The 55,752-nt window shown below is 64.8% G+C and carries 59 protein-coding genes and 1 riboswitch (1 of these 60 only partly in view); of the genes, 18 read left to right on the top strand and 41 right to left on the bottom strand.

Going from position 1 to position 55,752, the window contains the following annotated elements:
* The 9 genes from BN60_RS27680 to BN60_RS27640 form a co-directional block, all read right to left on the bottom strand.
* Window positions 1-851 carry the 5' portion of an endonuclease/exonuclease/phosphatase family protein gene (locus tag BN60_RS27680; protein WP_020699450.1) on the bottom strand. Its footprint begins 1 nt before the window's first position, so 851 of the gene's 852 nt are visible here — the first part of the coding sequence; it begins with the start codon at window positions 849-851; the stop codon is cut by the window's left edge — 2 of its three bases fall inside, at window positions 1-2.
* Between the two features lie 24 nt (window positions 852-875).
* Entirely contained in the window at window positions 876-1,670 is a 795-nt protein-coding gene (locus tag BN60_RS27675) for a bestrophin-like domain (protein WP_020699449.1), read from the bottom strand.
* On the bottom strand, window positions 1,670-2,356 hold the full coding sequence (gene can / locus BN60_RS27670) for a carbonate dehydratase (RefSeq protein WP_020699448.1): 687 nt from the start codon (window positions 2,354-2,356) through the stop codon (window positions 1,670-1,672). Before can ends, BN60_RS27675 begins: the two co-directional genes overlap by 1 nt.
* A 49-nt stretch (window positions 2,357-2,405) precedes the next feature.
* Entirely contained in the window at window positions 2,406-3,197 is a 792-nt protein-coding gene (locus BN60_RS27665) for a fumarylacetoacetate hydrolase family protein (protein ID WP_020699447.1), read from the bottom strand.
* Entirely contained in the window at window positions 3,197-4,285 is a 1,089-nt protein-coding gene (locus BN60_RS27660; RefSeq protein ID WP_020699446.1) for a sn-glycerol-3-phosphate import ATP-binding protein UgpC, read from the bottom strand. Before BN60_RS27660 ends, BN60_RS27665 begins: the two co-directional genes overlap by 1 nt.
* 3 nt (window positions 4,286-4,288) lie before the next feature.
* Window positions 4,289-5,137 (bottom strand): sn-glycerol-3-phosphate ABC transporter permease UgpE, encoded by an 849-nt coding sequence (gene ugpE / locus BN60_RS27655; protein ID WP_020699445.1) that lies wholly within the window; start codon window positions 5,135-5,137, stop codon window positions 4,289-4,291.
* Window positions 5,137-6,018: a sn-glycerol-3-phosphate ABC transporter permease UgpA gene (ugpA, locus tag BN60_RS27650; RefSeq protein WP_020699444.1), complete on the bottom strand. Its 882-nt coding sequence runs from the start codon at window positions 6,016-6,018 to the stop codon at window positions 5,137-5,139. The genes ugpE and ugpA overlap by 1 nt, the downstream gene beginning before the upstream one ends.
* Window positions 6,019-6,067: 49 nt before the next feature.
* Window positions 6,068-7,384, bottom strand: a complete 1,317-nt coding sequence (gene ugpB, locus BN60_RS27645) for a sn-glycerol-3-phosphate ABC transporter substrate-binding protein UgpB (protein WP_020699443.1) — start codon at window positions 7,382-7,384, stop codon at window positions 6,068-6,070.
* A gap of 129 nt (window positions 7,385-7,513) precedes the next feature.
* A complete protein-coding gene (locus BN60_RS27640; RefSeq protein WP_020699442.1) occupies window positions 7,514-8,209 on the bottom strand; it encodes a glycerophosphodiester phosphodiesterase family protein in 696 nt (231 codons plus the stop codon).
* 63 nt (window positions 8,210-8,272) lie between these two features.
* Between BN60_RS27640 and BN60_RS27635 the strand changes: the two genes are divergently transcribed.
* From BN60_RS27635 to BN60_RS31725, 3 genes are all read left to right on the top strand, one after another.
* On the top strand, window positions 8,273-9,037 hold the full coding sequence (locus BN60_RS27635; protein ID WP_020699441.1) for an SDR family oxidoreductase: 765 nt from the start codon (window positions 8,273-8,275) through the stop codon (window positions 9,035-9,037).
* Between the two features lie 5 nt (window positions 9,038-9,042).
* Entirely contained in the window at window positions 9,043-10,464 is a 1,422-nt protein-coding gene (locus BN60_RS27630) for a sodium:proton antiporter (RefSeq protein WP_043287044.1), read from the top strand.
* Window positions 10,465-10,656: 192 nt separating this feature from the next.
* Window positions 10,657-11,580 (top strand): energy transducer TonB family protein, encoded by a 924-nt coding sequence (locus BN60_RS31725; protein WP_086002699.1) that lies wholly within the window; start codon window positions 10,657-10,659, stop codon window positions 11,578-11,580.
* 10 nt (window positions 11,581-11,590) lie between these two features.
* Here the strand turns inward: BN60_RS31725 and BN60_RS27620 are convergent, their stop codons facing one another.
* Entirely contained in the window at window positions 11,591-12,106 is a 516-nt protein-coding gene (locus tag BN60_RS27620) for a hypothetical protein (protein WP_148283540.1), read from the bottom strand.
* Window positions 12,107-12,293: 187 nt separating this feature from the next.
* Here BN60_RS27620 and BN60_RS27615 point away from each other — a divergent pair, with 187 nt between their 5' ends.
* Window positions 12,294-12,815, top strand: coding sequence for a hypothetical protein (locus tag BN60_RS27615; RefSeq protein WP_020699436.1), 522 nt, complete (start codon window positions 12,294-12,296; stop codon window positions 12,813-12,815).
* Window positions 12,816-12,914: 99 nt separating this feature from the next.
* The gene (locus tag BN60_RS27610; protein WP_043284405.1) at window positions 12,915-13,550 is read left to right on the top strand and encodes a class I SAM-dependent methyltransferase; all 636 of its coding nucleotides are present in this window, start codon (window positions 12,915-12,917) and stop codon (window positions 13,548-13,550) included.
* A gap of 1 nt (window position 13,551) precedes the next feature.
* Here BN60_RS27610 and BN60_RS27605 read toward each other — a convergent pair whose 3' ends face one another.
* The gene (locus tag BN60_RS27605) at window positions 13,552-14,574 is read right to left on the bottom strand and encodes a patatin-like phospholipase family protein (RefSeq protein WP_020699434.1); all 1,023 of its coding nucleotides are present in this window, start codon (window positions 14,572-14,574) and stop codon (window positions 13,552-13,554) included.
* Window positions 14,575-14,647: 73 nt separating this feature from the next.
* Between BN60_RS27605 and BN60_RS27600 the strand changes: the two genes are divergently transcribed.
* Window positions 14,648-14,908 carry a hypothetical protein gene (locus BN60_RS27600; RefSeq protein ID WP_020699433.1) on the top strand — a complete coding sequence of 87 codons (261 nt, stop codon included), beginning with the start codon at window positions 14,648-14,650 and terminating at the stop codon, window positions 14,906-14,908.
* Between the two features lie 69 nt (window positions 14,909-14,977).
* On the opposite strand, the gene BN60_RS27595 is transcribed toward BN60_RS27600, so the two are convergent.
* The 10 genes from BN60_RS27595 to BN60_RS27550 all read right to left on the bottom strand — a co-directional run bounded on the left by BN60_RS27595 (window position 14,978) and on the right by BN60_RS27550 (window position 28,668).
* Entirely contained in the window at window positions 14,978-17,242 is a 2,265-nt protein-coding gene (locus BN60_RS27595) for a mechanosensitive ion channel family protein (RefSeq protein ID WP_215905946.1), read from the bottom strand.
* A gap of 618 nt (window positions 17,243-17,860) precedes the next feature.
* A complete protein-coding gene (locus BN60_RS27590; RefSeq protein ID WP_020699431.1) occupies window positions 17,861-19,303 on the bottom strand; it encodes a homospermidine synthase in 1,443 nt (480 codons plus the stop codon).
* A gap of 94 nt (window positions 19,304-19,397) precedes the next feature.
* The gene (locus tag BN60_RS27585) at window positions 19,398-20,528 is read right to left on the bottom strand and encodes a type III PLP-dependent enzyme (protein ID WP_020699430.1); all 1,131 of its coding nucleotides are present in this window, start codon (window positions 20,526-20,528) and stop codon (window positions 19,398-19,400) included.
* A gap of 441 nt (window positions 20,529-20,969) precedes the next feature.
* A complete protein-coding gene (locus BN60_RS27580; RefSeq protein WP_020699429.1) occupies window positions 20,970-22,184 on the bottom strand; it encodes an MFS transporter in 1,215 nt (404 codons plus the stop codon).
* A gap of 53 nt (window positions 22,185-22,237) precedes the next feature.
* Window positions 22,238-23,389 carry a hypothetical protein gene (locus tag BN60_RS27575; protein WP_020699428.1) on the bottom strand — a complete coding sequence of 384 codons (1,152 nt, stop codon included), beginning with the start codon at window positions 23,387-23,389 and terminating at the stop codon, window positions 22,238-22,240.
* 7 nt (window positions 23,390-23,396) lie between these two features.
* Entirely contained in the window at window positions 23,397-24,317 is a 921-nt protein-coding gene (locus tag BN60_RS27570) for a metallophosphoesterase family protein (protein WP_020699427.1), read from the bottom strand.
* Window positions 24,318-24,328: 11 nt separating this feature from the next.
* Window positions 24,329-25,555 carry a serine palmitoyltransferase gene (gene spt, locus BN60_RS27565; protein ID WP_020699426.1) on the bottom strand — a complete coding sequence of 409 codons (1,227 nt, stop codon included), beginning with the start codon at window positions 25,553-25,555 and terminating at the stop codon, window positions 24,329-24,331.
* A 2-nt stretch (window positions 25,556-25,557) separates the two neighbouring features.
* Window positions 25,558-25,878, bottom strand: a complete 321-nt coding sequence (locus BN60_RS27560) for an acyl carrier protein (protein WP_148283539.1) — start codon at window positions 25,876-25,878, stop codon at window positions 25,558-25,560.
* A 95-nt stretch (window positions 25,879-25,973) separates the two neighbouring features.
* On the bottom strand, window positions 25,974-26,900 hold the full coding sequence (locus tag BN60_RS27555; RefSeq protein ID WP_020699424.1) for an NAD-dependent epimerase/dehydratase family protein: 927 nt from the start codon (window positions 26,898-26,900) through the stop codon (window positions 25,974-25,976).
* Window positions 26,901-26,910: 10 nt separating this feature from the next.
* Window positions 26,911-28,668: a fatty acyl-AMP ligase gene (locus tag BN60_RS27550; protein ID WP_020699423.1), complete on the bottom strand. Its 1,758-nt coding sequence runs from the start codon at window positions 28,666-28,668 to the stop codon at window positions 26,911-26,913.
* 195 nt (window positions 28,669-28,863) lie between these two features.
* On the opposite strand from BN60_RS27550, the gene BN60_RS27545 reads away from it, so the two are divergent.
* The 3 genes from BN60_RS27545 to hslO are packed head-to-tail and all read left to right on the top strand — an operon-like array spanning window position 28,864 to window position 31,960.
* On the top strand, window positions 28,864-30,051 hold the full coding sequence (locus tag BN60_RS27545) for an aspartate aminotransferase family protein (protein ID WP_043284403.1): 1,188 nt from the start codon (window positions 28,864-28,866) through the stop codon (window positions 30,049-30,051).
* A 5-nt stretch (window positions 30,052-30,056) separates the two neighbouring features.
* Complete coding sequence (gene argF, locus BN60_RS27540) at window positions 30,057-30,983, top strand: ornithine carbamoyltransferase (protein ID WP_020699421.1); 927 nt, start codon at window positions 30,057-30,059, stop codon at window positions 30,981-30,983.
* Window positions 30,980-31,960 carry an Hsp33 family molecular chaperone HslO gene (gene hslO / locus BN60_RS27535; protein WP_020699420.1) on the top strand — a complete coding sequence of 327 codons (981 nt, stop codon included), beginning with the start codon at window positions 30,980-30,982 and terminating at the stop codon, window positions 31,958-31,960. The genes argF and hslO overlap by 4 nt, the downstream gene beginning before the upstream one ends.
* Before the next feature lie 21 nt (window positions 31,961-31,981).
* Here the strand turns inward: hslO and argE are convergent, their stop codons facing one another.
* The 5 genes from argE to BN60_RS27510 all read right to left on the bottom strand — a co-directional run bounded on the left by argE (window position 31,982) and on the right by BN60_RS27510 (window position 35,799).
* On the bottom strand, window positions 31,982-33,151 hold the full coding sequence (argE, locus tag BN60_RS27530; protein ID WP_020699419.1) for an acetylornithine deacetylase: 1,170 nt from the start codon (window positions 33,149-33,151) through the stop codon (window positions 31,982-31,984).
* 16 nt (window positions 33,152-33,167) lie between these two features.
* Window positions 33,168-33,794, bottom strand: a complete 627-nt coding sequence (folE, locus tag BN60_RS27525; protein ID WP_020699418.1) for a GTP cyclohydrolase I FolE — start codon at window positions 33,792-33,794, stop codon at window positions 33,168-33,170.
* 38 nt (window positions 33,795-33,832) lie between these two features.
* Entirely contained in the window at window positions 33,833-34,225 is a 393-nt protein-coding gene (apaG, locus tag BN60_RS27520) for a Co2+/Mg2+ efflux protein ApaG (protein ID WP_020699417.1), read from the bottom strand.
* A gap of 59 nt (window positions 34,226-34,284) precedes the next feature.
* Window positions 34,285-35,190 (bottom strand): cation diffusion facilitator family transporter, encoded by a 906-nt coding sequence (locus BN60_RS27515; RefSeq protein WP_020699416.1) that lies wholly within the window; start codon window positions 35,188-35,190, stop codon window positions 34,285-34,287.
* A 135-nt stretch (window positions 35,191-35,325) separates the two neighbouring features.
* Entirely contained in the window at window positions 35,326-35,799 is a 474-nt protein-coding gene (locus tag BN60_RS27510; protein ID WP_020699415.1) for a PaaI family thioesterase, read from the bottom strand.
* Between the two features lie 80 nt (window positions 35,800-35,879).
* Here BN60_RS27510 and BN60_RS27505 point away from each other — a divergent pair, with 80 nt between their 5' ends.
* On the top strand, window positions 35,880-36,326 hold the full coding sequence (locus BN60_RS27505; RefSeq protein ID WP_043284399.1) for a MarR family winged helix-turn-helix transcriptional regulator: 447 nt from the start codon (window positions 35,880-35,882) through the stop codon (window positions 36,324-36,326).
* 5 nt (window positions 36,327-36,331) lie between these two features.
* Here BN60_RS27505 and BN60_RS27500 read toward each other — a convergent pair whose 3' ends face one another.
* From BN60_RS27500 to BN60_RS27485, 4 genes are all read right to left on the bottom strand, one after another.
* Window positions 36,332-36,997, bottom strand: a complete 666-nt coding sequence (locus BN60_RS27500; protein ID WP_020699413.1) for a TenA family protein — start codon at window positions 36,995-36,997, stop codon at window positions 36,332-36,334.
* A gap of 15 nt (window positions 36,998-37,012) precedes the next feature.
* A complete protein-coding gene (gene metZ / locus BN60_RS27495) occupies window positions 37,013-38,227 on the bottom strand; it encodes an O-succinylhomoserine sulfhydrylase (RefSeq protein ID WP_020699412.1) in 1,215 nt (404 codons plus the stop codon).
* Window positions 38,228-38,299: 72 nt separating this feature from the next.
* Window positions 38,300-38,376: riboswitch (SAM riboswitch) on the bottom strand.
* A gap of 80 nt (window positions 38,377-38,456) precedes the next feature.
* Window positions 38,457-40,145: a thiamine pyrophosphate-binding protein gene (locus BN60_RS27490; protein WP_020699411.1), complete on the bottom strand. Its 1,689-nt coding sequence runs from the start codon at window positions 40,143-40,145 to the stop codon at window positions 38,457-38,459.
* A gap of 17 nt (window positions 40,146-40,162) precedes the next feature.
* Window positions 40,163-40,477, bottom strand: coding sequence for an NIPSNAP family protein (locus tag BN60_RS27485; protein ID WP_020699410.1), 315 nt, complete (start codon window positions 40,475-40,477; stop codon window positions 40,163-40,165).
* Window positions 40,478-40,765: 288 nt separating this feature from the next.
* Here BN60_RS27485 and BN60_RS31720 point away from each other — a divergent pair, with 288 nt between their 5' ends.
* The 6 genes from BN60_RS31720 to BN60_RS27455 all read left to right on the top strand — a co-directional run bounded on the left by BN60_RS31720 (window position 40,766) and on the right by BN60_RS27455 (window position 44,967).
* Entirely contained in the window at window positions 40,766-41,434 is a 669-nt protein-coding gene (locus BN60_RS31720; RefSeq protein WP_083856315.1) for an RNA recognition motif domain-containing protein, read from the top strand.
* 123 nt (window positions 41,435-41,557) lie between these two features.
* Complete coding sequence (locus BN60_RS27475; RefSeq protein WP_043287025.1) at window positions 41,558-42,283, top strand: DUF1194 domain-containing protein; 726 nt, start codon at window positions 41,558-41,560, stop codon at window positions 42,281-42,283.
* Between the two features lie 56 nt (window positions 42,284-42,339).
* Window positions 42,340-43,128 carry an aldolase gene (locus BN60_RS27470; protein ID WP_342626634.1) on the top strand — a complete coding sequence of 263 codons (789 nt, stop codon included), beginning with the start codon at window positions 42,340-42,342 and terminating at the stop codon, window positions 43,126-43,128.
* Window positions 43,129-43,145: 17 nt separating this feature from the next.
* On the top strand, window positions 43,146-43,748 hold the full coding sequence (locus BN60_RS27465; RefSeq protein WP_020699406.1) for a hypothetical protein: 603 nt from the start codon (window positions 43,146-43,148) through the stop codon (window positions 43,746-43,748).
* A gap of 31 nt (window positions 43,749-43,779) precedes the next feature.
* Window positions 43,780-44,328, top strand: a complete 549-nt coding sequence (locus BN60_RS27460; RefSeq protein ID WP_020699405.1) for a carboxymuconolactone decarboxylase family protein — start codon at window positions 43,780-43,782, stop codon at window positions 44,326-44,328.
* A 6-nt stretch (window positions 44,329-44,334) separates the two neighbouring features.
* Window positions 44,335-44,967: a LysE family translocator gene (locus tag BN60_RS27455; protein WP_020699404.1), complete on the top strand. Its 633-nt coding sequence runs from the start codon at window positions 44,335-44,337 to the stop codon at window positions 44,965-44,967.
* A 6-nt stretch (window positions 44,968-44,973) separates the two neighbouring features.
* On the opposite strand, the gene BN60_RS27450 is transcribed toward BN60_RS27455, so the two are convergent.
* From BN60_RS27450 to BN60_RS27440, 3 genes are read right to left on the bottom strand one after another with little or no spacing between them, the layout of a single operon-like run.
* Window positions 44,974-45,750, bottom strand: coding sequence for a cyclase family protein (locus tag BN60_RS27450; RefSeq protein WP_020699403.1), 777 nt, complete (start codon window positions 45,748-45,750; stop codon window positions 44,974-44,976).
* A 16-nt stretch (window positions 45,751-45,766) separates the two neighbouring features.
* On the bottom strand, window positions 45,767-46,507 hold the full coding sequence (locus tag BN60_RS27445) for an SGNH/GDSL hydrolase family protein (protein ID WP_020699402.1): 741 nt from the start codon (window positions 46,505-46,507) through the stop codon (window positions 45,767-45,769).
* Window positions 46,504-47,649, bottom strand: a complete 1,146-nt coding sequence (locus BN60_RS27440) for an OpgC domain-containing protein (RefSeq protein WP_020699401.1) — start codon at window positions 47,647-47,649, stop codon at window positions 46,504-46,506. The genes BN60_RS27445 and BN60_RS27440 overlap by 4 nt, the downstream gene beginning before the upstream one ends.
* A gap of 56 nt (window positions 47,650-47,705) precedes the next feature.
* On the opposite strand from BN60_RS27440, the gene BN60_RS27435 reads away from it, so the two are divergent.
* Window positions 47,706-48,422 carry an alpha/beta fold hydrolase gene (locus BN60_RS27435; protein ID WP_020699400.1) on the top strand — a complete coding sequence of 239 codons (717 nt, stop codon included), beginning with the start codon at window positions 47,706-47,708 and terminating at the stop codon, window positions 48,420-48,422.
* Here the strand turns inward: BN60_RS27435 and BN60_RS27430 are convergent.
* Window positions 48,412-49,620, bottom strand: a complete 1,209-nt coding sequence (locus BN60_RS27430; protein WP_020699399.1) for a CaiB/BaiF CoA transferase family protein — start codon at window positions 49,618-49,620, stop codon at window positions 48,412-48,414. The genes BN60_RS27435 and BN60_RS27430 overlap by 11 nt on opposite strands.
* Before the next feature lie 81 nt (window positions 49,621-49,701).
* On the opposite strand from BN60_RS27430, the gene BN60_RS27425 reads away from it, so the two are divergent.
* Window positions 49,702-50,676, top strand: a complete 975-nt coding sequence (locus tag BN60_RS27425) for a Bug family tripartite tricarboxylate transporter substrate binding protein (RefSeq protein ID WP_020699398.1) — start codon at window positions 49,702-49,704, stop codon at window positions 50,674-50,676.
* A 30-nt stretch (window positions 50,677-50,706) separates the two neighbouring features.
* Here the strand turns inward: BN60_RS27425 and BN60_RS31250 are convergent, their stop codons facing one another.
* The 7 genes from BN60_RS31250 to BN60_RS27390 form a co-directional block, all read right to left on the bottom strand.
* Window positions 50,707-51,462: a slipin family protein gene (locus BN60_RS31250; protein WP_043287018.1), complete on the bottom strand. Its 756-nt coding sequence runs from the start codon at window positions 51,460-51,462 to the stop codon at window positions 50,707-50,709.
* A 2-nt stretch (window positions 51,463-51,464) separates the two neighbouring features.
* A complete protein-coding gene (locus BN60_RS31245; RefSeq protein WP_202949845.1) occupies window positions 51,465-52,859 on the bottom strand; it encodes an NfeD family protein in 1,395 nt (464 codons plus the stop codon).
* A gap of 98 nt (window positions 52,860-52,957) precedes the next feature.
* Window positions 52,958-53,413 (bottom strand): c-type cytochrome, encoded by a 456-nt coding sequence (locus BN60_RS27410; protein ID WP_020699395.1) that lies wholly within the window; start codon window positions 53,411-53,413, stop codon window positions 52,958-52,960.
* A gap of 1 nt (window position 53,414) precedes the next feature.
* Window positions 53,415-53,693: a hypothetical protein gene (locus tag BN60_RS27405; protein WP_148283538.1), complete on the bottom strand. Its 279-nt coding sequence runs from the start codon at window positions 53,691-53,693 to the stop codon at window positions 53,415-53,417.
* Entirely contained in the window at window positions 53,690-53,980 is a 291-nt protein-coding gene (locus BN60_RS27400) for a copper-binding protein (RefSeq protein WP_020699393.1), read from the bottom strand. Before BN60_RS27400 ends, BN60_RS27405 begins: the two co-directional genes overlap by 4 nt.
* Before the next feature lie 11 nt (window positions 53,981-53,991).
* Complete coding sequence (locus tag BN60_RS27395; RefSeq protein ID WP_043287015.1) at window positions 53,992-54,465, bottom strand: cupredoxin domain-containing protein; 474 nt, start codon at window positions 54,463-54,465, stop codon at window positions 53,992-53,994.
* Window positions 54,466-54,485: 20 nt separating this feature from the next.
* A partial coding sequence (locus BN60_RS27390) for a multicopper oxidase family protein (RefSeq protein WP_043284396.1) occupies window positions 54,486-55,752 on the bottom strand: 1,267 nt, incomplete at its 5' end.

Below are 55,752 nucleotides of genomic sequence, written 5' to 3'. Positions count from 1 at the left end.
TAGAGATCGAACTCGACGAACAGCGGCCAATGATCGGAGGCCACGATGCCGTGGCCGATCCAGGCCTTCTTCACTTTAGGCGCCAGATCGTGCGTGACGAGGACATGGTCGATGCGGCCTTCGTTGGGGAAGGACTCGACGCCTTCCTCGCTGTTGCCCGCGGCAGTCCAGGCGTCGGCGAGATGCATGGTCGTGCCGAGACGGCCGTGGACGCTCATCTCGCCACAGACCAGCGGATATTCCGGATGGGCCGGCGTGAAGTTGAAATCACCGCCGACGATGGCCGACCGCGGGACATCGGGGCGGCGCTCCTGGAACATGAACATGTCGCCCGCAGCACTGTCCCAGGTCGGACCGACACGCTCGGCGTTGAGGACCGTATCCATCAGGGCACGGACCTGCGGCAGGCGCTGCTGCGGTCCGACATGGCTGAAATGCACGCTGTAGACCCGCAAGGGACCGGAGGGCGCGTCGATTGCCGCCTCGACGAAGCCGCGCTGCAGGTCGAAGCAGCCGACGAGCTGCTCCTTGGGCAGAAGGTGTCCGCGTGCCCAGGCAATCGGCCAACGGGAGATCACCGCATTGCCGAAGGACCGGCGGCGATTGACGATCTTTCCGTCGGCGCCGACGGCGCTCGCGTCCGCTTCCATGGCCCCGTGATACCAGTGGTAGCGATTGAGCTGCTGGGCGATCTCGGCCGTCTGATCGGCGAAGTTGGCCTGCGGCCAGCCGGAGACGGCTTCCTGGAGGCAGATGATATCGGCCTTGGAGACCGCGTCGGCGATGCGCGCCACGTCGTATTTGCCGTCGGCGCCGACGCCGTAGTGGATGTTGTAGGTGCAGAAGAGCATTACGCTGGGTACTCGCGAGACGCCCTATTCGGGCAGGTTGTCGATCCAGGCCGACGGGTTGAGCTGGCCGGAGTGACGATAGGGATCGGCAACGATCCCCAGCGACCAATAGCCAACGGTCGTCGTCGAGGCGAGCAACGCCAAGGCAACCGCACCGGCGCGCCGTCGGTCGAAATGGACGGACGCCACGGCGAGATGGGTTAGGAAGCCCAACAGAATCACGGCCAACCAGGAGGAAACCTCCGTATGGTTGCCGCCGATCCACAGCCGGTCCGAGCGCGTCCGCGCAATGTCGTTCATCAGCGCATTGAGCTGGTTCGCGGTGGGTGCCGGTAGGGTTTGCGTGGCCTGGAGCACGATGCTCTGCAGGTTGCGGAACGCCCCCTCGGCGCGATCGCTGCCCTTCTGGTTCCGATTCTTGCGCCATTCGTCCTTGAATACGTACTTCACGTAGCGTCCGAGTTCGCGCTGCGCCTCCGGGATGTTGAGCTGTGTCGGTCCGACCATCTCGTCGAAGCGCTTGATTGCCGAGCCGGCCTGGATGAAGGCACGTTCGGCCTCCCGCTTATGCGTCCAGATGTCGGCCGCATGGAAAGCCAGAAACAGTGCGAACACCATCGAGACAGCGGCAAAGAACGGCGCCACCGGCGTCCATTGCAGCACTTCCGGCTTGCGGTTGAAGTACGACAGGAAAGCGAAGGCAATGGCGTAGACGATCAGCCCGTGGACGACAAAGACCAGAAGCTGCGTCGGCGCCGACGACATGAAGAGCTGTTGAAGCAGCCCCTTCGCCAGGGCCACCGTCTGTTCAATCCCCATCAGCGGCGTTCGTCCTTGTGGACCAACCGGGGAGCCGCAATTGCCGCAGCGAGCGTCTCCTCGACGACCTTGGCCTCGCTCACCGTAACGTCGAGGTCGTGCAGCAACCCGTCCTGGATCCCGTAGATCCAGCCGTGCACCGAAAGATCCTGACCACGGCGCCAGGCATGCTGGACGATCGAAGTCCGGCAGACGTTACGGACCTGCTCGATGACATTGATCTCGCAAAGCGCGTCGACCTGCTCGGCCTTGTGCGGCAGGGCGGTGATCTGGTCGTGATGGCGGCGGCCCAGCATGTTGATGCCGTGCAGCCAGTTGTCGAGCAGCCCAAGCTCGTGGTTCTTCAACGAGGCCTTCACGCCGCCGCAGCCATAGTGTCCGCACACGATGACATGGCGCACGCGCAGTGCCTCGACGGCGTACTGCAGGACGGCCAGGCAATTGAAGTCGACCATCATCACCTGGTTGGCGACATTGCGATGGACAAAGACCTCGCCCGGCAGCATCCCGATGATCTCGTTGGCCGGTACGCGGCTGTCGGAACAGCCGATCCACAGGACGCGCGGCGCCTGCTGTTTGGCGAGCTTGTCGAAGAAGCCCGGATGGTTCTGCTCCACCTGCTTCGCCCAGGTCCGATTGTTCTCGAAAAGCCCGTCGAGAAAGTGGTCTTCGTCCGAATCAGCCATGGTCGAGATATCCCGAAAACAGAATCAAGAGGCAAGCGTCATTGGTCGTTCAGCCAGGCGGGGCCCCGAAAACGTTGCGGAGCACGCCGATGCCGTCGATCGCCACCTCGACCACGGTGCCCGGCCTCATCGGCAGGACGCCGAGCGAGGTCCCGCAGGCGATCACGTCGCCGGGTACCAGCGTCATATCCTGTGAAATCCGACTAACCAGCTCGGCTGGTGGAAAGACCATGTCGGTGACCGGGTAGTTTTGCCGCTCGCGACCGTTGACCAACGTCCGGATGGTGAGCGTCAGCGGATCGAGCCCCGTGGCCACGACCGGGCCGAAGACTCCGAAAGTGTCGAAGTTCTTGGCACGGGTCCATTGCGGGAAGCTCGGATCGCGATGCAGCAGCTCCAGCGCCGTGACGTCGTTCACGCAGGTGTAGCCGAGAATATGGTCGGCGGCCTCCGCGACCGAAACCGCTTCGCAGGTCTTGCCGATGACGATGCCCAGCTCGCCCTCGTAGGCCACCCGCCCCTCATAGGATCGAGGCACCCGAATCGCCTGGCCATGCGCGGCATAGGAGTTGGGCGCCTTGAGGAAAGTGAGCGGCTCGGTCGGAATTGCCCATCCGTTCTTGTCCGCCGCGGCCCGAAAGTTGTTCCACAGCGCCACCATCTTGGTGGGCTCGGTCGGCGTGAGCCAATGCGCGTCGGCAACGGCGACAATCTCGCCGGTCGCCGGACCGGGCGCGAACAGCGTGCCTTCGTGCAGACGGATCGTCTCGCCGTCGACCATGCCGATGCGCGGGCGGTCCCCCAGCTCGATGCGGCCCCACAATGTCGTTGCCGCCGTCATCAAGCGTCGGCGATCCGCTTGCCGGTCTGCGAATCGAAGACGTGCAGATGGCCGGGCTCGGCCTTGAACCGGCGCTTCTCGCCGGGTCTGGCCTGAATGTGCCCGCCCTGCCGCACCGTCACCAGTTCGCGCGCTTCGCCGAACCGGCCATGCAGCAGCGTGTCGGCGCCCAGCGGCTCGGCTAGCTCGATTTCGAACTCCAGTGCACCATCAGGATCGGGATGCAGATGCTCCGGCCGGACGCCCAGCGCCACGGGCGCGCCGGCCGCGGCCGTCGTCGGTAGGCCGAGCGGCAACGTGATGCGCTGTGCGCCGGTCCCGGCGAGATCGACCGCGCGACGGTCGGCCGTCACCTTCCCGGCCAGGAAGTTCATCGATGGCGAACCGATGAAGCCTGCCACGAAGACTGAGGCCGGCCGCTCGTAAACATCCATGGGCGTGCCGATCTGATCGGCGACGCCCGCGTTCATGACGATCAGCCGGTCAGCCAGGGTCATCGCCTCGACCTGATCGTGCGTGACGTAGATCGAGGTGACGTCGAGCTCGCGCTGCAGACGCTTGATCTCAAGCCGCATCTGCACGCGCAGCTTGGCGTCGAGGTTGCTGAGCGGCTCGTCGAACAGGAACACGGCCGGCTCGCGCACGATGGCGCGGCCCATCGCGACCCTCTGGCGCTGGCCGCCCGAGAGCTGGCGCGGACGGCGCTGCAGCAGCGCCCCCAGCTCCAGGATCTTGGCGGCCTTCTGCACGTGCTGGTCGATCTCGGCTTTGGAGAGGCCACGGATCTTCAGCCCGTAGGCCATGTTCTCGTAGACGCTGAAGTGCGGGTAGAGCGCGTAATTCTGGAACACCATCGCGATGTCGCGATCCTTGGGCTCCAGCTCGTTGACGACGCGGTCGCCGATCGCAATCTCGCCGCCCGTAATGCGTTCCAAGCCGGCGACCATGCGCAGCAAGGTCGACTTGCCGCAGCCCGAGGGACCCACGATGACGATGAACTCGCCATCGGCGATTTCCATGTCGATGCCGTGGATGACCTCGAGTTTGTCGTAGCTCTTCTTGACGCCGCGCAGATGGACTTGCGCCATGGTCTACTTCTCCGTCTCGACAAGTCCGCGCACGAACTGGCGCTGCATGAACACCACGACCAGCACCGGCGGCAGCATGGCGAGCATTGCCATAGCCATCAGCAGGTTCCAGCTCGGCACCGAATCGACCACGTTGGCCTGGCGCGAGACCGTCATGACGACGGTGTAGAAGCTCTCCTTGGTCGTGATCAGCAGCGGCCAGAGATACTGGTTCCAGCCGTAGATGAACTGGATCACGAACAGCGCCGCGATCGAGGTCCGGCTCATCGGCAACAGGATGTCCCAGAAGAAGCGCATCGGCGATGCGCCATCGACCCTGGCCGCCTCGGTGAGTTCGTCGGGAACGCTGAGGAAGAACTGGCGGAACAGGAAGGTCGCCGTCGCCGAGGCGATCAGCGGGATGATGAGACCCGAATAGGAGTCGAGCATGCCAAGATTGGCGACGACGCCGTAGGTCGGCACGATGCGCACCTCGACGGGCAGCATCAGCGTCACGAAGATCGCCCAGAAGAAGGTCATGCGCAGCGGGAAGCGGAAGTAGACGATGGCGAAGGCCGCGATGATGGAGATCGCAATCTTCCCGATCGCTATGCCGAGCGCCATGATCAGGCTGTTGGTCAGCGTCTGCCAGACCGGCACGCTGCCGACCTTGCCGTAGCCCTCGGTGATGACGCGCGTGTAGTTCTCGACGAGCTGGCCGCCCGGCAGGAGCGGAATCGGCGACTGCAGCATGGTTTGCTGGTCGTGGGTCGAAGCGACGAAGGTCATCCACACCGGGAAGGCGACGATGACCAGGCCCAGCAGAACGACGAAGTGGCTGAACGCGGTAAGGAACGGGCGGTTCTCGACCATCAGTAGTGCACCCGGCGCTCGATGAAGCGGAACTGCACGACGGTCAGCAGGATGACGACGATCATCAGGATCACCGACTGCGCCGAGGACCCGCCGAGATCCTGGCCGCGGAAACCGTCGTTGTAGACCTTGAATATCAGGATCTCGGTCGACTTGGCCGGGCCACCCTTGGTCAGCGCATCGACGATGCCGAAGGTGCCGAAGAAGGCGTAGATGATGTTCACGACCAGCAGGAAGAACCCGGTGGGCGAGAGCAACGGGAAGATGATGTCCCAGAAGCGCCGGCCGGGCCCGGCGCCGTCGATGGCGGCAGCCTCGATCAGCGACTTCGGGATCGACTGCAGGCCGGCCAGAAAGAACAGGAAATTATAGCTGATCTGGCTCCAGACGGCGGCGATCACCACCAGCATCAGCGCCTGATTGCCGTTCGTGACGTAGTTGAATTCGATGCCGACGCCTTGCAGCACCCAGGCAACGATGCCGACTGAGGGATTGAACAGGAACCCCCAGAGCACGCCGGCCACCGCGGGCGCGACGGCATAGGGCCAGACGAGGAAAGTCTTGTAGGCGGTGGCGCCGCGGATCACGCGATCGGCCATCACGGCCAGCAGCAGCGAGATGCCCAGCCCCAGCGTGGCCACCAGCGCACTGAACACGAGCGTGAGCCGCGCCGAGTCGTAGTAGCCCGGGTCGTTGAACAGATGGATGAAATTGTCGAGGAAGACGAACTTGGAGTTGCCGCCGAAGGCATCCTCGATCAGCACCGACTGGTAGATCGCCTGGCCCGACGGCCAGAAGAAGAACACCAGAGTGATAACGATCTGCGGCGCCACCAGAAGGTACGGCAGCCAGCGCTCGTTGAAAGTGACCCGCTTTTCCATGCCGGAAAGAGGAAGCCCCCGCCCTTCCGGACGGGGGCTTCTCCCGAACTTACTTGTTCGCCGCTTCGAAACGCTTGAGCTGCTCGTTACCGAGCTTCACCGCGTCGTCGAGTGCCGTCTTGGCGTCCTTCTTGCCGGACCATACGGCCTCGAGCTCGCCATCGACGATGTCGCGGATCTGCACGAAGTTGCCGATGCGCAGGCCCTTGGAGTTTTCGGTCGGCGGATTGAGCGTCAGCTCCTGCACCGCGATCTCGCGGCCCGGGAACTTCTTGTAGAAGCCGTCCTTCTCGGTGACTCCCGCGGCGGCCAGGGTGACCGGCACGTAGCCCGTCTCCTGGTGCCACTTGGCCTGCACCGGGGTGCTGGCGAGATAGCTTAGGAACTTGGCAACGCCCTTGTATTCCGCTGCCGGCTTGCCCTGCAGCACCCACAGGGTGGCGCCGCCGATGATCGAGTTCTGCGGCTTGGCGATGACATCCGGCGAATAGGGCATCATGGCGATGCCGTACTTCCCGGAACCCAGCGCCTTGTCGATCGCCGAGGCGGTGGCCGACGAGGCGATATGGAACGCGCAGTCGCCGGCGTTGAACAGCGCCGTCGACTTGCCTTCGCGGCCGCCATAGACGAACGTCTTGTCCTTGGTCCAGTCCGACAGCATCTGGATGAACTTGATGCGGGCGGGATCGTTGAACTTCAGCTCGATGTCGATGCCGCCGAAGCCATTGGCCTTCGTCGCATACGGCAGATTGTGATAGGCGCCGTAGTTCTCGATCATCGTCCAGGTCTGCCATTGCGGGGTGAACCCGCACTTGGCGCCGGCCGCGACGGCCTTCTTGGCCATCTCGCCCAGCTCAGGCCAGGTCTTCGGCGGCTTGTTAGGATCGAGACCCGCCTTCTGCAGCAGCTCCTTGTTCCAGTAGAGCACCGGCGTCGAGGAGTTGAACGGCATCGACAGCAGCTTGCCGTCGGTCGTCGAGTAGTAGCCGTAGACCGGGCCGATATAGGCCTTGGGGTCGAACGGCTCCTTGGCATCGGCCATGAGCTGATAGACCGGATAGACCGCGCCCTTGGCGGCCATCATGTTGGCCGTGCCGACCTCGAAGACCTGCACGATGTGCGGCGCCTGCTTGGCGCGGAAGGCCGCGATCGCGGCCGTCAGGGTCTCGGTATAGGAACCCTTGTAGACCGGGTTCACCTTGTACTCACTCTGGGACTTGTTGAAGCCCTCGGCCAATGCGTTGACCGTATCCCCGAGGTTGCCGCCCATCGCGTGCCACCACTGGATTTCGGTCTGGGCAAACGCCACAGGCGCGCTCGCCAGGACAGCCGCCGCGGCGACCGAAGACAGAAGAATCCGTGTCATATCGAAAAACCTCCCAATGAAGCCCGCCGTTGTATCGGCGGGCGACAAGACTGCGATGTGTCTGATTTGTTTCAGTCTGATGACAGTCCACCAAGACTGTAATGCGAAGGCAACCCCCAAAATGGTCGACTAGTGGGCGAGCGCCGCCAGGATGACATCCGGCGCGTCGGTAATGACGCAATCCGTGCCCATGGCGACCAGCACCCGGGCGACGTCGGGGTCGTTGATCGTATAGGTGCTGAGCAGGTAGCCGGCCTGCTTGATCTCGACGGCGCGGGGGGCCGTCAGCCGCTTGCCGTTGGTGTTGATGCCCACCGCCTCCACGGCCAGGGCGCGCCCCCGCCAGTCGTCCCTCAGCTCGTCGATCAACAGGGCGCGCGCAAATTCCGGCGCCGCTTCGCGGGCTGCCGCTAGCGAGGCATCCTTGAAGCTCGAGAGCAGCGGCGCCGGCAGCCGGATCGGCCAGAGGCGGCGCAGCGTGGCGACGGCGACACGCGCCGTCTCCGCCTCGCGGCCCTTGCAAGGCTTGATCTCGACGTTGCAGCCCAGCCCCAGCTCGCCGAAGCAGGCGATGGCCTGCTCGAAGGTCGGCACCGACGCCGGCAGCTCGGCCGCCGGCGTCTCCGCCGCCAGCCGGTCGACGCCCGTGGTCCGCTTCAACGAATCGTCATGCATCACGATCGGCACGCCATCGGACGTCAGCTTGACGTCGATCTCGACCCAGGTCGCGCCGCGCCGATGCGCTTCGCGAAAGGATTCCAGCGTGTTTTCAGGCGCATAGGCCATGGCACCGCGGTGGCCGACGACTTTAGGCAGTTGCAGCATGGCCCCATCCAAAGCTAACTCGGGCGTCGCAATAGACCAACAGATCGGCCCTGTCCTCCCGCCATGTCGACTTTTCCCGACAAGTTCCGCCTCGATGGCCGCACCGCCCTGGTGACAGGCTCGGCCCGTGGCCTCGGCTGGGAGATGGCCAAGGGCCTGGCCGAAGCCGGCGCCCACGTCCTCCTCCATGGTCGGTCGCACAAGCAGCTGACGCCGCGGCTGGCCGAGCTACGCGCCGCCGGCCACGAAGCCGATGCCCTGGCCTTCGAGATGGCCGACCGGGCGGCGATGGCCGCCGAGGTCACGGCGGCCGGCCCCATCGACATCCTGGTGCACAATGTCGGCGAGCGCGACCGGCGGCCCTTCGCCGAAATCCAGCCCGACGATTTCACCCGGCTGGTCGACACCAACCTCTCGGCCGGCCAGGCCCTGATCCACCATCTCCTGCCCGGCATGGTCGAGCGCGGCTGGGGCCGGCTGATCCTCGTGAGTTCGATTGCCGCCGATCTCGCCGCGCCCGGCGCCTCTTCCTACATCGCGGCCAAGGCGGGACTCGCCGCGCTGGCCCGGGCTCTCGCCGCGGAGTTCGGCGCCAAGGGCATCACCTCCAATGCGCTTTCTCCGGGCTTCTTTGCGACCGAGACGAATGCAGCGCTGATCGCTTCGACGGCCGGCGAGCGCATGCGCGCCCGCTGCCCGGCCAAACGATGGGCCGAGCCCTGGGAGATCGCCGGCGCCGCCGTCTTCCTAGCATCGCCCGCAGCGGCCTACGTCAATGGCCACACGCTCACCGTCGATGGCGGCGTATCGGCAACTTACATCGCGTGATCCTCATGAAACTTGGTCGTCCACTCACCCTCGGGGCCGTGCTCGCGCTCGGCCTCGCCATGCCCGCACTGGCCGCCGGCCCCGGAACGCCCGCGATCGATGGACGCCATCTCGATCTGTCATGGATGCTGCCCTTCGTCGGCATCCTGCTCTCCATTGCGATCATGCCGCTCGTTGCGCCATATTTCTGGCACCACCATTTCGGCAAGGTTTCGGCGGCATGGGCTGCCCTGGTGATCGTGCCCCTCGCCGCACTCCATGGCGTGCCGACGGCACTCTATGAAGTCGTCCACCTGCTCCTACTCGACTACATTCCCTTCATCGTCCTGCTGACGGCACTTTTCACGGTGACGGGTGGCATTCACATCCGCGGCAACCTCCATGGCTCGCCGTCGATGAATACCGCGCTGCTGGCCATCGGTACCGTGTTGGCCGGCTGGATGGGCACGACCGGCGCGTCGATGCTGCTGATCCGGCCGGTGATCCGCGCCAACGACGACCGGCGCCACAAGATCCACGTCTTCGTCTTCTTCATCTTCCTGGTGTCGAACGTCGGTGGCGCGCTGACACCGCTCGGCGATCCCCCGCTGTTCCTTGGCTTCCTCAAGGGGGTGAGCTTCTTCTGGACGACGGAATATCTCTTCAGCGAGATGCTGTTGTGCGCCATCGTCCTGCTGACGCTTTTCTACGCCGTCGACAGCTACTGGTACCGCAAGGAAGGCCGCAAGAAGCCCGATCCGACGCCGGAGTCGCCGATCCGCATCGAAGGTGGCGTCAACATCATCCTGCTGGCGGTCGTGGTGGGCATTGTGCTGGCGAGCGGCTCCTGGAAGCCCGGCGTGCATTTCACGCTCTATCATGTCCCGCTGGAGCTTCAGCATGTGCTGCGCGACCTCGCCCTGATTGCCGTCATCGGCCTGTCGCTCAAGCTGACGAGCCGCAGGATACGCACCGACAATGCCTTCACCTGGGGGCCGATGGCAGAAGTCGCCAAGCTGTTCGCCGGCATCTTCGTCACCATCGCGCCGGCCCTGGCCATCCTGCGCGCCGGCTCGGATGGCGTGTTGGCGCCGCTGGTCTCGCTGGTGACGGGGCCGGATGGTCAGCCGCTCAACGTCTGGTACTTCTGGTTGACAGGAATCCTCTCGAGCTTCCTCGACAATGCGCCAACCTACCTTGTCTTCTTCAACCTGGCCGGCGGCGACCCCGACCTTCTGATGGGCGCACTCGCCAGCACCTTGGCGGCCATTTCCTGCGGCGCGGTGTTCATGGGCGCCAACACCTACATCGGCAATGCCCCCAACTTCATGGTCAAGGCGGTGGTCGAGGAAGCCGGCATCCGCATGCCCAGCTTCTTCGGCTACATGGGCTGGTCCTGTGCCATCCTTTTGCCTTTGTTCGTGCTGCTCACGTTCATTTTCTTCTAGGAGACATCCTCGTAGGATCGGCCCGGCGGCGCCATTGCCGGGCCGCCGGCAGGTGTCGCGCCCAGAGTGAGAGCCGGATGAGATCTCGTCGCATCTTCCTTGCCGCCGCCATGCGCCATACCAGCCTCGATCCGGCCGCCTCCGATCCGGCGGCCAAGTCTCGTTGATCGCCATCGCAGGACCGATCCACCCGTGGCCCATGCCGCCAGCGCCTCCTCGTATCGCTCCGACCGGATGTCTCCGGTGGCGCTGGCGCTCGCAATGTTGCTGCATGGGCTGGTCGTGGCGGCGCTGTTCTGGTTGATCGAGAATCGGCCGACGCCCGCGCCGGTCGAGGAGGTCATCGAGGTTTCGCTCGAGCAGCCCAAGCCGCCGGAGCCACCACCTCCGCCGCCCCCGAAGCAGGCGCAACAACCGAAGCCGGCCCGCCCCCCCGAGGATATGGGGCTGAAGCCGCCGGCCGCGACCACGGCCGACAAGGCGACGCAAGTGCCCCCGGCAGCGACACCGGACAAGAAGGCCTCCGCACCACAGCCGCCCGCGCCGGACGATCTGCCGCCCCTGCAGGCCCAACCGCCGCAACCTCCGGTCGCCGAGCCACCCAAGCCGACGCCCACCCCCACGCCATCACCGGCGGCAAGGCCACCGGAGCAGCAAGCCCTGGCCACCCCACCGCCACCGCCTGCACGACCGCCGGCGGGGCAGCAGCGGGACGTGCGTCCCTCGCCGCTCCCACCCGGCGAGCAGCGACGTGCGCCCGCCGTGCCCAACCCCAAGGAAGCGCCCACGACTTCGCACTTCGTCAACCCTGCCGACGCCTACAATCGCGCGCGGGCCGCCGACAATTACCTCTGGCAGGTCGCAATGAAGCTGCAGGGCTACCGCTACCAAGCGAACACAAAGGCCAGCCGCGGCACCACCGTGGTGCGCGTCACCATAGCCCGGAACGGACGGTTGCTCGCCGTCGAGGTCATCCGCTCGAGTGGCGTTCCTGAATTCGACCAGGGCGTGCTGGCCGGCGTTCGCGCCGGCTCGCCTTATTCGCCTCTGCCCCCTGACATCCAGGGGGAAAGCGCCAGCTTCAACCTGCCGTTGATATCGGTGAACCGGAACTGATCCCCGGCCGCTAAGGCAGCATCACCTTCACGAGCCGGCCGCCGCGCACATCGACGCGGCGCATCACCGATCCGCCTTCGACCTGAGAGGTACCCTGCCACTTGATGCTGGTGGTCGCGTACCAGATGCCATCGGGCACCTGTGCGAAGGAGAAGCTGCCCTGCGCGTCGCACCGGGTCGTGCGCAACGACGAGACATAGAGCGGGTCGTCCCTTTCGAACTTGACCGCACCGCGGCTCGCCGCGCGCATACCCCGATCCGTGCTTCCGAAGATCGCTTCCATTCGCGCCCGTGCATAGGCGCTGTCCGGGATCAGATTCGCCGACTGTCCCGCGCAGCTGTGGCTTTCGCCATTAGTCGACTTCATCACGGCGAGGCCGCTCACGGTGTTCCTGCCGCTTCGCTTCGACCAATCGATCTCCGATTGGCTGATCGGCCTGGAGAGCGCCGCCTGCTGCTGCCCGGATTGCCCCGATTGCCCGAACTGCGCACATCCGGCAATGGCCAAGCTCAATCCCACGATCACGGCAGCATATTTCATTCTAGGTTCCTCTCTAAGCGGGCGAAGTAGACATCAACGCATAGATTGGACCTGTGTTCCTTTCGTGATCTGCGCCACGCCCGTCGCAAAAGTTAGGACTCCTTTGCGCAGGCGAAATGAGGCTAAGAGCTAGACAGGTCCCGCGCATGTTGCGGGCGGGGAGCGGGTGGAGATGAATGATCTGAAGCGCGCAGGCGAAGCGAGGCGCCACGGTCTGTTCCAAACGAGTTGGGCGGCCGGTTTGCTCCTGGCGACCTTTGCCCTCGCCGCCGAAGCCCACGGCCAATCCGCGATCGGCGCGACAACGAACGCCTTGAGCTGCGGTGTCCTGAGCGCGGAATCCTCGCGCACCCCGACAGGCTCGCGCTGGACGATCGCGGGACCTTCGGGGAAAGCAACGGAAACAGGCGTCCTGCGCAGCGGTCCGCGCTTCGAGTGCCTCGATGGCGCCATCCTGATCGTGGAGTTCACCTCGACCGCCGGCCACTCCTTCTTCGATGCCTACTTCGCCGACGGCACCAATATCGGCTATGGCCGGCAGCAGGTGGACCGTCGCAGCGGCCGCTTCGTCCTTCCCATTCAGGCGAAGGCGCGTATCGCAGAGCCCTATCGCGCCGCCTTCGACTATCACTGTCGCCTCGACATGCCTGCCGATCCCATTCGGCCGGCCACGCGGGCGGATTGCATCTTCTAGGACGCCGTCGGCGGATGCGCCGACGTCTGGGATTCCGGCGCCGCGCCAAGGCTGCAAGAGCAGTGGAGAGCGGCATCGCAAATTCGGGGAACAAGCAGCATGGGTCTATCGAGCGACGCGCGTTTCTGGGACCGGTCGTCACGGAAATACGCCAGGAGTGCGATCTCGGATCAGGCCGGATATGAACGCACGGTGGCGCGGACCCGCGCCCTCCTGCGATCAGGCGATCGGGTATTGGAACTGGGCTGCGGCACGGGAACGACGGCGCTCCGGCTCGCCAGTGACGTCCGAGACTATCTCGCGACAGATGTTTCCATCGGCATGATCGCGATCGCCAACGAGAAGCACACCGCGACTCCGATCCCGTCCCTCGCCTTCCGGGCCGCGACCGCCGAAGCGATTGCGCCCGAGACCGCGCCGTTCGATGCGGTCCTGGGCTTCAACTATCTCCATCTGGTCCGCGACCTGCCGGGCACGCTGCTCCGCATCCACGGCTTGCTTGCGACAGAGGGCCTGTTCATTTCCAAGACACCTTGCGTCGGGGACATGAACCCGCTTCTCCGGCTTGCCTTGCCCCCGATGCGCGCGATCGGCGTCGCGCCCTATGCAGGCGTCTTTCGGGCAACCACGCTGATCGAGCACATACGTGCCGCTGGCTTTGACATTCTCGCCACGGAGAACCACGCCACGAAGGGCACCGACAATCGCCCTTACATCGTGGCTCGCAAGAAATGACCTATGCCCAGAATGACTTGATCTTAGGTGCTTCGATCTTGGCGCGCTCGTAGCCCGCTTTCAGCGCCGGTTCGATCTGGCGGGGATCGAGAAGATTAACACCGGGAGGCGTGCCGGCGATGATGAGCATGCCCTTGGTCCCGGTCGCTTCCAGCGCTTTCATTTCGTCATGGATGTTGTGGGGAATGCCGCTGAGCAGCGCCCCTTCGTATCCGTTGGTCAAGGTGATCACGAGCGCGCGCTTCGATCCGGCAACGACGTCGGTATGGGCCCAGGTCCGCGAGATACCGCCATCCATGCAATAGCGCTGCCCCAGCAAAGTGGGACCCATCACGCCCGGAAGCGACGAGCTCGCCGCCGCAGCGTGCGCCAGGGGAATGCCGTACTTGCGCGCCACGGCCTGGCTGACGACCAGGCGCTCGCCCGTGTAGCAATCGTTCGCCGTCGTATGCATCTTGGCCACCGGCCAATCGGTGCGGCTGTCGCCCGTCAGCATCCAGGCAAGACGCTCGACGCCGTCGCCGTTCAGCCGGTTGTCGGCGGCCAGCGCGGCCAGACCGATGGCGCGTATCGACGCCGGGCTTCCGTCCTTGACGTTGAAGTTGATCTCCTGCGCCCGCTTCTGGCTGGCATTGGGGCTGGTGACCGGCGCCAGCTTGGCAAACAGGCCGGGAAAGCGGCCGAAGAATTCGAACTCCCGACGCAGGCGGGCGAAGTGGCCGGAGGACAAGGCAGAGCCAGCATAAGCGCCAGCCGACGTGCCCACGATCATCTCCGCCACGTTGAGATCGACATCGAGCTCGTAGAGCCCATGGAAAAATCCGCAGTACCAGGCGATGTAGTATTCTCCGCCACCACCCAGCACGAGCGTGCGATCGAGGCCCCTGGCGAGGTCGGAGACCGTGGGCTCGGTCGGCACGGGACGGACAAGCCCATCCTGAGCGAACAATCGCGCCGAAATCTCCGCCGCCATCGCACTGGGATCGTAGCCGGCCGGCTGGGCCTGGACCGCCCCCCCTGTCATCGCCGCGCCTGCCAAGGCACCGGACGCCCCGCCTGCAACCGATTGCATAACGTATCGACGAGGCAGTCTTGTCATGATCCTGCAACTCCAATCTGCGCGCGATCATACAGCAACCATTCCGGAGCCGCGACGCCACGACACGAAGGAGGGCGAGACGCTGGCCATCATGCAACGCGGTGTCGGCGATTTACTGGAGCAACCGGATTGCTGCCCAAGGAGGGAGATGAACACCCTCCACTTTCGGACAGACACCCGCGAAGGCCCCATCTATCCGATTGGCGCCTACGGGACACCGTCCTATGTCCCGCAGGTTCGCACCGAGCCATCGGTCTGACTTCTTGAGTTCCTCAAGATTCGGGACTTCTCGCTGGTCGAGATCGTTCGTGCGACAGAGACAAGCGCGTCAACTGGCAGCCACTGGAACGGGAGTCTGAGGCCCGGCTGGTTGCATGGCCGCAGACGTTTCGGTTTGTGCCTCTCCGGAAGACGGCGCTGTATGCAGCACGACATTGGCTCCTTCCTTGGCGAACTCGAAGCCCATTGCAGGGAAAGTGCTGAACATGCGCTTCAAGGCTTCTCGCTGGATCGCCGCAGGATTGCCGGGCCTTGCCGTGAACTTGAACCGCACCACCAAGGCATTGCCTGCGATGTCGGCAACGCCTTGCATCTTGAACGGTGCCAGAATCTGACTGGCGATGGCGGGCATCTCCATCATCTCAGCACCGATCTTCTTGGATGCCTTGCGCAGCTTCTCGATGTCCGTATCGCGGGCGAAGCGCAAGTTAAACTTCACCGTGATCCAGTCGCGGCTGAAATTCGTGATCTGACCGAGCTGCCCGAACGGAATGGTGTGTACTTGGCCGTTCTGGTGGCGGAGCTTGATCGAGCGTAGCGTGAAGCCCTCGACCGTGCCCTTGGCTTTGCCACAGTCGATATACTCGCCAACGCGGAAGGCATCGTCGGAGAGGTAGAACAGACCCGATACGATGTCCTTGACGAGCGTTTGGCTGCCGAAGGAAATCGCGATTCCGAAAACAGAGGCACCGGCGATCAAGGGCGTGATGTTGATGCCAAAATCCTGTAGGGCAATCATCACAGCAATCAGGATGATCAGCACAGCCGCGGTCCGCCGTATCAGCGGCATCATGGTGCTGAGCCGGGAAGCCGGTCCTGCATTCGCGTCGCCGTCGGCAATTGCCTGCGCGGCATCCTTGGTTTTTCTGCCGACATAGGGCTCAGTCATGTACTTGAAGAGCTCCCAAGCAACGAAAGCCACGAACAAGGTGACGCCTGCAGTGCGCGAAGACCGTGTCAACTGCTCCCATTCGCTTGCATCGACTAGACCAAGCACCTGGACGACCCAGCTCTCGGCAATCATCACCGCGACACTGATCAGAACAGCAACGCGGATGCAGCGCGCCACGACGTCGGGCAGCTTGGGAACGTCCCCGGCCGGCGTCTTGCCGGCGAGCTGCGAATCGAGACGTCGGACAAGAGCCTGCATCAGCGTCTCGAAAATCAGTACGCCGACGACGAGATTCAGCGTCAGGATCATCGCCTTCCCGACGAACATGTAGCCCGACACGGCGCCGTAGATCAGCGTCAAACCCAGAGCGGTGAAGAACAGCGGCGCAATGGGAATCCACTTGCGACCAACGCCGCCGATCAGTGGTGCAAGCTCACCAAGGCCGCCGAACCACTGCTGCGCGGCCCGCCGCGACCGATATGCCAACCACAGGAATGTCGCCAGGTAGATCAGGCCGGCGATCACTTGGAAGGTAGCAATCGCATCTTGAGGAGTGCGGATGGCCGTCAGTACTTGGTTGAGAATGCGCATGAAGACGATGACCAACATCACCGCGGCAATTCGCAGGTACATGGTCTTCGCTTCGTGATTACCTGCCGCGCAGAGCCGCGCCGCCGGCAGTTCCGGCTGGAGCACGATACGGAACAGCAAGACGTACAGCCGCCAAGAAAAGATGCCGGCTAGAACAGCAGCGGCCAGCTTGTCTTGTCCTGTGGCACCCGTAAACCAGGCTCCTGTGGCGGCATTGCAGACCAACCAGACGACGAGGACACCGAGCCCATCCAACACGGCAAGACCCGCGAGGTAGAGAAGCGATGGAACGCCGTTCTCCGGTACAGCATTTGCTGCAAGCCGTGCGCGCAAGCGATGTAGCAATAGGCGCAACACCGCTTCGGCGGCCACCGCGACAACCGCCACAGCGCCTAGCAACAATAGGAAGGTCGACGTGCCGCGCCCCCCTGTTTCTCGCTGGTCGAGTAGGGATGGAATCAGCGCGAGATGGTCGCCGAGGGCCGGCAGGGCCCGCACGACCCGTGTCGTACCGTCGATGAAGGCGACGAATGGATCGGGTCCTGCTTTGGGCTCGACATGAACAATCTTGGGAGGCGGTGGCGCCTTCGATTTGGACTTGGAACTGGAAGCCGCGGGAGCAGGTTCGGGAGCCGCCGCTGGCGTATTCGCTTGGTCGACCTTCAACTTCTCCGTAACCGAATTGCTTATCGCGTCGACCAGCGAGTCAAACTGCTGTTGCGACAGACCCGCAGGCAGCGATGCAGGGGTTGCCGGCGTTTGGGCTTGGGCTGAAGCCACAAACGCGAGAGCCAACGATAGTGCAAAAGCAAACGAACGAAGTGCGTTCAAGATCTCAATCTCCCCCGTGAGCCAACCATTAATCGCAGTTGGCATGTGTAAATTCTAGTCCTTCGCACCAAAAGAGCCACGCCGGCGGTCATGTGTGGCGAAGGAGCGTCGAAACCTCGCCTATCGGCGGCGGCCCTTGTCGCCCGGCCCTGCACAGTGCCTGCTTTCGGCGTGCGGTGACGGTCAGGGGTCGGAGAGCGACCGATATCCTCGATTTCCTTGAACGGCGTGTCGCGCTTTGCGCTCGACTAGGAGCTTGCTTGTACTGGTATCAATAATCGGCTCACGCGTTGCCACCTTCTCGCGGGCGGCCTTTCCTTTCGCCGCTTCCGACCTCCGGATTGACGAGCGCGCACCAAGACTTGGCGTCGACCTCAAGACGGTTTGGACAAGGCCTATGGCCAACTAAGACCGTAGACGATGAGAGCAGGCTCTCGATCGCCTTAGCGGCAGTGCGGCGGGGCAGTACAAGCCGCCAATGAATACCTCGCGCTACAGTGGCAACCTTAATTAGGCCCACAAATGAAAAGCGGTGCGTGATCAGAACCTAGAAGCAACTAGGCCAGACCGACGCACCGCCGAAATCAGGAGAAATTCTCCCGTAATTCTAATGCTTTATCAGACCACGCGGAAGTTCTTGAACTGCCAGGGGTCCTTGCGGTCGAGGTCCTCGGGGAACAGCGCTGCACGGCCCTCGAGCGGAGTCCAGTCGCTGTACTTGCCGACGACCGGGCCGAGATACGGCATGCAGATCTCAAGGTTGCGCTCGAAGTCGAGTTCGTCGGCTTCGACGACGCCGCGCTCCGGGTTCTCGAGCGCCCAGATGATGCCCGAGAGCACCGGCGCGCAGACCTGGATCGAGGTCGCGTTGTTGTAGGGCGTCAGCTTGCGCGCCTCGTGGACGTCGAGCTGCGAGCCATACCAGTAGGCGCCCTTCTTGTGGCCCATCAGCAGCACGCCGAGCTCGTCGCGGCCCGAGGTGATCTCGTCGACGATCAGGCGCTGGCGCTTCTGCTGCTTGAAATTCTTGCCGGCGCATTCGTGCATCGACATGATCGCCTGGTCGCAGGGATGGTAGGCGTAGTGCACGGTCGGCCGGTAGACCACCCGCTTGCCCTCGCGCAACGTGAAGTAGTCGGCCATCGAGATCGACTCGTTGTGCGTGATGATGAAGCCGTGGAACGGCCCCTCGATCGGGGTCCAGGTGCGCACGCGCGTCAGAAGACCGGGCCGGTTCAAGTAGATCGCGGCATCGCAGCCGAACTTGTGACGCGCGCCGTCGGGCGGGAGCGTCTTCTCGTGCGTGCCCCAGCCCATCTCGGCAGGCTGGCAGCCCTCGGCCACGAAGCCGTCGATCGACCAGGTGTTGACGAACTCGCCGACTTCCTTGGGGATCGGCGAGACTTGCGTATCGCGTTCGGCGACATGGATCACCTTGATGCCCAGTCGGCGGGCGAGCTTGCCCCAGCCTTCGCGAGTGGTCGGCGCCTTGGTCTTCACGCCGGTGTCGCGGGCGACGTTCATCAACGCCTGCTTGGTGAAGTGCGAGACCAGGCCCGGATTGGCGCCGTGGGCGATCACCGCCGTCGGGCCGCCGGCATAGCGCGGCTTCAGCTTCAGCAGGGTCTCGCGCAGCGCATAGTTGGAGCGGTGCGACACCGGAACCGACGGATCGGTGTAGCCGCCCGGCCACGGCTCAATGCAGGTGTCGAGGTAGAGCGCGCCGTGCTCTTGGCAGAATTCGACCAGTGCCGTCGAGGCGATCTCGACCGACAGATTGACCAGGAAATCGCCCTTGCCGAGACGACCGGCCAGCACCCGGCGGTAGTTGGCCTGGGTCAGGCGCTTCTTGATGAACTCGACGCCGAAGCGCTTGGCTTCGTCCTCGCCGCCGCGCATTTCGTCGGCGATGATGGTGATCTGCGACGGCTTGATGCCGATATGGCGGAAGATCAGAGGCAGCACGCCTTGCCCGATCGAGCCGAAGCCAAGCATGACCATGCGGCCCTTGAAATCGAGATACTTCTTGCTGGAAGGCTTGCGTGCGATCTTCTTCGCCATTTCAGCTCCCCCTTTCATGGTTGTGGGTGGTCGATAAACAGCAACGGGGCCTTTCTCAAGGCCCCGTTGTTCCGTACGCCTGTAGTGTGTCAGTTCAGATGCAGACCGCCTTGAGCGGCGCAAAACCGTTGAAGGCGACCGACGAATAGGTCGTCGTGTAGGCGCCGGTCGAGAGGATCTCGACCTTGTCGCCCGGCTTGAGGGACAGAGGCAGTTTGTACTCCGTCTTCTCGTAGAGAATATCCGCGGAATCGCAAGTGGGGCCGGCCAGCACCACGGGACCGACGCGCGTGCCGTCGCGGCTCGTGCGCAGCCGGTACTTGATGCTCTCGTCCATGGTCTCGGCGAGGCCGGAGAACTTGCCGATGTCGAGGTAGACCCAGCGCTTGCGGTCGTTGGCCGCCTTGCGCGAGACCAGCACGACTTCGCTCTGGATCACCCCGGCGTCGCCCACCATGGAACGGCCCGGCTCGATGATGACCTCCGGCATGCGGTTGCCGAAGTGGCGCACCAGCGCGCGGCCGACCGCTTCGCAGTAGGCCTCGATGCTGTTCACCTCCGCCCGGTAGCGCGCGGGGAAGCCGCCGCCCAGGTTGACCATGCGCAGGTCCACGCCTGCTTCGGCGAGCGCGAAGAACATCTGCGAGACCTGGGCCAGCGCCCGGTCCCACTGGTCGAGGTCGGTCTGCTGGCTGCCGACATGGAAGGAGATGCCGTAGGCATCGAGCCCCCACTCCTTGGCCTTGCGCAGCAGGTCCTTGGCCATTTCCGGTGCGCAGCCGAACTTCTTGCTGAGCGGCCATTCGGCGCCGCCGCAATCGACCAGCACGCGGCAGAACACGCGGGCGCCCGGCGCCACGCGGGCGAGCTTCTGCAGCTCGGCCTCGCTGTCGAAGGCGAACAGGCGCACGCCCTGCTGATAGGCCCAGGCGATGTCCTTTTCCTTCTTGATGGTGTTGCCGAAGGAGATGCGGTCGGCCGAGACGCCATTGGCCTGCACCAGCTCGATCTCGCCGCGGCTGGCGGTGTCGAACTTCGAACCGGCTGCAGCCAGGCGCGACAGGATCTGCGCCGCAGGGTTGGCCTTCACGGCATAGAAGATGTGGGCCGCCGGCAGCAGCTCGCGCATGCGCCGGTAGTTGTTCTCGACCACGTCGAGGTCGATCACCAGGCACGGGGTTTCGGGCTGCTGCTCGCGGAGATAACGAAAAATACGCTCGGTCATCGCTGGGGGGTTCCCCGTCAAATCGTCAGATTGTCAGTGCAAAGGTCGAACGGGACGTATGGCGTCAGATCGGGCAGCGCCCGACCGACGGCATGCGTCAGCCGATACTCGACGGGGTCTGATGCCGCTTCAGCGGCAGAGCGAACACGAAAGGTGTGTCTGACATGGCCCGGCCGGAATCAACCGGGCTAACGACATAATAGCGGGGAACGCGCCCCGCGCGGTAAGCAACCATCTCAGAAGCTCCTTCCCGGACCCGGCTAAAGCCGGCACTGCCAAAAAGAACACTTTCCGTCGTTGCGTAACCACTAAGGGCCAGCGGCACGTGCGTGGGCGTCTTGTACGTTGGCTATCTACAACTAATCGACACGGTTACAAGAAGATTCTGCCCCGGCTCGTAAATTTTCAGGTCGCTTGTGGTGGAAAGGGCGCAAAAGCATGTCAGACACGCGGCGTCGTCGAGCCCGGCAGCCGGATCGACGCAGCGAGCACGGTGAGCGGCACCAGCGCCACCGACGAGGCGATCAGCGCAGCCTGCACGCCGAAGAAGTTGGCGATCTTTCCCCACAGCAGGGAGCCGACCACCATCGCGCCGAAGAACACCATCTGGTGCACCGCCATGCCACGCGCACGCATGTAGTTGGGCAGGATCATTTGCACTGAAGTGCCGTTATTGGCGATGACAGTGATCCAGCAGGCGCCGTTGATGGCGACGACGATGCCAACCACCCAGGGGACCATGGCCAGCGCCGCCAGCATCGTGGCGGCTGCCGAGATGCCCATCGCCCAGATGTTGGCGCGGTCGGCGCCCAGCAGGCGGTTGATCCGCGGCATGGCGAAGGCAGCCGCGACCGCGCCGATTCCGAAGACGCCATAGAGAATGCCGAAGTCGAACTCGTCGAGGCCGAGCTCGAAGCGGCCGATCACCGGCAGCAGGGTGCCCAAGGCGATGCCGGGCACGAAGAAGCAGAGGCCGCGAGCGAAGATCGCCCGAAGCTCGGTCGAGCCGCGTACGAAGGCGATGCCCGCCCGGGCGGCTTCGGCGAAGCCCTCGCGACGCTGCGCGGCCCGCGCCTCGGCCGGCCGCTTCCAGGCCCGCATGGCAAAGATGACGCCGATATAGGTGAAGGCGTTGATGGTGAAGAGCAGGAACACGCCGACCAGGCTCAGCAGAAGCTGACCGATGACCGGGCCGATGGTACGCGCGAGGTTGAAGCCGGCGCTGTTCAGCGCGATGGCGGGCCGAAGTTGCGGCCCCGAGACGATCTCCGGCACGACGGCATGCCAGGCCGGTGCATTCATGGCATTGCCCAGCCCCATGCAGAAGGAGAGGCCGAGCAGGCTCCAGTGGTCTAGCTTGCCCAGGAAGGCTAGGACCGCGAGTGTGGCGGCCACCGCCATCATCCAGATCTGGCAGCAGATGATGTAGCGGCGGCGATCGAAACGGTCGGCCAGGATGCCGGCCAAGAAGCAGAACAGGAACATCGGCAAGGTGCCGGCCGCCGCCAGCAGGGCCACGAAGATCGGCTCCTGCGTCAGGCTCGTCATCTCCCAGGCCGCGCCAGTATTCTGCATCCAGCCGCCGACGTTGGACATCAGGTTGGCCGTCCACATCGCCAGGAACGACTTGTTGGCGAGCGGCGCGAAGGCCGACACTCGGGGAACGGGGCCGGAGGCGGCCGGGTTGCGTGGGGAAGAACCTGGAGCGCTCACCCCACCAGAGCTTTCTCGTAGAGACGGTGCGTCTTGTAGTGCACGCCGCCCACGGACCGGATGATGTTGTTGGTGGCCTTGTTGTCTTCGAGGATCCAGCCCAGTTCGGCCGAGGTCTTGCCCAGCCGCTTGCCGTTCTGCCTCAGGTGATCGATGGCGATCATCGCCAGCCCTGCTCCCATCAGCGGATGGTTGCGGAACTTCTTCTTCACGCCCATCAGCGGCACACGAGTACTGCCGACGCCGGCGATCTTCAACCGATAGAGGAGTTTCACCAGATTCACCGGCCCCAGCTTGCCGTTGAAGTCGCGGATCGCCTCGTTGAGGTTGGTGAGCGCCACGATGAAGGCCACCGTCTCGTCGTCGACATCCACGAAGACCGCCAGCTCCGGCACGATCACCGGCCCGAAGGCCTTGGAAGCGTGGTCGATTTCGGACTGGGTGAAGGGCACGAACCCCCAATTGTCGCTCCAGGCATCGTTGAAGACGCCGACCAGGGTGCGGACCTCGGCGTCGAACATCTCCATGTTGGCGGTGCGCACCTTCACCCGGTTGCCCATGCCCGCCCGCGCCAGCAGCTTGGCGCCGATCGTCTCCGGCGCATTCTGGACGTCGTAGTCGTAGGAGAAGAGATCCTTCACCTTCCTGTAGCCGCAGCCCTCGACGCGGCCGCCGGCATAGGGCGGATCCCAGGGAACCATGAGGACCGGCCGGCTCTCGAAGCCGTGGATCAGCAATCCGACCTCTTCGTTGACCGACAGGCTGAACGGGCCGGTCGCACGCACCATGCCCTTGGCCTTGAGCCAGGCTTCGGCGGCCGCGAACAAGGCCGCAAAGACCGCCGGGTCGTCCTCCGCCGCAAGGCAGCCGAAGTGCCCGGTGCTGTCGGTGTAGCGTTCGAGGTAGGCGCGGTCGACCTGGGCGGCGATGCGGCCGACCACGCGACCGGCGCGACGCGCCAGGAAGAACTGGACCTCGACATGCTCGAACAACGGATTCTTGCCCGGCGTGAAGGCTTCCCTCCGCTCCAGGTCGAGGTGCGGGACATAGCCCTTCTGCCCGGCATAGAGACGCTTGGGCAGGGTGATGAACGTCTTGAGGTCGGCTTTGCCCTGGACCGGCGTTACCGTGATATCTGACGAAGCCATTTACGCCTCAAGCTGCCTTGGCGAGCGGCTCGCCACTCTCGAACACGATGCGCCCGTCGGACTCGCAGCCCGTACCGCAGGCCTTGAGCGCGCGGATCTGGACAGCGAGCCGCCAACCTGCCGGCTGCCGCTCGATGCCGATCAAGTGATAGCGCGCGCGGCCGTACTTGCTACCAGCCGCAGCTGACGCGGAAGTGACGCCGATCACGGGCACGCTGCCGTGGGGACCGGCGATGCGGGCGATCTCGCTGCGATGGTTGTGGCCATGCAGGACGATCTCGCAGCCGACCCGTCGGATCATCGCCTGGAATTCGGCCGCGTCGGTCAGGCGCTTGAAATGCTTTTCGGTCGTGAGCGGCGGATGGTGGATCAGCACGACGCGACAGAGCCCTTCGCGGCCAAGGTCGGCCAGGATCTTCTCGGCTGCCGCGATCTGCGCAGCGCCCAGGGTGCCGGTCGCAACGAAAGGCGGTTTGGGTACGCCGCTGTTCAGGCCGACCAGCGCCACCGGTCCACGGCGACGCAGGGTCGGAAAAACCTCGAAGCCGGTCGCCGGCGGCGCGCCGTCGCCGGCGATATAGGCCCCCCAACGGCCGAGCGCCTGCCCCCACTTCGTGGCGACGTAGACGTCGTGATTGCCCGGCACGAGGGTCACGCGAGCGGGCGGGCCGAGCCCGGCCAGCCATTGCGAGGCGCGCTCGAATTCCTCGGGCAGCGAGATGTTCACCAGATCACCGGTCAGGGCGATGTGATCGGGGTCCTCGGCCTTGATGTCCGCCACGATGCCGGCCAGCGCTTCGGGCCGATGCAGGCCAACACGGCTGCGCCACCAATTGGCGTAGCCCGTGACGCGCTTCCCCAGAAGATCGGCGAGGTGCACCCGCGGCATCGGCAGATGCGGGTCGGACAGATGAGCCAGGGTGAACATGGCGGCCGCCCCTAGCGGGCGCCGCCAACCACGCGGCGCGTGCGGTCGTCGATGACGCCGAGCTGACGGCCGATGCCCGTCATGACTTCGACCATATGCTTGAGCTGCTCCGGCGTATGCACGGCGCAGACCGAACAGCGCAGCAACGACACGCCGTTGGGCGTGGCGGGCGGCACGGCGACGTTCACGTAGATGCCGGCATCGAGCATGGCGCGCCAGAAGCCGATGGCGACCATGCGGTCCGGCAGGTGCACGCCGACCACCGGGCCGTGCTCGGGGCCGAGTTTGAAGCCCTGGGCGGCAAGGCCGTCGTAGAGCGTGGCGACATTGTCCCAAAGCTGCTTGCGCAGTTCGGGCTTGGCCTTCACGACCTTCAACGCCTGGCGCACCGACGCCACGATCGAGGGCGGCAGCGAGGCTGTGAACATGTAGGAACGGACAGTGACACGCAGGATGTCGAAGTCGGGATCGTCCGAAACGCAGTAGCCGCCGATGGCGCCGAGCGTCTTGGAGAAGGTGCCGACGATGAAGTGGCAATCGTCGATCACGCCGGTCGACTCGCACAGGCCACGGCCGGTCTCGCCCAGCGCGCCCAGCGAATGGGCCTCGTCGATCAGAACGTAGGCGTTGTACTTCTTGCAGACGTCGACGAACTCGCGCAGCGGCGCGGTATCGCCCAGCATCGAATAGATGCCTTCCAGGACCACCACCCGGTTACCCGGCCGGTCGCCCAGACGGCGCAAGCGCGCCTCCAGGCTCGACGGGTCGTTGTGCTTGAAGCGCACGACCTCGGCTTGCGTCATCTTGCAGGCGTCGTAGATCGAGGCATGGCTGTCGGCATCGATCAGCAGCTGGTCACCCTCGCCCGCCAGGGTCGAGATGATGCCGAGATTGGCCTGATAGCCGGTCGTGAAGACCATGCAATGCTTCTTGCCGTAGAACTCGGCGATCTCCTGCTCGAGCGCCACGTGCTCGCTGTAGCTGCCGTTGGCGATGCGCGAGCCGGTCGTGCCGGTTCCCTCGGCGCGAATGGCCTCGATGGCAGCCTCCATACAGGAGGGATCGAAGGTCAGGCCGAAGTAATTGTTGGTGCCGACCAGGAGCGTCTTGCGCCCGTTGATGATGGCTTCGGTCGGCGACAGGACCCGTTCCATACGAATCTGGAACGGGTCGTAGCCGGTGGTCCGAACGTCGCGATAGGCCTCGAGCAGGCCCGCATGGCGATCGAATAAGCCCATGGCTAACGCCGGGCGTGCAGCTTCAGGATGGTATCCGCGAGCTGGTCGACGGTATGAATCTCGGCCACGACGTTCATGGGAATCGAGACGTCGAACCGATCCTCGAGTTCCATGACCATGTCCATGATCGCGAGCGAATCGATGGTCAGGTCCTTGGCAATCACGGTGTCGCCAGCGATCGGCTTCTCGCCGACCTGGAACGGCGCCAGGTGATGGCAGATTTCACCCATGACTTCGCCACGCGCGAGCATGCTCTCGCGGCGCAGTTCGAGGGTGTCGGCGATGCCGTCGTTCTCGACGATCATTTGATGGGCAGTGCGCAAAACGCTCTCCGGGTCCCGGGGTCAGGCGGGCAACTTGTGCCAGAAACCCGGATTCCTTGTGAAATAACAATTTATTACGCAGTGTTTCACACGTCCTAAAGCCAACTGTGCCGGCGATACCACTGGACGGTGTCGCGGAAGCCGGCCGTCAGGTCGTAACGCGCTCGGAAGCCAGTGGTGGCAGCAAGCCGTCGATCGTGGACGGACCAGTCCGGGTGAAAAATCTCGGCGACCTTGCCCCGGGTCAGGATCTGGGTGGGACCGCCGAGGGACTGGCGCAGCTCGTTCCACGCCGCGATAGCGGCCATGAGCGGCCGCGGCACCTTCACCTGCCAGGGTTGCCGGCCCAGTGCCGCCCCCGCCGCCCGGGCCATGTCGGCGTAGGAATACGCACCCACCGTGCCGTCGTCGACTTCGTAGACCGACGGGCCCGGCGGCCGTTCGACGGCCAAGGCCAGGGCCTCGGCAAGGTCGGAGACGTGGATCAAGGATAGGCGCGCCGACGGAAGCCAGGGCTGCGGCGCCAGCGCTCGTTTCACAGAGCGAAAATACGCCAACGTCTCCCGGTCTCCTGGCCCATAAACGGCCGGCGCCCGTATGGCGACCCAGGGACCGTTCCGGGTCGCGACAGCCTCCTCGCCTGCCCGCTTGCTGGCACCATAGGCCGAGAGTTGCGGCTCGCGGGCGGCAAGCGAAGACAACAGAACCAGCGTCGCTTCCGGCGCCAAAGCGGAAAGCAGCGCGGCGCTGTCGCGATTGACGGGCAGAAAGTCGGCCGGCGCGCGGGCCTTGATCAGGCCCGCGGCATGGACCACGGCATCCGCCCCCCGAACCAGTTCCCGCAAGGCGGGTTCGGAGAGGACGTCGCCCAGGACAATGTCGGCATCGACGCCGGCCAGCGACGGCAACGGCGACCAGCGCCGCACCAGAAGGCGTAACCGCCAGCCGCGACGGGCCAGCGCAGAGACAAGGTGCGGACCGACGAAACCAGTGGCCCCGGTAACGGCGACCAGCTTGCTCATCGCGCCCGGATCAGGCTGCTGCGGGTTTCGAGGACGGCGACGCCGGCGCGTAGAGGCCGGCGAGATAGTTGGCCTTGGTTCGCGCGCGCGACAGCTTGCCCGACGAAGTGGTCGGCAGGCCGACCGTCGGCGCCACCAGGGCGACGTCGCAGTCGACGGCAATCGCCTCGCGCACGGCGCCGGCGACATCGCGTGCCAGGGCCTGCCGCGCCTCCTCCCCCGAAACGCGCGCCAGCACGGCCACGACGACGCGCTCGCCTTCGCCGGTGTCGATCGAGAAGGCGGCAGCATCGCCGCTCTTGGTCAGGCGCTTGGCTTCGATGGCCCACTCGATGTCCTGCGGCCAGACATTGCGGCCGTTCACGATGATCAGATCCTTGGCGCGCCCCGTGACGACGATTTCACCTGCGAGCATGTATCCAAGGTCGCCGGTATCGAGCCAGCCATCGGCCGACAGGACCTCGCGGCTGGCCTCGGGTTCGCCGAAATAGCCCGGCATGATGCTGGGCCCCTTCACGAAGATGCGGCCGACTTCGCGGTCGGTCAGCACCTTGCCGTCAGCGTCGCGCACTTCGAGCTGGTGCCCCGGCAGCACGCGGCCGCACAACACGAAACGGCGCGCCTGGCGATCGTCGGTGGGATCGGTTGCAGGCACCGCGCGCTGCGTTTCCGCAAGCGCCGCGCGATCGACGGTATCTGTGCACACACCCCTGTCGTGCGGGCTGAAGGTGATGGCCAGGCACACTTCGGCCATGCCGTAGCTTGGGATGAAGGCCTTGCTGCTGAAGCCTGCGGCCTCGAAGGTCGAGGCAAAGCGCTCCAGCACGTCGGCGCGCACCATGTCGCCGCCGATACCGGCATGGCGCCAGCAGCTCAGGTCGAGATCGGCCGGCACCTGGGCAGCGCCGCGACGAACCGCGAGGTCGTAGCCGAAGCTCGGGCTGTAGGAGATCGTGCCGCGATTGCGCGACATCAGGTTGAGCCACTGCATCGGCCGGCGGGCGAAGTCACGCGGCGTCATGTAGTCGATCGACAACTGGGCGCTAAGCGGCGCCATCAGGAAGCCGATCAGGCCCATGTCGTGATAGAGCGGCAGCCAGCTCACGGCACGATCGCCCACGACGACATCGAGGCCGGCCGGGCCCGTCATGCCCGCGAGGTTGGCCATCAGCGCGCGCTGGGTGATCTGCACACCGTGCGGATGGCGCGTGCTGCCGGACGAAAACTGGATGTAACAATGATCGTCCGCACCGAGCGGACGAAGATCGACCGGCTTCTCGGGCAGCGCCTGCAGCACGTCCATGCCGCCATGGAGGCGGACCGCGGGGAAATCCCTGGCCGCTTCGCCGAGATAGCCGGCAAGATCGTCGAGACCGAAGGCCGCCACCGCGCCGGAAGCGTCGAGCTGACGGCGGAGCTGGTCGAGATAGGCCTCTTTGCCGCCGATGCCGACCGGGATGGACACCGGCACGGGAAGGAGGCCGGCATACTGCGCGCCAAAGAAGGAATCGAAAAAGCCCGGCCAGGTATCGGCCGTGATCAGAATTCGCTCGCCGCGCGCAAATCCCGCACCGATCAGCTTGCGCGCCACGACATGGGCGCGCTGGCGTACGTCGCTCCACGGCAAGGCCGAGAGCTGCTCGCCCTTGGCATTATAAAAGGTCACGCCCGTCTCGCCCTCGGCCGCATAGTCGAGCATCGCCGGCACCGAGGCGAAACCGGCGCGGTGCAAGGCGAGCTTGGAATTACGGGTGGGCAGCGATTTCATCGGAAGGCGGGTCTCCTAGCAGAGGGGCTACCCCCCCTTCAAGGCAGGCCCTTCGCATCGATTCCCGCCGGGAGTGCTCAAGTTGACACACCCCAACCCGGATAAGATAGTGCCCGATCCTCGCCAAAACCCGGAGTTTCCATCCCGGAATCGCCGGCTCTAGCGAGGCTTTTTACTTTTGATGGAGGACTGGTTGTGATTACGGCTGTGATGCCGACGTACGGTCGCAAGGACGTCGTGTTCGAACGCGGAGAGGGCAACTATCTCTACGCGACGGACGGCCGACGTTATGTCGACTTTACCTCCGGCATCGCCGTGAATGCGCTGGGCCACTGCCACCCCGCCCTGGTCAAGGCTCTGACCGAGCAGGGCTCGAAGCTCTGGCACACCTCCAACCTGTTCCGGATCGGCAACGGCGAGAAGCTGGCCAAGCGGCTGGCCGACCTCACCTTCGCCGACACGATGTTCTTCTGCAATTCCGGCGCCGAGGCGATCGAAGGCGGCATCAAGCTGATACGCAAGTATCAGTACATGAACGGCCACCCGAAGCGGTACAAGATCATCTGCTTCCAGGCGGCGTTCCATGGCCGCCTGCTCAATGCGCTCGCCGCGACCGGCAACGAGAAGTACCTCGAAGGCTTCGGCCCGCCGGCACCCGGCTATCGCCATGCGCCCCTGAACAACGCCAATGTCGTGCGCGACATGATCGACGACGAGACCGCCGGCATCCTGGTCGAGCCGATCCAGGGCGAAGGCGGTATCCGCGAGACGACGCCGGAGTTCCTGAAGGCGCTGCGCGCGATCTGCGACGAGTTCGGCCTGCTGCTGTTCTACGACGAGATCCACACGGGTTTCGGCCGGACAGGCAAGCTGTTCGCCTACGAATGGTCGGGTGTCGCGCCCGATGTCATGGCGATCGCCAAGGGCATGGGCGGCGGTTTCCCGATCGGCGCCTTCATGGCGACCGAGAAGGCGGCTGTCGGCATGGTGCCGGGCACGCACGGCTCGACCTATGGCGGCAATCCGCTCGCCACGGGCGTGGCCAACGCGGTGCTCGACGAGCTGCTGAAGCCCGGCTTCATCGAGGGCGTGCACGAACGCGGCAAGTACCTCAAGGCCGAGCTCGAGAAGCTGGTTGCCAAGCATCCGAAGGTGTTTGCCGAACAGCGCGGCACGGGCTTCCTGCAGGGCCTGCGCTGCGTGGTGCCGGCCGGCGAGATGGTCGACCGCCTGCAGTCGCTGGGCCTGCTGGTGCCGCCGGCGGGCGAGAACGTGATCCGCATCTTCCCGGCGCTGATCGCCGACAAGGCAGCCCTCGACGAAGGCATCGCCATCCTCGAGAAGGCCGCGGTCTCGTTCGAGTCGTCCAAGGCTGCCGAGTAGGCACCATGGCCGCGCCAAGACACTTCCTCGACCTCGATCAGGTCGATCCCAAGACGCTTCGCCAGATCCTCGATCAGGGCAAGGCGATGAAGAAGGCCAGGTCCAACGGCGGGCACGACAAGCCGCTCGCCGGCAAGACCCTCGCCATGATCTTCGAGAAGCCGTCGACACGCACCCGCGTGTCGTTCGAGGTCGGCATGCGCGAACTCGGCGGCGAGACGATCATGCTCGGTCGCGGCGACACGCAGCTCGGCCGCGGCGAGACCATCGCCGATACCGCGCGCGTGCTGAGCCGCTACGTCGACATCATCATGATGCGCACCACCGTCGAGGAGAAACTCCTCGAAATGGCGAAGTACGCGACCGTGCCGGTGATCAACGGGCTCACCGACAAGACGCATCCCTGCCAGCTCATGGCCGATGTCATGACCTACGAGGAGCATCGCGGGTCGATCCAGGGCAAGTCGATCGCCTGGTCGGGCGACGGCAACAACATGGCGACGAGCTGGATCCACGCCGCCGTGCAGTTCGACTTCGAGCTGCGCATCGCCTGCCCCACCGAACTGAAGCCACCGCAGGACGTCGTCCAGTGGGCGGAGAAATCGAAGGGCCGCATCTCGATCGGCCACGATCCCGAGGCGATGGTGAAGGACGCCGACTGCGTCGTCACCGACACCTGGGTCTCGATGGGCGACGAGGATCCGCACAGCCCGAGCGCTGCGCGACGACACAATCTCCTGCGCGCTTATCAGGTCGACAAGCACCTGATGAAGCAGGCCAAGAAGGATGCGATCTTCATGCACTGCCTGCCGGCGCATCGCGGCGAGGAGGTCACCGCCGAGGTGATCGACGGGCCGCAGTCCGTGGTGTTCGACGAGGCGGAGAACCGCCTGCACGCGCAGAAGAGCATCCTCGCCTGGTGCCTTTCATGAGCACGACGTCGGAAGGCTCCCCTTCCGACGGCGCTCCCTCCACCGACTGGGATCGCGTCCTCCCCTTTCAGCTCGATGCTTTAGGAGTGCGCGGCCGGCTGGTGCGGTTGAGCCATGTTCTCGACGAGATCATCGAACGCCACGGCTATCCCCTGGCCGTGGCGCGGCCGTTGGCCGAGGCGATGGTGCTCTGCGCCACCCTGGCGACGTCGCTGAAGTACGACGGCATCTTCACTCTTCAGATCTCGGGCGACGGACCGATCCGCCTGCTGGTCACCGACCTCACGACCGACGGCGCGCTGCGCGGCTATGCCCAGTTCGATTCCTGGAAGCTCGCTGTGGCGCTGGGCAGCGGCAACGAGGACGCGCCCGAAGGCTATGTGCCGAAACTGTTCGGCCAGGGCCGGCTCGCCTTCACCGTCGACCAGGGCCAGCATACCGAGCGCTACCAGGGCGTGGTGCCGCTCGAAGGTGCGACCTTGGCCGACTGCGCCCATACCTATTTCCGCCAGTCCGAGCAGCTTCCGACCGGCATCAAGATTTCCGCACGCCGCGAGGCGAGCGAGGGCGGCCATCGCTGGCATGCCGCGGCGTTGATGGTCCAGCAGATGCCGGAACTCGACGCTGGACGCATCGACGTCGACCAGGAGCAGCGCGAGGACGACTGGCGACGGGCCGTGATCCTCATGGCCTCGGCGACCGAGGCCGAGATGCTCGATCCGGCGCTGCCTGGCGCGAAGCTGCTCTACCGCCTGTTCCACCAGGAGAAGCCGCGCCAGTTCGAGCCCCGCGCCTTCGCCGCACGATGCCGTTGCAGTCGCGAACGCATCGATCGCGTGCTGCGGTCGATTAAGCGCGAGGAACTCGACGACCTGCGCGACAAGACCGGACGGGTCGCCGTGAAATGCGAGTTCTGCTCGACCGAATATTCCTACGACGACCGCGATCTCGACCGGATCTACGCCTCCGCGGCGTAGTCGCCATCTCTCGGGACGGGCTCAGTCCCGGCAGGCCCACTCCAGCATGCGCTTCATGAATTCCTCGCAGGCGCCGATCTGGGGCACGAGGATGAACTCGTTGGGCTGGTGCGCCTGGGCGATGTCGCCCGGACCGCAGACCACCGTGGGCACGCCGAGAGTCTTGCGGAAGATGCCGGCCTCCGTGGCGTAGACTACGCTGCCGACCGTGTTGGAGCCGGACCAGCTTCCGGCGAGTGTCTTGGCGTCGTCGTTGCCCTCGGGCGAGAAGGCCGGGGTCGAGGAACGCAGCTCGGTCTCGATGGCGGCGGCCGGATGCTTGGCCTTCATCCTGGGCAGCAGCTCCTCGGCGAGCCATTTCTTGGCGCGCTCGCCCAGCTCCTCGATCGGCCGCGTCGGCAGTTCGCGATAGCCCCACAGCACCTCGCACTCGCGCGCCAGGATGTTGCCGGCCGTGCCGCCGACGATCGTGCCGACGTTGAAGGTCGCCGCCGCCGGTGTGAACTCGCTGTCCTTCGACGCCTTGGCCTCGAGCTCCTCCTGCACCTGGTTGAGGTAGTGGATGAACTCGCCGGCAAAGTGGATGGCGCTGACGCCGAGATGGGTCATCGAGGAGTGCGCCTCGAAGCCCGTGAACTTGGTGACGTAAGTCTGGCTGCCCTTGTGGGCGTGGACCACCGTCATCATCGTCGGCTCGCCGATGATGATCACCTTCGGCTTCGGCACTTCGCTCGCCATGCGCGCGGCCAGCGAGTGGGCACCGAAACAGCCGATCTCCTCGTCGTAGGACAGCGCGAAGTGGATCGGCTTCTTGAGGGGAGCCTTCTTGAACTCCGGCAGCATGGCGAGCGCGATGGCGTAGAACGCCTTCATGTCGCAGGTGCCGCGGCCGTAGTACTTGCCGTCCTTCAGGGTCAGCGTCCACGGATCGGTCGTCCAGGGCTGGCCGTCGACCGGCACCACGTCGGTATGGCCGGACAGGACGACGCCGCCCTCCACATTGGGGCCGACGGTGGCGAAGAGGTTGGCCTTGGAGCCATCCTCGTTCGGCACCAGCTTGCTCTCGACGCCATGCCCGGCGAGGTAGTCCCTGACATAGTCGATCAGGGCGAGGTTGGAATTGCGCGAGGTGGTGTCGAACGCCACGAGCCTGCGCAGCATTTCGACGGAACTGACGATCTCTCCGGCCATGATGTCCTTGTCGCGATCAAATCGTGTTGCGACCGATCATGGTCAGAAATTCGCGCCGTGTCTCGCCATTATCGCGGAAAGCGCCCAGCATCCGGCTTGTCACCATCGTGACATCCGACTTGTGCACGCCGCGGGTGGTCATGCACTGATGCGCCGCCTCGATCACCACGGCGACGCCGCGCGGCTGCAGCACTTCTTGCAGAGTGTTGGCGATCTGCGCCGTCAGCTTCTCCTGGATCTGCAGGCGATGGGCATAGGCGTCGACCACGCGGGCGAGCTTGCTGATCCCGACCACGCGCTTGTCCGGCAGGTAGCCGACATGGACCCGGCCGATGATCGGCACCATGTGATGTTCGCAATGGGATTCGAGGCGGATATCGCGCAGCGCCACGACCTCGTCGTAACCCTCGACCTCCTCGAAAGTCCGCTGCAGCATTTCCGCCGGATCTTCGTCGTAGCCCGAAAAGAATTCCTCGTAGGAGCGCACGACGCGGTCCGGCGTGCCGACCAGGCCTTCGCGGGCGGGATCGTCGCCGGCCCAGCGAATCAGCGTGCGCACGGCCGCTTCGGCTTCTTCCCGCGAGGGCCGCTTCAGCCCGGTGGCGAGCGAAACCACCTCGCTCTTCTTCAGGACCTTGTTCATCGTCGCTCTCCTCTATCCCATGCCCTCGGTGCCGCTGCTCAGTTGAGCCGTCGCTGCGAGCCTGGCGTGTCCAGCGAGAAAGTGGGGATTTCGATATCGAAGGCCTCGCCCGCCTCGCTCACCATTTGATACGTGCCGCCCATGAAGCCGGATGGCGTGGAGAGCGGTGTGCCGGAAGTGTACTCGAACATTTCGCCTGGACGCAGCAAAGGTGTCTTGCCGATCACGCCGGGCCCCTTCACTTCCTGCTGGCGGCCCAGCCCGTCGGTGATCTTCCAATGCCGGCTGCGCAACTGCACTGCGATATCGCCCTTATTTTCAATACGGACTTGATAGGCCCAGACAAACTGCGATTTCGCAGGATCGGACTGGTCAGGCAGATATTGCGGTGTGACCGTGACGACAATGGCACGGGTTGTGGCGGAATACATCGCTCAATGATTTCCTTGCGACAGTGAGATGGGAGTTTCCCGCCAAAAGGTCAAACAGGCTAGAGCCACTGCGGATCGGCGGTGAAATCGATCGTGAGCCAGCGATGCGGCCCTTCCTCGCCAATGGCCGCCGCAATCTCGCGACGGATGGCATCGGCCTTGGCAACACTGTCTATCGGCGTATCGGCCGGCACGGCAACATGGATCTCGATGAATTGCGCGCGCCCGACCTTGGCGACGTAACTCGTGTAGGTGCGAAAGCCGTAGCGGGCCACGATATCGTCCATCACCTGCCGCACATGATCGTCGAGTTCCCGTGGCGTGATCAGCAGGATTTCGGTCAGAGCCTTGCGCACGGTGTGGATCGGCACGAAGACCAGCACCAGGGTCAGCAACGCCAGCACGACGGGATCGGCGTAGGGCGTGAAACGCGCATACGGCGTGTCGGTGAGAACCCAGGCGATGGCGAAGGCCACCAGCAGCGCCAGGGTGATGCAGGCCGACATCAGCCAGCTTTGCGCATCCAGCCGTATGAAATCCGAGCCGATGTGCCTGTTGGCATGTCGTTCGTAGAAGAACATGGCGAAGCAGACGGCGCAGACGACGACGGCGTAGGCCATTGCCCAATCGAAATCGAGCTGACGGCCGCCGGCCAGGAAACTGTCGACCGCGTTCAGGAAGGCATAGAAGCAGAGCAGCATCAGCGTGCCGCCATTGAAGGCCAGCACCATCGGCTCGATGTGCCAGTAGCCGAACTGGAACCGCCGGTTCTCGGCCACCCGATTGACCAGCCGCGACACGAACAGCGCCAAGCCTGACATCGCCGCGTCGATCGCCGCAAAGACGCCATCGAAGACGATCGACATCGACCCCGACAGCAGGCCGAACAGAACGCCGGCGGCCGCAACGGCGATCGTCACCGCGATGGAGAGCTTCAGCAGTCGCTGTTCGGCGGAGGGCTGCATGCACCCGCCAGACTATCGCAACTCCCTGCAGCGCCGAAGGGCGGTCGCCTCAGACCGGCCTGCTTGATACTAGATGCATGCGCATTCTTATCGATGCGTCTACATCCCCTCACAAATCGGCAACCTGTCGTCGGTCTAGATCGGAAAGATCAGGCAGGTTGTTGTGCCGTGCGCCAGGAGCTTGCCGGATGCGTCGGTGAGCCGGCCTTCCGACGTGGCGATGCGCGAACCGACATTGATGATCTTGCCTTCGGCGCGCACCGGGCCGGTCTTGTCGGACATGGCGCGTACATAGTTGATCTTGATCTCGACGGTCGTGTAGCCGGTCCCCGCCTTCAGGGTTGTGTGAATGCAGCAGCCCATCACCGAATCGAGCAGGGTTGCCGCGATGCCGCCATGGACCGTGCCCAACGGATTGTAGTGGTCGAACACCGGACGGTAACCGAAGACGACGCGGCCCAGTTCGACCTCGTCGAGGGTCATGCCCAGAGCCTTGCAAATCGGGGGCGCCGGAAGACGACCTTCCCTGATGGCCTGGAAGAGCGCCAGCCCGTCCATCGGCCGCACCTGCTCGATCGGCACCACGCCATATTCCGCCGTCGCGGCCATGCTCGTCTCCATCCCGCTTTTGCGTGCATATACACAGTAATGCTTTGCCGGCGCAACCCACCGGCGCTAATCTGCCGGCGATGAATACTCTGCTCCCCGTCAGGCCTTCGCCTGCCGACTGCACCTGCTTTAGGGTCCGCAGCGCCGCGCGGCGCGTGACGCAGATCTACAGCAAGCATCTCGCGCCGACGGGCCTCAGAATTTCGCAATTCTCGTTGCTGGGTTTCGTGACCGCCCAGGGCCCGGTCACCATCACCGAGCTGGCCGACCTGTTGGCGACCGATCGCACGACCCTGACGCGCAACCTGCGGCCGCTGTTGAGCTCGGGGGTGGTCGAACGCGCCACCGCTGCCGACAAGCGCCGCCACGAGCTGGTCGCCACGCCGGCCGGCCGCGCGCTCTTCAAGCGCGCCCTGCCGCTCTGGGCCGCAGCAGAGCAGGAAGTGCGTCTGGCAATGGGCACCAAGCTTACGGCCGATCTGCACGGCGCGCTGGAGCGCTCGATGGAGAGGCTGGCGGCGCTCTGACGCCGTCAGACGTTGGCGTCGAAGAAGCCGTATTCGAGTTCCATGGCGCGGCGATAGGCGGCCCGGACGCTGTCGCAATCCTTGGCGTGCAGATCGAGCAGCGCTTCTACCCGGGCCGCCAGCGCCTCGAAGCCGGGATCGGCATAGGTCTTCACCCATTCCGCATAGAGCGGCTCCACCGTCCTGGCAGCCAGCGAACGGCCGAGAAAGGCGTAGAGACGCATGCACGGCGTCATCGCCGCGATCGTCTCGCCGAGGTCGCCGCGCCGCGCCGTCTCCAGCAGGAAGTCGACATAGGCCTTGGTCGCCTCGACCGGGGTCACACAGGACAGATCGACCTGCCAGCGCTCGGCATAGCGCCTGTGGAGCTTGAGCTCCTCCAGGACACCGGCAATCAGGTCGGCGAAGCCGTAGAGGTCTTCGCGCGACGTCGAATTGGCGAGGCAGAAGGCGTAGGCGCGCGCGAAGGCCTCGAGGAAGTAGGCATCCTGCGCGACATAGCCCTTGAAGCGCTGGATCTGCAGGCTGCCGTCGGCCAGCCCGCGCACGAAGCCGTGTGCCAGAATGCGCTCGGCCAGATCGGCATTCTCCGCCCACAGGGTCGCCGACAGCGGCGTGGCGCCGGACGCTTGAGCCGACGCCTCGGCCATTGTCACTTCGACCGCAGTCATCTCACTTCCTCCGCCTCACGCTCCGAGCGCCTGAACCAGATCGGCAACTACATCCTCGGCATCTTCGAGGCCAACCGAAAGCCGGATGGTGCCGTCGGTGATGCCGAGCTTGGTGCGCTCCTCCGCGCCGATGCGCATATGCGTCGTCGTCGCCGGATGCGTGGCCAGGCTCTTGGCATCGCCGAGATTGTTGGAAATATCGACGATCTGCAGGCGGTTCAGCATTTCGAACGCGGCCCACTTGCCGGCCTTGAGATCGAACGTCACCACGCCGCCGAAATCCGACATCTGCTTGGCCGCGAGCTTGTGTTGCGGATGGTCGGGACGGCCGGGATAGAGCACGCGACCGATCGCCGGATGGGCCGCCAGCGTGTCGGCGACCCGCCGGGCGTTGGCGCAGTGGCGCTCGATCCGCAGGCCGAGCGTTTCCAGGCCCTTCACCAGCACCCAGGCATTGAACGGGCTGAGCGACGGACCGCAATTGCGGATGATCGGCTGCAGCTTGTCGAGGATGAACTCCTTGCTGCCCAGCACCGCGCCGCCGAGCGTGCGGCCCTGACCGTCGATGTACTTGGTGGCGGAATGCACGACGACATCGGCGCCGAACTCGAGCGGCCGTTGCAGGATCGGCGTTGCGAAAGCGTTGTCGAGCACGACCTTGGCGCCGGCCTTGTGGGCGAGATCGCACACCGCCTTGACGTCGACGATGTCGAGCATCGGGTTCGAGGGCGACTCGAAGAGCACGGCCTGGGTGGGCTTGCTGAGCGCCTTCTCCCATTGCGCGAGATCGCCGCCGTCGACCAGCTCGCTTTGGATACCGTACTTCGGCAGAAGGTCGGACACGATGTAGTGACAGGACCCGAAGAGCTGCCGCGCCGCCACGATCCGGTCGCCGCTCTTGAGCAGCGCCAGCAACGCGAAGAACACCGCCGACATGCCGGTCGAGGTCGAACGACAGGCCTCGGCGCCTTCGAGAGCGGCCAGCCGGTTCTCGAACATGCTGACGGTCGGATTGCCGAAGCGCGAATACTGGTAGTGGTTGCTCTCGCCCTTGAAGGTCGCCTCGGCTTCCTCGGCACTGGAGTAGGCATAACCCGACGTCAGGAACAGGGCCTCCGACGTCTCGTCGAAGTTGCTGCGGATCTGCCCGCCGCGCACGGCGCGGGTCTGCGGCCGCCACTTGCTGGTATCTGCCTCGGTCTTCTTCCTGGGAACTGCTCCGTCCATCATGCTCTCTCCTCTCGTCCGCTGCCTGCGCACAGGATCGCAAACGAAAAACCCCCGACCTGGAAGGACGGGGGCTTTGCGAGCACTCCGACCTTTTAGCGATGTTTAACGTGGTCGCAAGCCGGTCGGCTCAAATCACCACGGGCGTCTCTATAGAGGCCGCTGCAGGTCGGCGCAAGTCCCCTGCCCGGCCCTGCGCCGACGTCGCACAGGGCCGAAGCGCGAGGGTGTTTCAGTGCTTCTGCTTCGCCAAGGCCTGCTCGCGCAGCTTGGTCAACGTGATGCGCGAGGTGATCGCCTCGGCATCGGTCTTCACGTGGATGATGGAAGGCCGGTCGGCCGCGAGCGCACGTTCGAACGCCTGCTCGAAGTCCGCCGTCCTCTCGACCGTCTCGCCGTGGCCACCGAAGGCGCGGGCATAGGCCGCGAAGTCGGGGTTCTTGAGCTCAGTGCCATGCACGCGGGTCGGATACTCACGCTCCTGATGCATGCGGATCGTGCCGTACATGCCGTTGTCGATCACGATGAACACGATGTTGGCGCCATGCTGGACGGCGGTCGCGAATTCCTGACCGTTCATCAGGAAGCAGCCATCGCCGCTGAACGACACCACCGTGCGCCCCGGGGCGGCGATCTTGGCGGCCACCGCCGACGGCACGCCATAGCCCATCGAGCCGTTGGTCGGCGCAAGCTGGGTCCGGAAGCCGCGATACTGGAAGAAGCGGTGGACGTAGCCCGCATAGTTGCCTGCGCCGTTGGTGACGATCACGTCGTCCGGCAGGCGCTTGTTCAGCCACGCCACGATCTCCGCCAGATTGGCCGAGCCGGGCTGCGGCGAGGGCTCGATATTCTTCAGGTAGTCGGCGCGTGCCGTGGCGACGCCCGCCTTCCACGCCGAAGCGTCGACCGGCTTCATCGCTTTCGCGGCGGCGGCGAACTGCGCCATGCCGCTGTTGATCGGCAAGGTCGCCTGATAGACGCGGCCGAGTTCCTCGGCGCCGGCATGGACATGCACCATCTTCTGCGCCGGCACCGGCAGATCGAACATGGCGTAGCCGCCGGTCGTCGCCTCGCCGAGGCGCGGACCGATGGCGATGATGAGATCGCTCTCCTTAATGCGCTTGCCGAGGGGCGGATTCACGCCGAGGCCGAGATCGCCCACGAAGTTGGCGTGGCGATTGTCGATCAGGTCCTGATTGCGGAACGCCGTCGTCACGGGAAGGTGATTGGCTTCGACGAAGGCCTTGATGTCGGCGCACGCCTTCGCGTCCCAGCCGCCGCCGCCCAGGATCACCAGCGGCTGCTTCGCCGCGGCAAGCAGCTCGCGAAACGCTGCCATGTCCTCCGGCGCCGGCGCGCCGCGCGAAACCTTGAACGGCCCGGCGTCGGCGACTTCGACCTCGTCGGTCAGCATGTCTTCCGGCAACGCGATCACGACGGGCCCCGGCCGGCCGTTGACGGCGCGGTGAAAGGCCTGGCTCACGATCTCGGGAATGCGGCGGGCATCCTCGATCTGGGTGACCCATTTGGCCATCTGGCCGTACATGCGCCGATAGTCGATCTCCTGGAACGCCTCGCGCTCGCTCTGCTCGCGCGCCACCTGACCGACCAGCAGAATCATGGGCGTCGAATCCTGGAAGCCGGTATGCACGCCGACGCTGGCATTGGTGGCGCCGGGACCGCGCGTGACGAAACAGACGCCCGGTTTGCCCGTAAGCTTTCCGTAAGCTTCGGCCATGTAGGAGGCGCCGCCTTCCTGGCGACAAATCACGTAGCGGATGGAATTGCGCTGGGCGTAGAGCGCGTCCAGCGCCGCGAGGTAGCTCTCGCCGGGGACGCCGAAGATCGTGTCGGTGCCGTGAATGCGGAGCTGGTCGATGAGAACCTGCGCGCCGCTGCGGCGCGGGTGTGCGGTAGCCATAATCTTCAATCTTTCCCTTACTTCGTGGGTGAGAACGAGGTTGGCACCAATATCTTGTTGTTCATGTGCTTCATGAATTCTCGGCTTTTCTGCAAATAAGACTGCCAGGCGGGATCTGCCGCCATCGCCGCGCGACGTTTGGTGCGATCAGCGAGGTCTTCATAGGCCCAGATGTGAACGATCTCATTCACATTACCGACCTCGGTTGTGAAATATCCGACAAGATTGCCGAGATGCTTCATCTGAACTGGCAAACCTTCCTTTTCATAGAGTGCCAAAAATTCGCGCAACCGACCTGGTTGCAGTTCATACGTACGATGGTCGACGATCATTCGGGGTACCTCCCATTCTCGATAGCGATTGTGTGATGTGGTCGCGACCGTCTCAAGCCCGCTGCGGCGGGTAGACTCACGGCGGGAATCAGCGCATAAGTGCTGCATTGCGACACTAGCCGACGAGCATCATCATGAGTCTCGGTACAGTCGCGGAGCGCGATACCGGTCAACGTCTTCCGTGAGATTCTTGGTCATCTGTCAAAGGTCAACGAAACGCTTGGACACATCAGTCCAGCAAGCGCGCGCCGGACTCCGCTCGATCCTTCCTCTAGCCCAGAGCCTTGAATGAGTCGCAAATTGTTTGTGGGCAACCTGCCCTATTCGGTCACGTCTGAGCGTCTGTCTGAAGCCTTCTCTCAGTTCGGCACCGTTACATCTTCGAAAGTGATCGTGGATCGCGAGACCGGCCGCAGCCGCGGCTTTGCCTTCCTCGAGATGGAAACCGATGACCAGGGCGCCGCTGCCATGCAGGCCATGAACGGCGCGTTGTTGGATGGCCGTTCAATCGCCGTGCGTGAAGCTGTCGAGCGTCAACCCGGCGGTGGCGGTGGTGGATTTGGTGGCGGCGGTGGTGGCGGTCGCGACGGCGGCGGCTTCCGTCCGCGCGGCCCGCGTCCGCCTTACGGCGGCGGTGGTGGCGGTGGCTACGGTGGCGGCGGTGGTGGCGGTGGCTATCGCGGCGGCGGTGGTGGCGGCTACGGCGGTGGTGGCCGCGATAGCGGCGGCGGCGGCGGTGGTGGCTATGGCGGCGGCGGTGGCGGCGGCTATGGAGCCCGCGATGCCGGTGGTCCGATGCGCGACCGTCGCGCCGACTTCTCCGGTCCGCCGCCTGCGGCGGCGGCTCCCGAAGGCGACTTCGGCCGTCCGCGTCGCCGCGAAGGCGGTGCTCCGGATCGCCCGCGCCGCGAGCGGGACTACGAGCCGCGCAAGCGCGGCTTCGACGACGATCAGTAGAATTCAAATCCGGCCCTGCCGGACCGATCGATCAACGGAAACGCCGGAGGTTCTGCCTCCGGCGTTTTTGTTTGCGCCCGCCGCGGCAGTGCTATGCTTCGCGCCTTCGGCGGAGAGGCGGGCATGAAGCGACGGTCGGCGCTCATAGGCTCTTTGGCAGCCATAGCCACGGCGACATCCGCGAGAGCGGAGACGCCGGTCGATCTTCAGCTTGTCCTGGCCGTCGACGTCTCGCGCTCCATCGACGAGGTCGAAGCGGAACTGCAGCGGCGGGGCTATGTCGAAGCCCTGACCAACGACCGCGTGATCGACGCCATCCTCTCCGGCGAGCATAAGCGCATTGCCGTCTGCTACACCGAATGGGCGGGCACGCACTATCAGGTCGTCGTGCTCGACTGGACCGTGATTGACAGCGCCGGCGCGGCCCGACGCTTCGCCGAGAAGCTTTCCGAAGCGCCACGCATCTCGCAAAGCTGGACCGCGGTGGGCGCCGCGCTTGCGCATGCCGGTCAGCGCTTCGAGAACTCGGGATTACTCCCAAAGCGCCGCGTCATCGACATCTCGGGCGACGGCCGTACCAACGACGGCCCGGCGGCCGAGATCATTCGCGACAGGCTGGTATCGCAGGGCATCGTGGTGAACGGCCTGCCGGTCATGATGAACCGCACCAACTTCGGCCGGCCACCCGACCTCACCCTCGACAAGTACTACGAGGAGAGCGTCATCGGCGGTCCGGGCTCGTTCATGATCGTGGCCGACAATTTCGATCATTTCGGCCGAGCGGTGCGAACCAAGCTGGTGCGCGAGATTTCCGACGCCGGCGGGCCGCGCCACTCCTCGCCCGCCTGACGGGCTTTCCGCACGAATCTTGCCAATTTTACTTGGCCGGAGAGGGTTGAAGCCGCATCATCCGCGCCGCGACGGATTCTACGAACGGAGCCCTTTCGATGCTGGCCAACGACCCGGTCACCCAGGCGCGGATCGACCTCACTACCGCCCTGCGCGCGGCAGCGCGCCACGGCTTGAACGAGGGCGTCTGCAACCATTTCAGCATGACCGTGCCCGGCCGCGAGGATCTCTTCCTCGTCAATCCGCAGGGGCTGCACTGGTCCGAAATCACGCCATCCGACATCGTCATGGCCGACGGTGAGGGCAATGTCATCGAAGGCAAATACGACGTCGAACCGACCGCCTTCTACATTCACGCCCGCATCCATGCCGGCAACCCGCGCGCCAAGGTCGTGCTGCACACCCACATGCCCTACGCGACGGCCCTGACCTCGATCCAGGACGGACGCATCGAGATGTGCACCCAGAACGCCTTTCGCTACTGGGATCGTATCGCCTACGACGAAAAGTACGGCGGCGTCGCCCTGTCGAACGACGAGGGAGAACGGATGTGCCGCGCCATGGGCGACAAGGACATCCTCTTCCTGCGCAACCATGGCGTCATCGTTTCGGGGCCGACCGTTGCCCAGACCTACGACGACCTTTATTACCTCGAGCGCGCCGCGATGGTGCAGGTGCTGGCCATGCAGACCGGCCGGCCGCTGCACAATATCGACGACGCGATGGCCGAGCATACAGCCCGGCAGATCGCAGGCGAGGCCCAGCAGGCCTTCCTGCACTTCGAGTCGCTGAAGCGCATGCTCGATCGGGACGAACCCGGGTGGAGCAGGCTCGCGGCGGCCTAGGGTATTTGGGGGACAGGATGCGTATTGCCGCCACTCTCGTTGCACTCTCGACGCTGGGGCTCGTCGATCCGGTAATGGCACAGGGCTACGGCGCCGTCGGTGCGGGGCCGAAGCTCGGCGAACTCGAAGTCAGGGTCTACCAGAAGATCCCCAAAGCCAAGGTGGCGGTGCAGCTCACCTCGGATACCCACCTCTCCCGCGAGCTGCGCCGGCAGGTGATGATCCGCCTGCAGAACCGCGGCAACGAAGTCGGCTTCTCCGGCGGCAACATCATGCGCATGGATGTGAGCTACTTCGACCTGATGGGCGGCAGCGACCAGCGCACGGAAGGCACGATCGGCGGACAGCCCTATTACGCCGAGCCGGGCGCCAATCCGCGCCAGACCCTGCCGGCCAATCCGATCGGCCGTTACGACGGCAAGACGCCCTCGACCTCCGGCCCGACCCTGCGCATTTCGCTGACGCTCTACGAAGCGAACACGGGCAAGGTGCTGTGGCTGGCCACCGGCTCCTGCGTCACGCAGTCCAGCAATGCCCAGCGCGCCGGCGAGGCGATGATCAACAACATGTTCGACAACGCCGACAACAACCGCGTCGGCGACGCCGGCTGCCCGCTCTAACCACGACACAAGACATTGCAAAGGAAACGTCATGCCGCGTCTGGCTCCGCTTGACCTGAACAAACTCACGCCCGATCAAAAGCAGGTGGCCGATGCCATCTTGGGCGGACCGCGCGGCGGTTTGCGCGGACCGTTCGAGCCCTGGCTGCGCAGCCCGGTGCTGGCGGACCGGGCGCAGAAGCTCGGCGAGTACTGCCGCTTCAACAATTCGCTGCCCAAGGATCTCTCGGAGCTGGCGATCTGCCTGGTCGGCCGCCACTTCAAGGCGCAGTTCGAGTTCTACGCCCATGCGCGGCTCGCCAAGGAGGCAGGCCTCTCTGCCGATATCGTCGAGGCGATCCGCGTGCGCGCCACGCCGCCCTTCAAGCGCGATGTCGAGAAAGTGATCTACGACTTCGTCACCGAGTACCTCGAGACCAACCGGGTCGCTGCCGCCAACTACAAGCGCGCCATCGACGCCTTCGGCGAACAGGGCGTCGTCGATCTGGTCGGCGTCTGCGGCTACTACATGCTGGTCTCCATGACGCTCAACGTCTTCGAGGTGCCGCTGCCGCCGGGCGAGCCCGATCCGCTGGCGTAAGGCCGCATGGATTTCGCGAACTTCGCTCTCTTCTTCGCGGCGGCGCTGGCAATTGCGATATCGCCGGGGCCGGGCTTGCTCTATGTCGCCGCCCGCACGCTCGCGGGCGGCCGCAACGAGGGTTTGGCGTCGAGCTTCGGCACCGGGCTCGGCGGACTTGTCCATGTCGCGGCCGGCGCCATCGGCGTTTCCGCGCTGGTGCTGGCGAGTGCCGAAGCCTTTGCGGTACTGAAGATCGCAGGCGCGATCTATCTCGTCTGGCTGGGCTACAAGAGCTTCCGCGAGTCCGGCATCGCCATCGACACTAGGGTCACGGCAACCGGCGCGATGCGCGCCTTTCGCGAAGGCATCGTCGTCGAGGCACTGAACCCCAAGACGGCGGCCTTCTTCCTGGCGTTCCTGCCGCAGTTCGTCGATCCGTCGGTCGGCCCGGTGTGGCTGCAGTTCGTCGTGCTGGGCCTGATCTCCGTCACGCTCAACACGGCCGTCGATGTCGTGGCGACTTTCCTCGCGGCCCGCGCGCGGGACGCGGCCGTCTCCCGCCCCGGCCTGCTGCGTCGCCTGCGCCAAGGTGCCGGCGTCGCCATCGCGTCGCTGGGCCTCGCGCTTTTTCTCGCGCGGCGGCCCGCCTCCCTTTAGGAGCCGCTACTCCTCGAAGATCGCGACGGCGCGGGTCCAGCCCGCCGACGCGCCGCGGATCTTGTGCGGGAAGCAGGCGATGATGAAGCCGTCGCCCGGCAGCGATTCGAGATTGTGCAGCTTCTCGAGATGGCAATAGCCGATATCGCGCCCTGCCTTGTGACCTTCCCAGATGATCGAGGGATCGTGGTCCTTGGCCCATCTCTGGGCCGTGAAATAGAACGGCGCGTCCCAGCTCCAGGCATCCGTGCCGGTGAGCCGCACGCCCTTCTCCAGAAGATAGATCGTCGCGTCATAGCCCATGCCACAGCCGGCGTTCACGTAGTCGTTGTTGCCGTAGCGCGAGCCGGCGCGCGTGTTGACTACGACGATTTCGAGCGGCTTCAGCTCGTGGTTGATGCGCTTCAGCTCCTCTTCGACTTCCTTGGCCGTGATGACATGGCCATCGGGCTTGTCGCGGAAGTCGAGCTTCACGCCGGGTTGAAAGCACCATTCGAGCGGCACTTCGTCGATGGTGATGGCGCGCTCGCCCTTGTTCATCGTCGGATGGAAATGATACGGCGCGTCGAGATGTGTGCCGTTGTGCGTCGAGAGGTTGACGGTTTCGACCGCCCAGCCCTGGCCGTCGGGCAGGTCTTCCTTCTTGAGACCGGGAAAGAAGCCCGCGATCTGCGCCGCGGTGTTTTCGTGCTTGTGATACTGGATCTTCGGTCCGAACGGTTCGGGATCGGAGATCACGTCGTTCTCGAGATAGATCGAGAGGTCGACAAAACGGCGGGGCATGGCGGTCTCCTTGTCGTCAGGGACCAGTGAGCGCACTCAGGATCGAGCGGGTCAGCAGCTTGCCGATGCACTTCTGGCCGAAATCGTTGAGGTGCAGCCCGTCGAGCTGCACGAACTGGGCGTAGGGCATGCCGTCCTCGTACCAGGACTGCATGATGTCGTAGCGACGGAAGAGACCCGCGGCATAGTCCTTGGCCGCGTCGGCCATCACCTTCTCGTAGGCTTCCTTGTCGGGTGCCGCCACGACGGCCGGCACATACTGCAGGTTCATCAGCACGAAGTCGGCGCCCAGCGACTTGCCGAGGGCGAGGCCGCCGCGCAGCGTCTTGTCGAACTTGTCCAGCGGCATGTGCCGGATCGCGGCATTGGTGCCGGTCTGCCAGATCACCAGCGATGCCGGATTGTGCTGCATCTCCGCGCGCATGCGCGCAGCCATCTCCTCGACGTCCTGCCCGCCGATGCCGCGATTGATCACCTCGATATCGACGCCGGGCAGGGCCTTCTCCAGGCCGATGCGCAACTGCGTGGGATAGGCGAACGCCGGATTGGAGGCGCCATAGCCGGACGTCGACGACGAACCCAGGGCAATGATGCGCAACTGCTTGCGCTCGGCGAGGGCCTTGCGCGCCACCGGCAGCGGTGCGCCGAGCTCAAGCAACTCGGGCTTGGCGCGGCAAAGCTTCATTGATTGCGCGAAGGCCGGCGAAACCGCCAGACCTGCGGTCATCAACAGAAGGAGAAGAAGGATCGGCCTCACTTGTAGGCCTCGGCGAGGGGGCGCCGGCGTGCCGACGCGCTCGGCCCCCCGCCCTTGGACCAGGCAGCGAGATAGGCGGCCAGACACATAATCGCGATGCCCCCAATGCTCACGATAATCTGCGACAAGATCGAATCTTCATAGTAGCCGACGATCACCTGGCCGCTCAGCGCCAGAAAAGTGCCGATGCAGAATATAAGTAACGATGCCTCACCGCATCTGCGAAGTGGCTGCCAGATCGGCCAGCGGAGGCTGGGCGCATCGATCGGCACCGCCAGCCGGACCAGCCAGGCCACGGCCAGGAAATGCAGGAACCTCAGGACGTCGATGTTGGTCTTGTCGATCGGATAGATCAGCCTCCCGACCCAGTGTGGGACCAGCCGCTCCAGCGGATTATAGTGCCAGGACAAGGAGATAAAGGCCGCGAACAGAATGAACGCGATGGCCAGGGTGGTCAGTAGCCCTCTGAAACGGTCCAGCCAGGCAAGCTTGGGACCCAGAACCGCGCAGGCCGCCCCGACATGGAAAACGACCTGCCAGGCCATGGGATTGAAGTACCAGACCTTCTCGTCCGGATAGGCGGGCAGGTTCCAGTTGTAGTGGCACGTCGCTGCATAGAGGCCGACCGAGGCCGCGATCACGGCGAACGGCCAGCGCACGACCAGGGGCAATACCAGCGGGAAGGCTGCCAGCAGCACGATATAGAGCGGCAGTACGTCGAGATTGACCGGCCGGAACTTCAGCAGCGCCGCTTCGAGAATCGCGCGATAGGGATTCTGCCCCAAGCCAAGCAGTTCCATTTCCTCGATCAGCGTCGGCGTATCGCGCGCGATGGAGACCCAGGCGATCTGCGCCGAGAAGGCCACGAACAGCAGGATGTGGGCGACATAGAGCTGCCAGACCCGACGGTAGATGCGGGCGGCGGCGCGTGTCCACCCCTCCTGCTCCATCATGCGGCTGTAGGCGATCACGGCAGTGTAGCCCGAGATGAAGACGAAGATCTCGGTCGCGTCGCTGAAGCCGTAATTGCGGACAGTCAGCCAGCTCACGATGTTGGTCGGGATGTGGTCGAGAAAGATGAACCACAGCGCCAGCCCGCGGAACAAGTCGAGACGGATGTCGCGAACGGAAGCACCGGCCATGGTCTATTGGTACCGCAGGCAAAACGGCTGCGCTACGCTTCGCCGTGGAGGAACGAATGACCAAGACCCCCCTGCTTCTCGTACCCGGCGTGCTGTGCTCGCCCCGCCTGTTCGCCGCGCAGGTCGCGGCCCTCGAGGGCGAGGCCGAGATCGTCGTGCCCGACTGGCGTCGGGCGCCGCTTTCGATCTGGGACACCTGGGAGACAGCCGCGCGCTGGGTGATCGATCAGATGCCTGCGGAGAAGTTCGCGCTGGCCGGCTTGTCGCTCGGCGGCATGCTGGCCGTCGAGATCATGCAGTTTGCCGCAGATCGCGTAACCAAGCTCGCCTTGCTCGACACCGGCATGCGCAGCCAGAACGAAGCGGAGCGCGCGGTGCGTCGCGCCCGCATCCGGCTCGCCGACGAAGGCCGCTTCGAGCTCGTCCTCGGCATGCAGATGACGCGCTTCATTCCGGCCTATCGCCTGCCCGACAAGCCGCTGGTCGACGAGGTGATGACGATGTGCGGCGAAATCGGCGTCGAGATCTACAAGCGCCAGGAAGAGCTGGCCGCGATCCGCGTCGATCGGCGCCCCGATCTGCCGCGCATCAAATGCCCGACGATCGTGGTGTGCGGACGCGACGATGCGGCAACGCCACTGTTCCTCTCCGAAGAGATGGCCAAGGCCATTCCGGCGGCTGCACTCGTCGTCGTCGAGCAGTGCGGGCATCTCGTCACCATGGAGAAGCCCGAGGAGACCAACCAGATCCTGAAGTTCTGGCTCAGCCGATGATCTTCTTCTCGCGCAACGCCGCCACTTCGGCGACGCTGTAGCCCGCTATCTCGCGCAGCACCTGATCGGTGTGCTCGCCCAGCGCCGGCGGCGGGCGCGTGTCGTCTACCGGCGTGTCGGAGAAGTGGTAGTTGGAGCCGATCAGCGGCACGTCGCCGACGCGTGTGTGCTTGTAGGTCTTCAGCATGCCGCGGCGCTTCACTTCGGGCTCGTCCAGCGCCTCCTTCATGGTGCGGATCGGGCCGGCCGGCAGGTGACGCAGCTTGTGCGCCCAGTTCTCCTTGGTATCGGTCTTCAGCACCTCTTCCATCAGCCGCGTCAGTTCGGGCTTGTTGGCGACCCGGTTGGCCACGGTGTTGAAGCGTGGATCGGTCAGCCATTCAGGATGGCCGAGCGCCTTGCAGGTGTCGCCGAACAGCTTCTGGTTGGCGACGGCCATGTAGATCTTGCCGTTGCTGGTCTCGAACGAGCTGTTGGGCGCCGACGCGAAATGGCCGTTGCCGGCGCGCCTGGGCTGCTCGCCGCCGATCAGATAGTAGGAGCCCATGTTGCCGAGGCTGGCGAGCGCGGTGTCGTAGAGCGCGAGATCGACATGCTGGCCCTTGCCGGTGTCGCGCCGCGCGTAGAGCGCCGCGTTGACGGCGGCCGTCGCGTGGATCGCCGTCATCGTATCGACAATGGCGATGGCGTGGCGCAGCCCTTCGCCGTTGGCCTCGCCGTTCACGCTCATCATGCCCGATTCGGCCTGTAGGACGGGGTCGTATCCTGGCCGATCCGAAAGCGGCCCGGTCTGGCCGTAGGCCGAGATCGAGAGATAGATCAGCTTTGGATATTTCGCGTGCAGGCTCGGATAGTCGAGGCCGTATTTCTTCAGCACGCCCGGCCGGAAGTTCTCAACCATCACGTCGGCCGAAGCGAGCAGCCGGTGCACGACGTCCTGGCCCTCGGGCTTGGCGAAATCGAGCGCCACGCTCTTCTTGCCCCTGTTGTAGGTCATGAAGAAGTGGCTCTCGCCCTGCTCGCCGCCGGCCCGCGGGCCGGCGCCCTTGCGCGTGTCGTCCCCGCCATCGGGGTTTTCGATCTTGATGACCTCTGCCCCCATGTCGGAGAGCATTTGGGTGCACATGGGACCTGCGATCACGCGGGAGAAATCGATAATGCGAATGCCGTCGAGCGGCGGACGACCAGATGTTGCCATGGCTGCAAGGTAGGACTGCGGGCATCGCGCTGTCCATGTGCGAGCGTTTCGTTAAACTGCAATGCCATGAGTAATTTCCGCATGCCGCTGTCTCGCCGCAGCTTCTTCGCCCTTCCCGTTCTCGCCGCTCTGCCGACCTCGAACGCCCTTGCGCAGGCCGAAACTTTCCCCGCCAAAGCGATCCGCATCATCGTGCCGTTTGCGCCAGGCGGATCGGGCGACATCACGGCGCGGCTCGTCGGCAAGTACATCGAAGACAAGACTGGCCAGCCTTTCGTGGTCGAGAACAAGCCAGGCGCCAACGGCATCGTCGGTGCACTTTCGGTGAAGTCGGCACCGGCGGATGGCTACACCCTGATGCTGGCGACGACTTCGACCAACGCCGCGAACATCCACATGTACAAGAATCCCGGTTACGACCCGGAGAAGGATTTCCAGGTCGTCGGCATCATCGGGTCGAGCGGCGCCTTTCTCGTGGTGCCGGCCGACAGCTCCTACAAGACGCTGGCCGACCTGCTGGCCTATGCCAAGGCCAATCCCGGCAAACTGAACTTCGGCTACTTCAACGCAAGCTCGCAGGTGCCGGCCGAAGTGCTGGCCAAGCGCGCCGGAGTCGAATGGCAGGGCGTCGCCTACAAGGCCATCGGCACTGCCTGGAGCGACCTCTATGCCGGCAACATCCAGTTCATGTTCGTCGACCTCACCGCCGGTCGCGGCCAGGTCGTGGCCGACAAGGCGCGGCCGCTCGCCGTTACCTTGCCGGCGCGCAGCCCGCTCTATCCCAATCTGCCGATCCTGGCGGAGACCTTCCCCGGCTTCACCAGCACGGGCTTCCTGGCCATCGCGGTGCCGAAGGCGACCCCCAAACTTGTTCAGGAACGCCTGAACGCACTGATCAACGAAGCGATCACCTCGCCCGCAATTGCCAAGCGCCTGGCCGAGGAATTCGCCCTTAATTCCCGCGCGCTCACCCTGGAGCAGTGCGCGCAACAGGATCGCGACGAGCGCGCCAAATGGGCCGAGTATGTGAAGATCGCTCGGATCGAGCCGCAGTAGGCAAGCCACGAGGCCCGCGATCCGATCGCCTCATTCCTTAGGTCGCAGCAGGTTCAGCATGTCGACCGGCAGCGGGAAGACGATCGTCGAGCTCTTCTCGCCCGCAATGTTGCTCAAAGTGCCGAGGTAGCGGAGCTGCATGGACTGCGGGTTGCGGGCCATAATGTCACCGGCCTGAACCAGCTTCTCGGCAGCCTGCAACTCGCCTTCAGCGTCTATGATCTTGGCACGGCGCAGACGCTCGGCTTCGGCCTGGCGGGCGATGGCGCGCACCATCTTCTCGTCGAGGTCGATATGCTTCAGCTCGACGTTAGAGACTTTGATGCCCCAGGCATCGGTCTGCTCGTCGAGAATGCGCTGGACGTCGGCGTTCAGCCGGTCTCGCTCGGCCAGCATCTGATCGAGTTCGTGCTGGCCCACGACCGAGCGCAGCGTGGTCTGCGCAAGCTGGCTGGTCGCCTGGTCAAAGGCCTCGACCTGGATGATCGCTCTCTCGGGATCGAGCACGCGGTAATAGACCACTGCATTGACGCGTACCGAGACATTGTCGCGCGAGATGACGTCCTGAGGCGGCACGTCGAGCACACGGGTACGCAGATCGACCCGCACCATGCGCTGCACCACCGGGATGATCAGGATCAGGCCTGGCCCCTTGACCGCCTGCAGGCGACCCAGCGTGAAGACCACGCCGCGCTCGTATTCGAGCAGGACGCGGATCGACATGGCCACGATGGCGACGATCACCGCGACCGGAAGAAGCCAAGCGAGGATTTCGATGGTCTGCATGATCATTGCGTTTTCTCCCCGATCCGGCCGACGTGGAGAGTGAGGCCGTCGCGACGATCGACCCGCACGCGCGTGCCGGCGCCGAGCGGCTGGCTGGCGCGCGCCGACCAGATCTCGCCGTGCACGCGAATACGGCCGCGACCGCCTTGCTCGCCGGCCTGCCAGTCGAGCACTTCGCCTTCCAGACCGATCATCTGCTCGGCGCCGGTCACCACCTTGCGCCGGCGGACGCGCATGATCATGCCGACCAGCCCGAACAACAGCAGTGCGTTGGTCGCTACGGCCGCAATCAGCACCGGCCAGGCGACGGAGAGGTCGATGTCGGCGCCGGCCGGATCGAACAGGAACAGCCCGCCGAGCAGGAAGGCGACGGCGCCGCCCACACCCAGCACGCCGAAGCCTGCCAGGAAGACCTCTGCCACCATCATCGCCAGACCGGCGACCAGCAACGCCACACCGGCGAGGTTGAGCGGCAGGACCGACAGCGCCATCAAACCCACGACCAGGCAGATCGCCCCGACGACACCGGGGGCAATGTGTCCGGGGCTCATGAACTCGAAGATGATGCCGTAGACGCCGATCATCAGGAGGATAAAGGCGACGTTGGGATCGGTCAGAACGGCCAGCACCCGCGCCTTCCATCCCTGCTCGACGACGACCAGCCGTGCATGCCGCGTCGCCAGCACGTGCTCGCCGTCGCTGGTGCGCACCCGCCGGCCGTCGACGCGATCCAGCAGATCGGCGACGCTCGTGGCCAGCAGGTCGACCACTCTTTCACGCTCGGCCTCCTCGGCGGTGAGAGTCGCCGCATCGCGTACCGCTTTCTCCGCCCAATCGGCGTTGCGACCGCGCATCTGCGCGAGGCTGCGCAGATAGGCCACCGCGTCGTTGGTGATCTTGCGCTCCATGGCGCCGCCGGCCGCACCTTCGCCTTCCTTGGGTTTCTCCGGCTGCGGCGATATCGGCGGCGCTCCCATCTGCACCGGCGTCGCCGCGCCAAGATGTGTGCCCGGCGCCATGGCCGCGAGATGAGCGGCATAGCTGATGTATGTCCCTGCGCTTGCCGCACGCGCGCCGCTTGGCGCAATGAAGACGACGACGGGAATGGGCGAGGCAAGGATCGCCTGGATGATGTCGCGCGTCGCCGTCACCAGGCCACCCGGCGTATCGAGGCGCAGCACAATCAGCCCCGCTCGGGCCGCACGCGCCTGCGCGAACGCCTCGTCGATCAGGTGGACGGTGCCGACGCCGATCGCGCCCTTGACGTCGACCACGACGACCGGTGCGGGCTCGGCCCGACCGGACATGCCGCCCCCCGACTCAGATTGCGCAAAAGAGAGCGCGACCGAGCCGATGACGCACAACAGGCCAAGAATACCGGCGAGTCGCAAACGCATCGTCGCCTCCGCGGCCATCATCGATCTCCGTGAACCGACCGCAGAGTTACGGTAATCTTCACGGCCACAGGGCGACAAGCGAATTTGGCGACCGTGCCTCAGCGCGCTCGGTTCAGCCGGTCGTGTCGTGCGCGGATCTCTGGCGGCCAGGTGCCCTTGATATAGGCGAGGATGGCTGCGATGTCGGCATCGCTGAGCTGCTCCCCAAACGCCGGCATGTCGGTCTCGTACCCTGGCGGATAGGCGGCCGGGCCGAGCTTGGTCGTGCGGAACAGGTCGATATCGGGATGATGCCAGGTGTGGCCCGACGCATCGTGCGGTGGCGCGGGCAGCCGGCCGTTGGGCAACCGCTTCTGCCAGTTGGGCTGCCCCTCCAGGTTGGCGCCGTGGCAGGAGGCGCAGGCTTCGGCATAGAGGCGCCGGCCCGTCTCGGTCTGGCGGCGGTCGGTCGGATCGATCCGGAGACCGTCCGTCGCCCCGAGAACGCCATAGAGTGTCCCCGCTGCAATCGCGGCAATGCCGGCGGCTGCCGATATTCTCCAAACGCGTCGCATGTTACTGGCCTTCTTCCTTTTCGCCCGGCCTGTCGTCGCGTGGGGCGATCTGCGGCCAGCATTCCTGTTCGAGGCAAGCGACCTGCACGACGCGACCGGAGCCGCGGCAAGTCACCTCGTAGAGCGTGACCGATGCGGACATTTCCTTCGGCACGATCCTCGCCGGGCTGCAGCCCAGCCTGTCGAGGACCACCCGAAGCTCGCGGTCGCTCGCGCTTGCCGTGTCGGCCGCGGCCCAGGCAGCGGCGGCCATCGCCACCGCTGCCAGAGACCGGCTCACTTGTTCTTGTCCATCGAGGTGATGGTGATGGCGCCGTTCACGCGATCGGCCTCGAACTTGACCTTGTCGCCGGCCTTGACCTTGTCGAGCATGGCGGGATCGGACACGCGGAAGACCATGGTCATTGCATCCATGTCGAGATTCTTGATGGGCCCGTGCTTCATGGTGATCTTGCCTGCCGCCTTGTCGACCTTCACGACCTCGCCGCTCACCGGAGGATTCCCGGCGAGAGCCGTTCCCGCAGCCAGCAACACGGCAACCATGGCCGATACGAACATTCTGATCATTGGACGCTCCTCTACTGGACAGTGATGGTGCCGAACATGCCGGCCTCGCGATGGCCAGGAATCAGGCACGAAAAGTCGAACTTGCCCGCCTTGGTGAACTGCCAGACGATCTCGCCGGTTCCCTTGGGTTTCAGACGCTTCGCGTTGGGATCGTCGTGCTCCATGTCGGGGTTCTTCTCCATTTCCTTCATGTGCTTGAGATTCTCTTCGACGGTGCCAACCACGAACTCGTGATCGAGGACACCGTTGTTGCGCAGTTGAAAACGGACCTGCTCGCCGCGACGCACCGTGAGCGTGTCGGGCTGAAACAGCATCTTGCCGTCGGACTCGCGCATCACGATCTGGACGATGCGCGCCGGTTTCTTGGGATCGCCCGGCTTTCCGTAAGCCGTCTCAGCTCCGTGGCTGTGGCCAGGATCGGCCCAGGCCGCCGTCGAGAGCAAAGCCGTCGCGACACCGGTCGCGAGCACAGCGAGAAGTTTCATCGTTGCCTCCTTGTTGAACATTATTTGTGATTGCCGTGGCCGTTCGGCTTGACGACACGCAGCGTCTCGCCCGGTTTTGCCGCGGGAGCGGCGCCGGTCGCCGGAACGGGCGCCCGTGTCGTCGCCGGCACGGGGCCCTTCCACTCCCAGGCGACCGTGCCGGGCGGGTGCTGGTACCAGCCGGGGTCCTTGTAATCGCCGGCCGCCAGCCCTTCGCGAACCTTGAGGACGGTGAACATGCCGCCCATCTCGACCGCCCCGAACTGCGCGAAGCCCGTCATCATGGGCAGGGTGTTGTCTGGAAGCTGCATCTCCATCTCGCCCATGTCGGCCATGCCGGCGCTGCCCATCGGCATGTAGTCGGGCACGAGCTGCTTCATCTGCCGTGCGAAGGTGCGCTTGTTGACTCCGATGAACGTCCGGAGGTCGTGTCCCATCGCGTTCATCGTGTGGTGCGACTTGTGGCAATGGAGCGCCCAGTCGCCCGGATAGATCGCGTCGAACTCGTAGGCCCGCATGCCGCCGACCGGGATGTCGATGGTGACTTCGGGCCAGCGCGCCTCGGGCCGCACCCAGCCGCCGTCGGTGCAGGTCACCTCGAAGTCGTAGCCATGCATGTGGATCGGATGGTTGGTCATGGTGAGATTGCCGACCCTCACGCGCACGCGATCACCCTTTGCGACCACCAGCGGATCGATGCCCGGAAACACCCGCGTGTTGAACGTCCACATGTTGAAGTTGGTCATCTCCGCGACCTTGGGGACGTAGTTGCCCGGCTCGATGTCGTAGGCGGAGAGCAGGAACACGAAGTCGCGATCGACCCGGTGCAGCTTGGGATCGCGCGGATGGACCACGAAGAAGCCCATCATGCCCATCGCCATCTGCACCATCTCGTCGGCATGCGGGTGGTACATGAACGTCCCGCTCTTCTTCAGCTCGAACTCGTAGACGAAGGTCTTGCCGGGCTTGATGTGCGGCTGCGTGAGCCCGCCGACTCCATCCATGCCACAGGGCAGGAGCTGGCCGTGCCAGTGGATGGTCGTGTGCTCGGGCAGGTGGTTGGTGACGAAGATCCGCACCTTGTCACCCTCCACCGCCTCGATGGTCGGGCCGGGGCTCTGGCCGTTGTAGCCCCACAGCCGGGCGATCATGCCCGGGGCCATCTCGCGCTCCACCGGCTCGGCGACGAGATGGAATTCCTTCCAGTCGCCGTTCTGCCGCCACGGCAGCGTCCAGCCGTTCAGGGTCACTACCGGCTGGTAGTCCGGTCCGCTCGTCGGATAGAGC

This window comes from Reyranella massiliensis 521 (assembly GCF_000312425.1).
In the GTDB taxonomy this organism is placed as follows: domain Bacteria; phylum Pseudomonadota; class Alphaproteobacteria; order Reyranellales; family Reyranellaceae; genus Reyranella; species Reyranella massiliensis.
This window is presented reverse-complemented; position numbering and strand designations above follow the sequence as displayed.

Coding starts and splice junctions, on each gene's coding strand:
- BN60_RS27675 (WP_020699449.1), bottom strand. CDS start 1,670: ATGGGGATTGAACAGACGGTGGCCCTGGCGAAGGGGCTGCTTCAACAG.
- can (WP_020699448.1), bottom strand. CDS start 2,356: ATGGCTGATTCGGACGAAGACCACTTTCTCGACGGGCTTTTCGAGAAC.
- BN60_RS27665 (WP_020699447.1), bottom strand. CDS start 3,197: ATGACGGCGGCAACGACATTGTGGGGCCGCATCGAGCTGGGGGACCGC.
- BN60_RS27660 (WP_020699446.1), bottom strand. CDS start 4,285: ATGGCGCAAGTCCATCTGCGCGGCGTCAAGAAGAGCTACGACAAACTC.
- ugpE (WP_020699445.1), bottom strand. CDS start 5,137: ATGGTCGAGAACCGCCCGTTCCTTACCGCGTTCAGCCACTTCGTCGTT.
- ugpA (WP_020699444.1), bottom strand. CDS start 6,018: ATGGAAAAGCGGGTCACTTTCAACGAGCGCTGGCTGCCGTACCTTCTG.
- ugpB (WP_020699443.1), bottom strand. CDS start 7,384: ATGACACGGATTCTTCTGTCTTCGGTCGCCGCGGCGGCTGTCCTGGCG.
- BN60_RS27640 (WP_020699442.1), bottom strand. CDS start 8,209: ATGCTGCAACTGCCTAAAGTCGTCGGCCACCGCGGTGCCATGGCCTAT.
- BN60_RS27635 (WP_020699441.1), top strand. CDS start 8,273: ATGTCGACTTTTCCCGACAAGTTCCGCCTCGATGGCCGCACCGCCCTG.
- BN60_RS27630 (WP_043287044.1), top strand. CDS start 9,043: ATGAAACTTGGTCGTCCACTCACCCTCGGGGCCGTGCTCGCGCTCGGC.
- BN60_RS27615 (WP_020699436.1), top strand. CDS start 12,294: ATGAATGATCTGAAGCGCGCAGGCGAAGCGAGGCGCCACGGTCTGTTC.
- BN60_RS27610 (WP_043284405.1), top strand. CDS start 12,915: ATGGGTCTATCGAGCGACGCGCGTTTCTGGGACCGGTCGTCACGGAAA.
- BN60_RS27605 (WP_020699434.1), bottom strand. CDS start 14,574: ATGACAGGGGGGGCGGTCCAGGCCCAGCCGGCCGGCTACGATCCCAGT.
- BN60_RS27600 (WP_020699433.1), top strand. CDS start 14,648: ATGATCCTGCAACTCCAATCTGCGCGCGATCATACAGCAACCATTCCG.
- BN60_RS27590 (WP_020699431.1), bottom strand. CDS start 19,303: ATGGCGAAGAAGATCGCACGCAAGCCTTCCAGCAAGAAGTATCTCGAT.
- BN60_RS27585 (WP_020699430.1), bottom strand. CDS start 20,528: ATGACCGAGCGTATTTTTCGTTATCTCCGCGAGCAGCAGCCCGAAACC.
- BN60_RS27575 (WP_020699428.1), bottom strand. CDS start 23,389: ATGGCTTCGTCAGATATCACGGTAACGCCGGTCCAGGGCAAAGCCGAC.
- BN60_RS27570 (WP_020699427.1), bottom strand. CDS start 24,317: ATGTTCACCCTGGCTCATCTGTCCGACCCGCATCTGCCGATGCCGCGG.
- spt (WP_020699426.1), bottom strand. CDS start 25,555: ATGGGCTTATTCGATCGCCATGCGGGCCTGCTCGAGGCCTATCGCGAC.
- BN60_RS27555 (WP_020699424.1), bottom strand. CDS start 26,900: ATGAGCAAGCTGGTCGCCGTTACCGGGGCCACTGGTTTCGTCGGTCCG.
- BN60_RS27550 (WP_020699423.1), bottom strand. CDS start 28,668: ATGAAATCGCTGCCCACCCGTAATTCCAAGCTCGCCTTGCACCGCGCC.
- argF (WP_020699421.1), top strand. CDS start 30,057: ATGGCCGCGCCAAGACACTTCCTCGACCTCGATCAGGTCGATCCCAAG.
- hslO (WP_020699420.1), top strand. CDS start 30,980: ATGAGCACGACGTCGGAAGGCTCCCCTTCCGACGGCGCTCCCTCCACC.
- argE (WP_020699419.1), bottom strand. CDS start 33,151: ATGGCCGGAGAGATCGTCAGTTCCGTCGAAATGCTGCGCAGGCTCGTG.
- folE (WP_020699418.1), bottom strand. CDS start 33,794: ATGAACAAGGTCCTGAAGAAGAGCGAGGTGGTTTCGCTCGCCACCGGG.
- apaG (WP_020699417.1), bottom strand. CDS start 34,225: ATGTATTCCGCCACAACCCGTGCCATTGTCGTCACGGTCACACCGCAA.
- BN60_RS27515 (WP_020699416.1), bottom strand. CDS start 35,190: ATGCAGCCCTCCGCCGAACAGCGACTGCTGAAGCTCTCCATCGCGGTG.
- BN60_RS27510 (WP_020699415.1), bottom strand. CDS start 35,799: ATGGCCGCGACGGCGGAATATGGCGTGGTGCCGATCGAGCAGGTGCGG.
- BN60_RS27505 (WP_043284399.1), top strand. CDS start 35,880: ATGAATACTCTGCTCCCCGTCAGGCCTTCGCCTGCCGACTGCACCTGC.
- BN60_RS27500 (WP_020699413.1), bottom strand. CDS start 36,997: ATGACTGCGGTCGAAGTGACAATGGCCGAGGCGTCGGCTCAAGCGTCC.
- metZ (WP_020699412.1), bottom strand. CDS start 38,227: ATGATGGACGGAGCAGTTCCCAGGAAGAAGACCGAGGCAGATACCAGC.
- BN60_RS27490 (WP_020699411.1), bottom strand. CDS start 40,145: ATGGCTACCGCACACCCGCGCCGCAGCGGCGCGCAGGTTCTCATCGAC.
- BN60_RS27485 (WP_020699410.1), bottom strand. CDS start 40,477: ATGATCGTCGACCATCGTACGTATGAACTGCAACCAGGTCGGTTGCGC.
- BN60_RS31720 (WP_083856315.1), top strand. CDS start 40,766: ATGAGTCGCAAATTGTTTGTGGGCAACCTGCCCTATTCGGTCACGTCT.
- BN60_RS27475 (WP_043287025.1), top strand. CDS start 41,558: ATGAAGCGACGGTCGGCGCTCATAGGCTCTTTGGCAGCCATAGCCACG.
- BN60_RS27465 (WP_020699406.1), top strand. CDS start 43,146: ATGCGTATTGCCGCCACTCTCGTTGCACTCTCGACGCTGGGGCTCGTC.
- BN60_RS27460 (WP_020699405.1), top strand. CDS start 43,780: ATGCCGCGTCTGGCTCCGCTTGACCTGAACAAACTCACGCCCGATCAA.
- BN60_RS27455 (WP_020699404.1), top strand. CDS start 44,335: ATGGATTTCGCGAACTTCGCTCTCTTCTTCGCGGCGGCGCTGGCAATT.
- BN60_RS27450 (WP_020699403.1), bottom strand. CDS start 45,750: ATGCCCCGCCGTTTTGTCGACCTCTCGATCTATCTCGAGAACGACGTG.
- BN60_RS27440 (WP_020699401.1), bottom strand. CDS start 47,649: ATGGCCGGTGCTTCCGTTCGCGACATCCGTCTCGACTTGTTCCGCGGG.
- BN60_RS27435 (WP_020699400.1), top strand. CDS start 47,706: ATGACCAAGACCCCCCTGCTTCTCGTACCCGGCGTGCTGTGCTCGCCC.
- BN60_RS27430 (WP_020699399.1), bottom strand. CDS start 49,620: ATGGCAACATCTGGTCGTCCGCCGCTCGACGGCATTCGCATTATCGAT.
- BN60_RS27425 (WP_020699398.1), top strand. CDS start 49,702: ATGCCGCTGTCTCGCCGCAGCTTCTTCGCCCTTCCCGTTCTCGCCGCT.
- BN60_RS31250 (WP_043287018.1), bottom strand. CDS start 51,462: ATGCAGACCATCGAAATCCTCGCTTGGCTTCTTCCGGTCGCGGTGATC.
- BN60_RS31245 (WP_202949845.1), bottom strand. CDS start 52,859: ATGCGTTTGCGACTCGCCGGTATTCTTGGCCTGTTGTGCGTCATCGGC.
- BN60_RS27410 (WP_020699395.1), bottom strand. CDS start 53,413: ATGCGACGCGTTTGGAGAATATCGGCAGCCGCCGGCATTGCCGCGATT.
- BN60_RS27400 (WP_020699393.1), bottom strand. CDS start 53,980: ATGATCAGAATGTTCGTATCGGCCATGGTTGCCGTGTTGCTGGCTGCG.
- BN60_RS27395 (WP_043287015.1), bottom strand. CDS start 54,465: ATGAAACTTCTCGCTGTGCTCGCGACCGGTGTCGCGACGGCTTTGCTC.